This is a genomic window from Streptomyces sp. GLSS-08 (assembly GCF_056387915.1).
In genome coordinates, this window is sequence record NZ_JBWJAQ010000032.1 from 1 (window position 1) to 55,130 (window position 55,130).

The 55,130-nt window shown below is 71.1% G+C and carries 51 protein-coding genes; 22 read left to right on the forward strand and 29 right to left on the reverse strand.

Going from position 1 to position 55,130, the window contains the following annotated elements:
- Window positions 1–33: 33 nt before the first annotated feature.
- Window positions 34–303, forward strand: a complete 270-nt coding sequence (locus AC0ZLC_RS32545) for a hypothetical protein (protein WP_476755528.1) — start codon at window positions 34–36, stop codon at window positions 301–303.
- A 957-nt stretch (window positions 304–1,260) separates the two neighbouring features.
- Here the strand turns inward: AC0ZLC_RS32545 and AC0ZLC_RS32550 are convergent.
- The 6 genes from AC0ZLC_RS32550 to AC0ZLC_RS32575 all read right to left on the reverse strand — a co-directional run bounded on the left by AC0ZLC_RS32550 (window position 1,261) and on the right by AC0ZLC_RS32575 (window position 6,760).
- Window positions 1,261–1,947 carry a hemerythrin domain-containing protein gene (locus AC0ZLC_RS32550; RefSeq protein ID WP_476755529.1) on the reverse strand — a complete coding sequence of 229 codons (687 nt, stop codon included), beginning with the start codon at window positions 1,945–1,947 and terminating at the stop codon, window positions 1,261–1,263.
- Between the two features lie 252 nt (window positions 1,948–2,199).
- The gene (locus tag AC0ZLC_RS32555) at window positions 2,200–2,991 is read right to left on the reverse strand and encodes a phosphodiesterase (protein ID WP_476755530.1); all 792 of its coding nucleotides are present in this window, start codon (window positions 2,989–2,991) and stop codon (window positions 2,200–2,202) included.
- Between the two features lie 234 nt (window positions 2,992–3,225).
- Window positions 3,226–3,804, reverse strand: a complete 579-nt coding sequence (locus AC0ZLC_RS32560; protein ID WP_476755531.1) for a DUF1360 domain-containing protein — start codon at window positions 3,802–3,804, stop codon at window positions 3,226–3,228.
- 636 nt (window positions 3,805–4,440) lie between these two features.
- On the reverse strand, window positions 4,441–4,854 hold the full coding sequence (locus AC0ZLC_RS32565) for a (R)-mandelonitrile lyase (protein WP_476755573.1): 414 nt from the start codon (window positions 4,852–4,854) through the stop codon (window positions 4,441–4,443).
- Window positions 4,855–5,066: 212 nt separating this feature from the next.
- Window positions 5,067–6,326, reverse strand: a complete 1,260-nt coding sequence (locus AC0ZLC_RS32570; protein WP_476755532.1) for an MFS transporter — start codon at window positions 6,324–6,326, stop codon at window positions 5,067–5,069.
- Between the two features lie 86 nt (window positions 6,327–6,412).
- Window positions 6,413–6,760, reverse strand: coding sequence for a cyclophilin-like fold protein (locus AC0ZLC_RS32575; protein ID WP_476755533.1), 348 nt, complete (start codon window positions 6,758–6,760; stop codon window positions 6,413–6,415).
- Window positions 6,761–6,969: 209 nt separating this feature from the next.
- Between AC0ZLC_RS32575 and AC0ZLC_RS32580 the strand changes: the two genes are divergently transcribed.
- The gene (locus tag AC0ZLC_RS32580; protein WP_476755534.1) at window positions 6,970–7,167 is read left to right on the forward strand and encodes a hypothetical protein; all 198 of its coding nucleotides are present in this window, start codon (window positions 6,970–6,972) and stop codon (window positions 7,165–7,167) included.
- A 64-nt stretch (window positions 7,168–7,231) separates the two neighbouring features.
- Here AC0ZLC_RS32580 and AC0ZLC_RS32585 read toward each other — a convergent pair whose 3' ends face one another.
- Window positions 7,232–8,248 carry a zinc-dependent alcohol dehydrogenase family protein gene (locus tag AC0ZLC_RS32585; RefSeq protein ID WP_476755535.1) on the reverse strand — a complete coding sequence of 339 codons (1,017 nt, stop codon included), beginning with the start codon at window positions 8,246–8,248 and terminating at the stop codon, window positions 7,232–7,234.
- A gap of 170 nt (window positions 8,249–8,418) precedes the next feature.
- On the opposite strand from AC0ZLC_RS32585, the gene AC0ZLC_RS32590 reads away from it, so the two are divergent.
- Window positions 8,419–9,300, forward strand: a complete 882-nt coding sequence (locus tag AC0ZLC_RS32590) for a helix-turn-helix domain-containing protein (protein ID WP_476755536.1) — start codon at window positions 8,419–8,421, stop codon at window positions 9,298–9,300.
- 269 nt (window positions 9,301–9,569) lie between these two features.
- Here AC0ZLC_RS32590 and AC0ZLC_RS32595 read toward each other — a convergent pair whose 3' ends face one another.
- Window positions 9,570–10,094: a hypothetical protein gene (locus AC0ZLC_RS32595; protein ID WP_476755537.1), complete on the reverse strand. Its 525-nt coding sequence runs from the start codon at window positions 10,092–10,094 to the stop codon at window positions 9,570–9,572.
- Between the two features lie 649 nt (window positions 10,095–10,743).
- On the opposite strand from AC0ZLC_RS32595, the gene AC0ZLC_RS32600 reads away from it, so the two are divergent.
- Complete coding sequence (locus AC0ZLC_RS32600; protein ID WP_476755538.1) at window positions 10,744–12,144, forward strand: helix-turn-helix domain-containing protein; 1,401 nt, start codon at window positions 10,744–10,746, stop codon at window positions 12,142–12,144.
- 245 nt (window positions 12,145–12,389) lie between these two features.
- On the opposite strand, the gene AC0ZLC_RS32605 is transcribed toward AC0ZLC_RS32600, so the two are convergent.
- The 3 genes from AC0ZLC_RS32605 to AC0ZLC_RS32615 all read right to left on the reverse strand — a co-directional run bounded on the left by AC0ZLC_RS32605 (window position 12,390) and on the right by AC0ZLC_RS32615 (window position 14,303).
- The gene (locus tag AC0ZLC_RS32605) at window positions 12,390–12,605 is read right to left on the reverse strand and encodes a DUF6243 family protein (RefSeq protein WP_476755539.1); all 216 of its coding nucleotides are present in this window, start codon (window positions 12,603–12,605) and stop codon (window positions 12,390–12,392) included.
- A gap of 482 nt (window positions 12,606–13,087) precedes the next feature.
- A complete protein-coding gene (locus AC0ZLC_RS32610; protein ID WP_476755540.1) occupies window positions 13,088–13,576 on the reverse strand; it encodes a hypothetical protein in 489 nt (162 codons plus the stop codon).
- A gap of 280 nt (window positions 13,577–13,856) precedes the next feature.
- A complete protein-coding gene (locus tag AC0ZLC_RS32615) occupies window positions 13,857–14,303 on the reverse strand; it encodes an anthrone oxygenase family protein (RefSeq protein WP_476755541.1) in 447 nt (148 codons plus the stop codon).
- A gap of 91 nt (window positions 14,304–14,394) precedes the next feature.
- Here AC0ZLC_RS32615 and AC0ZLC_RS32620 point away from each other — a divergent pair, with 91 nt between their 5' ends.
- Together AC0ZLC_RS32620 and AC0ZLC_RS32625 are read left to right on the forward strand one after the other, a co-directional pair.
- Window positions 14,395–14,973 (forward strand): TetR/AcrR family transcriptional regulator, encoded by a 579-nt coding sequence (locus AC0ZLC_RS32620; RefSeq protein ID WP_476755542.1) that lies wholly within the window; start codon window positions 14,395–14,397, stop codon window positions 14,971–14,973.
- Between the two features lie 177 nt (window positions 14,974–15,150).
- Window positions 15,151–15,864 (forward strand): AAA family ATPase, encoded by a 714-nt coding sequence (locus AC0ZLC_RS32625; RefSeq protein ID WP_476755543.1) that lies wholly within the window; start codon window positions 15,151–15,153, stop codon window positions 15,862–15,864.
- Between the two features lie 287 nt (window positions 15,865–16,151).
- On the opposite strand, the gene AC0ZLC_RS32630 is transcribed toward AC0ZLC_RS32625, so the two are convergent.
- Complete coding sequence (locus tag AC0ZLC_RS32630) at window positions 16,152–17,300, reverse strand: serine hydrolase domain-containing protein (RefSeq protein WP_476755544.1); 1,149 nt, start codon at window positions 17,298–17,300, stop codon at window positions 16,152–16,154.
- A 383-nt stretch (window positions 17,301–17,683) separates the two neighbouring features.
- Here AC0ZLC_RS32630 and AC0ZLC_RS32635 point away from each other — a divergent pair, with 383 nt between their 5' ends.
- On the forward strand, window positions 17,684–20,854 hold the full coding sequence (locus AC0ZLC_RS32635; RefSeq protein ID WP_476755545.1) for an AfsR/SARP family transcriptional regulator: 3,171 nt from the start codon (window positions 17,684–17,686) through the stop codon (window positions 20,852–20,854).
- 95 nt (window positions 20,855–20,949) lie between these two features.
- Here the strand turns inward: AC0ZLC_RS32635 and AC0ZLC_RS32640 are convergent, their stop codons facing one another.
- The 4 genes from AC0ZLC_RS32640 to AC0ZLC_RS32655 all read right to left on the reverse strand — a co-directional run bounded on the left by AC0ZLC_RS32640 (window position 20,950) and on the right by AC0ZLC_RS32655 (window position 25,089).
- Entirely contained in the window at window positions 20,950–21,261 is a 312-nt protein-coding gene (locus AC0ZLC_RS32640; RefSeq protein WP_476755546.1) for an SCO4225 family membrane protein, read from the reverse strand.
- A gap of 106 nt (window positions 21,262–21,367) precedes the next feature.
- Complete coding sequence (locus tag AC0ZLC_RS32645) at window positions 21,368–22,051, reverse strand: response regulator (RefSeq protein ID WP_476755547.1); 684 nt, start codon at window positions 22,049–22,051, stop codon at window positions 21,368–21,370.
- Window positions 22,048–24,387 (reverse strand): sensor histidine kinase, encoded by a 2,340-nt coding sequence (locus AC0ZLC_RS32650; RefSeq protein ID WP_476755548.1) that lies wholly within the window; start codon window positions 24,385–24,387, stop codon window positions 22,048–22,050. Before AC0ZLC_RS32650 ends, AC0ZLC_RS32645 begins: the two co-directional genes overlap by 4 nt.
- Window positions 24,388–24,507: 120 nt before the next feature.
- The gene (locus tag AC0ZLC_RS32655; protein ID WP_476755549.1) at window positions 24,508–25,089 is read right to left on the reverse strand and encodes a sigma-70 family RNA polymerase sigma factor; all 582 of its coding nucleotides are present in this window, start codon (window positions 25,087–25,089) and stop codon (window positions 24,508–24,510) included.
- A 391-nt stretch (window positions 25,090–25,480) separates the two neighbouring features.
- Here AC0ZLC_RS32655 and AC0ZLC_RS32660 point away from each other — a divergent pair, with 391 nt between their 5' ends.
- From AC0ZLC_RS32660 to AC0ZLC_RS32670, 3 genes are all read left to right on the forward strand, one after another.
- Window positions 25,481–25,810 (forward strand): beta/gamma crystallin domain-containing protein, encoded by a 330-nt coding sequence (locus AC0ZLC_RS32660; protein ID WP_476755550.1) that lies wholly within the window; start codon window positions 25,481–25,483, stop codon window positions 25,808–25,810.
- A gap of 175 nt (window positions 25,811–25,985) precedes the next feature.
- Complete coding sequence (locus tag AC0ZLC_RS32665; RefSeq protein WP_476755551.1) at window positions 25,986–26,825, forward strand: alpha/beta fold hydrolase; 840 nt, start codon at window positions 25,986–25,988, stop codon at window positions 26,823–26,825.
- Window positions 26,826–26,948: 123 nt separating this feature from the next.
- Complete coding sequence (locus AC0ZLC_RS32670) at window positions 26,949–27,782, forward strand: alpha/beta fold hydrolase (protein ID WP_476755552.1); 834 nt, start codon at window positions 26,949–26,951, stop codon at window positions 27,780–27,782.
- A 157-nt stretch (window positions 27,783–27,939) separates the two neighbouring features.
- Here AC0ZLC_RS32670 and AC0ZLC_RS32675 read toward each other — a convergent pair whose 3' ends face one another.
- The 7 genes from AC0ZLC_RS32675 to AC0ZLC_RS32705 all read right to left on the reverse strand — a co-directional run bounded on the left by AC0ZLC_RS32675 (window position 27,940) and on the right by AC0ZLC_RS32705 (window position 35,160).
- Window positions 27,940–28,941 carry an AfsR/SARP family transcriptional regulator gene (locus tag AC0ZLC_RS32675; RefSeq protein ID WP_476755553.1) on the reverse strand — a complete coding sequence of 334 codons (1,002 nt, stop codon included), beginning with the start codon at window positions 28,939–28,941 and terminating at the stop codon, window positions 27,940–27,942.
- A 121-nt stretch (window positions 28,942–29,062) separates the two neighbouring features.
- The gene (locus AC0ZLC_RS32680; RefSeq protein WP_476755554.1) at window positions 29,063–29,512 is read right to left on the reverse strand and encodes a DUF5707 domain-containing protein; all 450 of its coding nucleotides are present in this window, start codon (window positions 29,510–29,512) and stop codon (window positions 29,063–29,065) included.
- A gap of 455 nt (window positions 29,513–29,967) precedes the next feature.
- Window positions 29,968–30,861 (reverse strand): STM4011 family radical SAM protein, encoded by an 894-nt coding sequence (locus AC0ZLC_RS32685; RefSeq protein WP_476755555.1) that lies wholly within the window; start codon window positions 30,859–30,861, stop codon window positions 29,968–29,970.
- A 10-nt stretch (window positions 30,862–30,871) separates the two neighbouring features.
- Window positions 30,872–32,209, reverse strand: coding sequence for an STM4012 family radical SAM protein (locus AC0ZLC_RS32690; RefSeq protein ID WP_476755556.1), 1,338 nt, complete (start codon window positions 32,207–32,209; stop codon window positions 30,872–30,874).
- Window positions 32,206–33,021 carry an STM4013/SEN3800 family hydrolase gene (locus tag AC0ZLC_RS32695; RefSeq protein ID WP_476755574.1) on the reverse strand — a complete coding sequence of 272 codons (816 nt, stop codon included), beginning with the start codon at window positions 33,019–33,021 and terminating at the stop codon, window positions 32,206–32,208. The genes AC0ZLC_RS32690 and AC0ZLC_RS32695 overlap by 4 nt, the downstream gene beginning before the upstream one ends.
- 7 nt (window positions 33,022–33,028) lie before the next feature.
- Window positions 33,029–34,204, reverse strand: a complete 1,176-nt coding sequence (locus AC0ZLC_RS32700) for an STM4014 family protein (protein ID WP_476755557.1) — start codon at window positions 34,202–34,204, stop codon at window positions 33,029–33,031.
- Window positions 34,201–35,160 (reverse strand): STM4015 family protein, encoded by a 960-nt coding sequence (locus AC0ZLC_RS32705; RefSeq protein ID WP_476755558.1) that lies wholly within the window; start codon window positions 35,158–35,160, stop codon window positions 34,201–34,203. The genes AC0ZLC_RS32700 and AC0ZLC_RS32705 overlap by 4 nt, the downstream gene beginning before the upstream one ends.
- A gap of 172 nt (window positions 35,161–35,332) precedes the next feature.
- On the opposite strand from AC0ZLC_RS32705, the gene AC0ZLC_RS32710 reads away from it, so the two are divergent.
- The 4 genes from AC0ZLC_RS32710 to AC0ZLC_RS32725 all read left to right on the forward strand — a co-directional run bounded on the left by AC0ZLC_RS32710 (window position 35,333) and on the right by AC0ZLC_RS32725 (window position 38,066).
- Window positions 35,333–35,659, forward strand: a complete 327-nt coding sequence (locus tag AC0ZLC_RS32710) for a hypothetical protein (protein ID WP_476755559.1) — start codon at window positions 35,333–35,335, stop codon at window positions 35,657–35,659.
- Between the two features lie 88 nt (window positions 35,660–35,747).
- Window positions 35,748–36,746: a DUF6745 domain-containing protein gene (locus tag AC0ZLC_RS32715; protein WP_476755575.1), complete on the forward strand. Its 999-nt coding sequence runs from the start codon at window positions 35,748–35,750 to the stop codon at window positions 36,744–36,746.
- A gap of 338 nt (window positions 36,747–37,084) precedes the next feature.
- A complete protein-coding gene (locus tag AC0ZLC_RS32720; protein ID WP_358854760.1) occupies window positions 37,085–37,369 on the forward strand; it encodes a hypothetical protein in 285 nt (94 codons plus the stop codon).
- A gap of 163 nt (window positions 37,370–37,532) precedes the next feature.
- Entirely contained in the window at window positions 37,533–38,066 is a 534-nt protein-coding gene (locus AC0ZLC_RS32725; RefSeq protein ID WP_476755560.1) for a 2'-5' RNA ligase family protein, read from the forward strand.
- Between the two features lie 259 nt (window positions 38,067–38,325).
- On the opposite strand, the gene AC0ZLC_RS32730 is transcribed toward AC0ZLC_RS32725, so the two are convergent.
- Window positions 38,326–38,778: a DUF5707 domain-containing protein gene (locus tag AC0ZLC_RS32730; protein WP_476755561.1), complete on the reverse strand. Its 453-nt coding sequence runs from the start codon at window positions 38,776–38,778 to the stop codon at window positions 38,326–38,328.
- A gap of 272 nt (window positions 38,779–39,050) precedes the next feature.
- On the reverse strand, window positions 39,051–40,160 hold the full coding sequence (locus AC0ZLC_RS32735) for a serine hydrolase domain-containing protein (protein ID WP_476755562.1): 1,110 nt from the start codon (window positions 40,158–40,160) through the stop codon (window positions 39,051–39,053).
- Window positions 40,161–40,586: 426 nt separating this feature from the next.
- Between AC0ZLC_RS32735 and AC0ZLC_RS32740 the strand changes: the two genes are divergently transcribed.
- A complete protein-coding gene (locus AC0ZLC_RS32740) occupies window positions 40,587–41,384 on the forward strand; it encodes a hypothetical protein (protein WP_476755563.1) in 798 nt (265 codons plus the stop codon).
- 55 nt (window positions 41,385–41,439) lie between these two features.
- On the opposite strand, the gene AC0ZLC_RS32745 is transcribed toward AC0ZLC_RS32740, so the two are convergent.
- Entirely contained in the window at window positions 41,440–42,654 is a 1,215-nt protein-coding gene (locus AC0ZLC_RS32745) for an MFS transporter (protein WP_476755564.1), read from the reverse strand.
- Between the two features lie 436 nt (window positions 42,655–43,090).
- On the opposite strand from AC0ZLC_RS32745, the gene AC0ZLC_RS32750 reads away from it, so the two are divergent.
- Window positions 43,091–43,654 (forward strand): GNAT family N-acetyltransferase, encoded by a 564-nt coding sequence (locus tag AC0ZLC_RS32750; RefSeq protein WP_476755576.1) that lies wholly within the window; start codon window positions 43,091–43,093, stop codon window positions 43,652–43,654.
- 399 nt (window positions 43,655–44,053) lie between these two features.
- On the opposite strand, the gene AC0ZLC_RS32755 is transcribed toward AC0ZLC_RS32750, so the two are convergent.
- On the reverse strand, window positions 44,054–44,992 hold the full coding sequence (locus AC0ZLC_RS32755) for a MerR family transcriptional regulator (RefSeq protein WP_476755565.1): 939 nt from the start codon (window positions 44,990–44,992) through the stop codon (window positions 44,054–44,056).
- A 368-nt stretch (window positions 44,993–45,360) separates the two neighbouring features.
- On the opposite strand from AC0ZLC_RS32755, the gene AC0ZLC_RS32760 reads away from it, so the two are divergent.
- On the forward strand, window positions 45,361–45,636 hold the full coding sequence (locus AC0ZLC_RS32760; protein ID WP_476755566.1) for a hypothetical protein: 276 nt from the start codon (window positions 45,361–45,363) through the stop codon (window positions 45,634–45,636).
- 465 nt (window positions 45,637–46,101) lie between these two features.
- Here the strand turns inward: AC0ZLC_RS32760 and AC0ZLC_RS32765 are convergent, their stop codons facing one another.
- Window positions 46,102–48,276 (reverse strand): SpoIIE family protein phosphatase, encoded by a 2,175-nt coding sequence (locus tag AC0ZLC_RS32765; protein WP_476755567.1) that lies wholly within the window; start codon window positions 48,274–48,276, stop codon window positions 46,102–46,104.
- A gap of 522 nt (window positions 48,277–48,798) precedes the next feature.
- Here AC0ZLC_RS32765 and AC0ZLC_RS32770 point away from each other — a divergent pair.
- Window positions 48,799–49,524 (forward strand): GAF and ANTAR domain-containing protein, encoded by a 726-nt coding sequence (locus tag AC0ZLC_RS32770; protein WP_476755577.1) that lies wholly within the window; start codon window positions 48,799–48,801, stop codon window positions 49,522–49,524.
- 131 nt (window positions 49,525–49,655) lie between these two features.
- Here AC0ZLC_RS32770 and AC0ZLC_RS32775 read toward each other — a convergent pair whose 3' ends face one another.
- A complete protein-coding gene (locus tag AC0ZLC_RS32775) occupies window positions 49,656–50,123 on the reverse strand; it encodes a hypothetical protein (RefSeq protein ID WP_476755568.1) in 468 nt (155 codons plus the stop codon).
- Window positions 50,124–50,520: 397 nt separating this feature from the next.
- Between AC0ZLC_RS32775 and AC0ZLC_RS32780 the strand changes: the two genes are divergently transcribed.
- The 4 genes from AC0ZLC_RS32780 to AC0ZLC_RS32795 all read left to right on the forward strand — a co-directional run bounded on the left by AC0ZLC_RS32780 (window position 50,521) and on the right by AC0ZLC_RS32795 (window position 54,990).
- Window positions 50,521–51,474, forward strand: a complete 954-nt coding sequence (locus tag AC0ZLC_RS32780; RefSeq protein ID WP_476755569.1) for an SRPBCC family protein — start codon at window positions 50,521–50,523, stop codon at window positions 51,472–51,474.
- Between the two features lie 305 nt (window positions 51,475–51,779).
- Window positions 51,780–53,072, forward strand: a complete 1,293-nt coding sequence (locus tag AC0ZLC_RS32785) for a hypothetical protein (protein WP_476755570.1) — start codon at window positions 51,780–51,782, stop codon at window positions 53,070–53,072.
- Between the two features lie 272 nt (window positions 53,073–53,344).
- Window positions 53,345–54,274 (forward strand): 4'-phosphopantetheinyl transferase superfamily protein, encoded by a 930-nt coding sequence (locus AC0ZLC_RS32790; protein ID WP_476755571.1) that lies wholly within the window; start codon window positions 53,345–53,347, stop codon window positions 54,272–54,274.
- Window positions 54,275–54,396: 122 nt separating this feature from the next.
- Complete coding sequence (locus tag AC0ZLC_RS32795) at window positions 54,397–54,990, forward strand: hypothetical protein (RefSeq protein WP_476755572.1); 594 nt, start codon at window positions 54,397–54,399, stop codon at window positions 54,988–54,990.
- The last annotated feature ends 140 nt before the right edge of the window (window positions 54,991–55,130 follow it).

Below are 55,130 nucleotides of genomic sequence, written 5' to 3' on the forward strand. Positions count from 1 at the left end.
CGCGTTGTCAGGGGGGGGGGGGAGGGTGGGGGTGTGGAGGAGGATGAGTTCTTGCGGGGGCGGGTGTATGGCGTTGATCATGATGATGCCGTTTGGGGGCGGCGGCCTGGGCGGGACTATGTGGAGTTGACGGGCGGTCCGCTGGACGGGTTGCTGCTGGATGTGACCGGGTGGCCGGGCGGGTGCCGGGGTGAGGTGGCGCTGCCCACGGAGATCGGCCGTTACGGTCCTGGTGGTTGTGCCCTGTACGGGCCGAGGCCTGGTGAAGAGGGGCGTTTCGACTGGCTCGGCGACAGTCCCTGAGCTGTTTCTGTCGGTTTCCGGTTCCCGTCGGTGAAGGCTGAGTCGGCGGGCGGGCCCGGTTGACCGTCTACGGCAAAGAGTTGGGGCGGGGGTGGGCGAACGGGTCGGGTGGCACGTTCTGTTGCTGCATGATGGCGGTCAGCAACAGACGTCCCAGGGGAGATCATGTCCATCCGTGCCACTGCCGCGGTCGTCATCGCGGTGTTCGCCTCCTTCACGCTTGCTCTTGTCGGCTGCAGCAGCGGCGGTAAGGGCGGTGGTGACGGGGAGACGGGCTCCGGTAGAGCCGCTACGGCTACGGCTACTGCTACTGCTGCACCCTCACCCGCGCCCCGGAAGTCCGTGGATGCGGGTGAGGGTGAGGATGAGGGACATGGCAAAGCCCCTGTGCCGGGCGAGCCTGATGCAGCTAGCCGGGCCAGGCTGATTCGGGCGTTGAGCGCGATCAGTCCTGCTCTGGTTGCAGACGAGGACAGGGCGGTGGCCAACGCGCGCAGCCAGTGTGCCGCCCTTGCTGGCGGGGGCGGTGCTGAGAGCGCGGCGAGGTCCCGCTTTTCCTCCCGTGTTCACAAGGTGACGCATGCCGAGGCCAGGAGGATCAACGCTGCGGTGTCATCGGTGCTCTGCCACTGATACCCCTGCCCGGCCCAGTACCCAGCCCGCTCATGTCCGCCCGTCCGTCCTCGGTCGCGGCTCGCGTTGCCGTGCGTCGCGCGGACCGCGTCCGGGGCGAAGGTGGTGGCGGGGAGTGCCGTGGTCGGGGTACTATTGATCTTGAGCGCACGCCGTACCGCGGTTGTCGTCTCTGCGTTGGTGGTCCAAGGAAAGACGCCCCACTTCCCGTGGGGAAATGCAGGTGCAAGGCCTGCCCGGCGCTCCATGAAGTCCCATCCCGGCTGTCCCGGGGTGGGACTTTTTTCATGCGACTGGGTTTCCCTTTCCCGTACGTTCCGCCTGTTACCGGATGGGGTGGTGGGCGCGACGTGCGAGGAGGAGGGCGGCGGCGAGGGTGACCGCGACGGCGGTGACCAGGCTCGCGCGGCGGGCGGAAGGGGAGGTGAACGGAGCGAGGTCGCGGAACCGGTCGAAGGCGCTGAGGGGCAGGCCGCTCAACGCGTTACCGGGAGGGCGCCGCGACACTGCGGGGTGGGGGTGGGTGGGTGCGCTGGCCCGTACGGTTTCCCAGGCGGCGCCGATCTGCCGCAGGCGGCGGTCGCTGAACGCTTCTCGCAGGTGAGGCAGGACTTCGTCCTCCTCGTCGCGGATGTCCTGGCGAATCAGAGTGAAGGCCTGCTGAATCCAGGCGGTGCGGCTGCGATCATCGGTGTCGGTTGTTTTCTCGATGCGTGCGATCAGTTCGTTGATCTCCTGGTGTTCCTGTTCGACGCGCGTGGTGAGGAGTTCGCCGTCGCTGTGGATGCGGCGCAGGAGGGGCCACAGCACGGTCTCCTCGGCGAAGGCGTGGCTGAAGACGAGCTGGACGATGTCCTTCCACAGGGCGGCCCGTTGGCCGGGCGTGGTGTGGGGATTGAGATAGCGGTTCATCATCGCGTCGAGCTGCGCGTGGTCACGGCGCTGACGCAGCAGGATGCTGCCTTCTCCTCCGAGCTGGGAGGCGTCCTGTGTGCTGATCGAGAGTGTCATGAGGATCCTCCCGGACGTGTTTCTGGGGGTGGTGCGCTGGGCGTCACGGGTCAGGGGCCGGGCTTTTCGGCCGAGGGGAGCTGTTCTCCTGAGTGGGTGGACGTCCTCCGTGCCGGTGTGCGGGTCGTCCACTTCTGGTGCCGGTTCCTGTGCCGCCGACCGTGGCGGCTCCTGTCCCGATCTGTCCGTTGTGTCGGGTTCCCCGCGTCGAGGTGTCCGACCGGGCGTGCGGAGCCCAATGTTTCCGGTCCTTCATCCGGGGGTGCCGCGTCCTGCCCGTGATCCGGCGTAGGCGGCCGTACGCAGGCCGGCGAGGCGGCCCATGGGGTGGAGCAGGGGCAGGTGGTGGGCGTAGGGGTCAAAGCCGGGGCTCTGCACCGGTACCTCTGCCCGTGCGGCGGGTGCGGGTGCGGGTGCCGGTTCTGGGGTGGGGGCGTTGAGTGTCAGTGTGGCGAAGGTGCGCCAGGATTCGTTGCGGTCGGCGGCCCGTAGCGTGAAGCGGATCGTCCTGTGGTGGAGTGCGTCGGTGAGCGCGGTGATGGAGGTGCCCACCGGTGGGGTGGGGGACTGCGGGAACGCGGCGATGATCCGGGGCCGGTTGCCGAAGCGGTAGGACAGCAGTGTGGAGTAGGGGCCGCCGACGGCGTTCATACGCATCCGGGGGAGGTGGCGCCCCAGGCGGCCGGCTCCGCTGGTGGTGAGGAGCAGATCCAGGGGCCGTCCGGGTCCCGCGGCGGCTTCCACGCGGACGGCCAGGCCCATCGCGTCGGGCCATGAGCGGGGGAAGCCCGCTGCACGTGACCAGCGCACCAGTGCTGTGTGGCGGCCCGGGGCGGCCAGCCAGGGCACGCCCCAGTGGGCGCCGTCGGCGGCGACGTCCACCGTGGCCGTGCAGAGCAGGCCGACGGGGTGCAGGGCCGGTGCCGAACGGTGCGCGGCGACCAGCCGGGCGGCGGCGAACGCCCAGGTCTGCGTGCGGGACTTCTCGCCCGGTCCCGTGCCCGTTCCGGGTGCCGGAAGATCCGTGACGGGCGATGTCTTCATGCTCGTCCTTGCGTCGGGCGGGGTCCCGTGCGGGGCTCGTACCCTGCCCCGGCACTGGACGGCGTCTGCCTGTTCATCCTTCGCTCCTTGTTCCCCTGCCATGGCCGGGGCGGCCGTCCCGGCGGGCGGCGTGGACGCCCCGGCGGCTCAGCAAAGGTCGAACCGCCCGCACCGGGCACCCCCAGGTCGCCGTTCAGTGGGGACGGGCGCCACAGCCCCAAACCGGGTTGTCGGTCAGTTGTCCACCTGTTGCTGCGTGAAGCTCCAGGCGTATTGGAGCCAGTCGGAGATGACCACCGCGCTGAGGCCTGCGGCGACCAGGCGGGTGGCGTGTGGTGCGGCGATGTATCCGCACATCAGGCTGGTCGCGGCCCAGGTCGAGGCGCAGAACGGGCAGGCGAGGAGTTCGCCGGTGGCTTGTCCCAGGGTTCCTTGCCGACGGGGTTCGTCCGCGACTTCGCTGCCGCCGGTTGCTTCCTGGCGGCGGGTGAAGGGTGCCCGCAGGAAGCTGGTGATCTTTCCTTTGGTCACGAGCCGGGAGATCTTGTAAGTGGCTGTGCCGAGTACCAGCAGGTCCCAGGGCGGGACGCCGGGGGGCAGGGGGCGTCCGGTCCTGCGCAGTGCGAGTACGGCGAGTCCTGTGGCCGTGGCGTAGAGGCCTGCCAGGGTGGCGTAGCCGCCTAGCGGGACACTGCCGTCGGGCGCGTAGGCGCTGCTGTCCGTTGCGCCTTGAACGCTGTTTGCCGGCTGGGTGTGGGTGCAGGAGGGTGGGGTGTCGCTGTTTTCGTTCTCGTTGGTTGTGCCGAACACCATGGGATCCTCCTGACGTGCCCGGCCAGGGGCCGGGTCTTCGTTCACTGACGCGTTCATGTGCCCGCAGGTGGGCCGGTGTCTGCCGTCCGGTGCTTGCCGTCCGGTGTCTGCCGGCTGTGCGGGCGGTGACTGCCGGGCGCCGAGTACCCCCATGAGCGAGCTGAAGCCTGGAAGCCAGGAACTGATCCGATTCGCAGCGGCAACGGGCAGCGCCGGACATCCGTGCTCTTTGCCGACGCCGCCGTCTGGACCGACAAGCCGTCCTTGCTTGCGGGGCGCGCCCGCGTCGGTCTTCCAGCGTGCGTGCCAGCCTGCCGCCGCCCGGTTTTCGAACGTTCGTCCCGGCCTGCTGGTCGTCCCGCTTTCGGATGTCGGTTCGGCCTTCACCGTTCCGGCCCGCGGCCCGTGGCCCGCAGCCCGCCGACCCGCGTCGGTGCTCGGGTGTCCGTTCCGGGTCACCCGCGCCGACCATCGAACATTTCCCTTCAACCGCGTGACGCCCGCGGCCCGGCTCGCTCTGCCCGCGTTTACCCCACTTGGGACTGGCGTCGCCAGCCGAGCACAGACCTCACGCAGCCCGCCTCACTCGACGTCTTGGCACTGTTGTGCGAGACGCCGCGGTGCCTCTGGTTCGGGCTACTGATTGCGGGTGCGGGGGCCGTTGTACTGCTGGTCGGTGACCGGCTCGGCCCAGGTGGTCTCGGGGGTGCCGTCGCCTGAGCCCTCCCACATGGCGATGTGCTCCATGAACCGGTCGGGGGCGGCGCCGTGCCAGTGTTCCTCGTTCGGCGGGCAGGCGACGGTCTCACCGGGGTGGGCCTCGAAGACCGTGCCATCGCGCGTACCGATCAGGGCGATGCCGGAGACGACGTGCAGGGTCTGGCCCAGGGCGTGGGAGTGCCAGTTGGTGCGGGCACTCGGGGAGAAACGGACCAGGTTGGCACGCATCCGGGACGGCTCCTGGCCGGCCACGATGACGTCCCACCACACGTCGCCGGTGAACCAGTCGGCCGGGGCCTTGCTGCTGGGCTGCTGCTTGACGAACTCCATGGTGTCTTTCACCTTACTTTCGTACGTCGGCTGTCTACTCGTCGGCGGGGCGAGTCCCGTCGGCGTTCCCCGTTGAGGGTGGCCATGTCGCCCGTCAGAGACAGTCATTCAGGGAGCCTGGTGCTTCCTGCACAGAAACCTCCCGGTCAGGCTGACGCCGATGACGCGGTCCCAGTCGTCCTCGCGAGGTCGAGCGCGGATCGGGGCTCGAGTCAGCCCTGCGACGGCGCCTGCGCAGGTTCGTCGCGTCGCACGTCAGGGCGAGCGCTGCTCCGGGCCACGATCCGGCCCTTCACGGAAGGGCCATGGACGGCGGCGAGGGCCGTCAGGGGCAGTAGCGTCAGGGCGGCGATCACGGTGCCGACCAGGGGCGGTCCGGTCAGGCCGAGGGAGGAGTCCAGGGCCGTACCGGCGATGGCCGAGCCGGCGGCGATGCCGGTGTTGAAGGCGGAGGTGGTCAGCGCCGAGGTCAGGGTGGGAGCATCGCCCGCGAAGTGCATGGCGAGTGCGGTGACCACCGGGTTGACGGTGAAGCCGGTGAGGCCCATGAGGAAGACGAGGAGGGTGGCTGTCACCGGGTTGCCGGACAGTGGGACCAGAAGGAGCAGGACCAGGGCGGTGGCCGCGGCGGCCGTGATGGTGGTGACCATCGGACGCCCGTCGCCCAGCCGGCCGCCGGTGGTGGTGCCGCCCAGGGCGCCGACACCGAACGCGATCAGGACGAGCGGGACGGCCCCCGCGGGGATGCCTGCACGGTCGGTCAGCAGCGGCGTGATGTACGTGTACGTCGCCAGCACGCCACCCATGATCAGCATCGCGGCGCCGAGCGCCAGCCACAGCCGGCCCTGACGCAGAGCACGGACCTCGGCCCGGATCGACACTGCGACGCGGTGCTCCTGGGTGGGGATGAAGCGGCCGATGAACACGGCGGCGAGCCCGGAGAGCACAGCCAGGGCCCAGAAGGGGCCGCGCCAGCCGGTGAACTGGCCGGCGAAGGAGCCGATCGGCACGCCGACGACGTTGGCCAGGGTCAGGCCGCCGATCATGACGCCCGTGGCGCGGGTGGCGTTGCGCGGACCCGCGGCGGTGGTGGCCACGACGAAACCGACGGACCAGAACGCCCCGGTGGCCAGGGCCGTGACAACGCGGGCAACGAGGACGACCGTGAAGGACGCGCTGAGGGCGGCGACCAGATGTCCGAGGCAGAACACGGACAGGGCCAGGATCAGCGTCCGGCGTTGCGGCAGGCGCAGGGTCGCCATGGCCATGGTCGGCGCGCCGATGATCATGCCGATGGCGAAGGCGGTGATCAGCAGACCGGCGTGGGAGACGCTGACTCCGAGGTCACCGGCCAGCTCCGGCAGCAGGCCGGCGACGACGAACTCGGTGGTCCCCATCAGGAACGTGCCGGCGGCGAGCACCCAGACGACGAAGGGAAGCTTGCCCGGGGTGGTCCCGGATGCGGAAGGCATACGTGTGGTCTCTCCTTGCGTGGACATAGGCGGGATCGGGGCCCCAGCTGGCGGTGCCACCCGTGCGGGTTGGGCGGTGGGGCGGGTCAGGGCGCGGCTTCGATGGTGATCTCGTCGGCGGTTGCGAGCTGTTCGGTGCCACCGTCGGCCATGTGCCCGAGAGGGACCAGGCCGGCCGCGTAGGGAGCGTCGCGGTAGTAGGTGGCCAGCTGGTTCCAGGGTGCGTAGTAGGCCAGGTCACCGGCCCTGGGGTCGGCGCCTTCGGGGGCGCCGGAGGTGGACAGCTTCCGCGGCAGGTCCGCAATCTTCTCGGCCTGGTGGAAGTCGCGCAGGGACAGGGTGAGGGGGAGCTGCGCGGCGAATTCGCGGGCGGTGACGCTGTCGTTCAGGGTGGCGGCGACGCGGTGGCCGTTGAGCGTGAGCCTGATGTTCATGGCGGTTCTCCTGCCGGGTGAGGTGGTGGCGGCCGGGGCTGTCGAAGCCTGCGGCGACGCGGGCTCGGAAGGAGAGGATGAAGGGGAGTCGTCGGTGCAGGCGGTGGCGACCAGCAGCAGGGCGCCGGCCGGGACCGCGCGGGCGAGAGCGCGAAGGGATAGCGGGTGCACGGGGTGGTCCTGTGGCTGGTCGTGCAGGGGCTCAGGTAGTGACGCAAATCGTCCCGCTGCTGGTGGATGTCGTACAGACGCTGCGCCAGCACCGCGGGGCAGCTGCGGTCGGCGTCGGACCGGATGGCGCCCGGGATGATCAGGTGCCCGCCTCCGAAGCGGCGGGCGGTGGCGAGCCCGAGGCCGGGGCCCGTGCCCGCAGGGCCGAAGTGGTCATGGGCGGTTCTTTTGTGTGAGCGGGGATGGTTCCCGGTCCGGAACCGCATTGCCTGGCTGCGGCCCTGGCGTGAACGCGCGAGGTCAGGGCGTGAGGAGCGCCTTGATCGCGCGGCGCTCGTCCATCGCCTTGTAGCCCTCGGCGACCTGGTCCAGGGGCAGGGTGAGGTCGAAGACCTTGCCGGGGTTGATGCGGCCGCTCAGGACGCGGTCGATCAGGTCAGGCAGGTACCGGCGTACGGGAGCGGGGCCGCCGCGCAGGCCGACGTGGGAGAAGAACAGTTCCTCGCCGTCGATCGCGACCTCGTGCGGGACGCCGACGAAGCCGACGTTGCCGCCGGGCCGGGCCGAGTGCAGGGCCTGTCGCATCGACTCGGCGGTACCCACGCACTCCAGCACCGAATCCGCGCCGATGCCGCCGGTGAGCTCCTTGACCCGGGCGACGCCCTCCTCACCGCGCTCGCCGACGATGTCGGTGGCCCCGAACTCCAGGGCCAACTGCTGCCGGGAGGCGTGACGGCTCATCGCGATGATCCGCTCGGCGCCGAGTTCCTTCGCGGCGATGACACCGCACAGGCCGACAGCGCCGTCACCGACCACGACGGCGGTCGAGCCCGGCCCCACCTCGGCGGCCAGAGCGGCGTACCAGCCGGTGCCCATCACGTCGGAGACGGCGAGCAGGCCGGGCACCATTGCGCCGTCCGGGTGCCCGTCGGTGGCGACGAGGGTGCCGTGGGCGTTGGGGATGCGGACGTAATCCGCCTGGCAGGTGCTCATGAACTCGCGGCGCAGGCAGTTGGACTGCCAGCCGTTCTCGCAGTTGACGCAGGTGTTGTCCGAGGTGGCGAAGGAGCCGACCACGAACTGGCCCGGCCTGACGTTGGTGACCTCCCTGCCGACCTCCTCGACGATGCCGACGTACTCGTGTCCCATCGGGTGCGGGTCGCCGATGGGTTCCGCGCCCCGGTAGGGCCACAGGTCCGAGCCGCACACGCAGGTGGCGACCGTACGGATGACCGCATCGGTCGGCTGGAGGATCTTCGGGTCGGCGAGGCTCTCGAAGCGCACGTCGCCGGGGGCGTAGATGACTGCTCCGCGCATGGGGGTGCTTCCTTCGGTGCGGGGTCGGTGTACCGCAGCCGGGGGGCGTGCTCGGCTGCTCGACATCGAGCCTCACACGCGAGAGTGAGTGCGAAAAGCGGAGAAGTCCATCCCGGGAGGGGACATCCTGGGAGTGGATTCTCCCCCCTTCCCCGGGCGCGAGCGATGTCATGCTGGGAAGCATGACCAGCAACGTTCCTCTCAATGAGCTGGGAGAATTCCTCAAGAAACGCCGCTCGGCGCTGAGCCCGCGCACGGTCGGCCTGCCCGAGACCGACCGGCCCCGCCGGGTGGCCGGGCTGCGCCGCGAGGAGGTCGCCCAGCTCGCCAGCATCAGCACCGACTACTACACCCGGCTCGAACAGGGCCGCATGCAGGCGTCCGCCCCCGTTCTCGACACGCTCGCCCGGGTGCTCCACCTGGACGACGACGAGCGTGGATACCTCTTCCAGCTGGCGGGGAAGACCACGCCCCGCACCCGGCGGCGTGGCCGGCAGAAGGTCCAGCCGCAACTGCAACGGGTCCTCGACGACCTGACCGCCACCCCGGCCGTCGTGCAGGGCCGGCGCGGGGACATCCTGGCCTGGAACGCACTGGCCGCAGCCCTGGTCACCGACTTCTCCCGTATCCCGGAGAGGCACCGCAACTATCCCCGGATCCAGTTCACCGATCCGGTGATGCGCACCCTGTACGCCGACTGGGAGACTTCCGCGCAGATCTCCGTGGCCCAGCTGCGCATGGAGGCCGCGAAGTATCCCGAGGACCCCCGCCTGATCGAGCTGGTCGGTGAACTGTCCATGCGGGACGAACAGTTCGCCCGCTGGTGGGGCGATCACCGGGTCGCGGCCCGCACCGTGGGCACGAAGACCCTCAATCATCCCGTCGTCGGCGAACTGGTCCTGGACTGGGACACCCTCACCGCCAGCACCGATCCCGACCAGAACCTGACCGTCTGGACCGCCGAGCCCGGCTCCGCCACCCACGAACGGCTGCGCATCCTCGCCTCCTGGGCCGCCGAACAGCACCTGCCCGCGTCGCCACCACTCACCTGACTCGTTCGGCCGCCTTGACGAACTCCGGCTCAGGGTGCCACTTTCGGCCGGTGGCGCACGATGGCTCTTCCGTGGCATGTGGGCAGGCGAGGTGCGGTTGGCCGGTACGAGCGCGTGACACTGTTGTACGACTGTTGGCAGGAGGCACCGGGTCGGCGCCCCCTGCTGTCAAGAGCAGGGGGCGCCGACCCGCCCGACGGAGGCACCCGTCAAGGTCCCGCGCGGTGCCTCGCCTCGAACCGGATCGTCCGGACGGACTGGTTGCGCCGTTAGCGGGCGCTCGTGGTTTCGATGTCGACTATGTGGTTGTACCGCTCCAGCAGCACGAAGAGCTTGGTCTTCTGCGCGGTCTCCCCGCTGCCGAACGTGAGGGTGACGATGACCTCGTGGCCGTTGCCCACAGTGCCGTTGTCGGTCACCGTCCACTGCGCCGGGACGTTCTGGGCACGCAGGACCCCATCCGCTCCGTTCTCCCCCTCCCAGGCCGTCAGCCGCTCGGCGAACTCGGGCGTCAGGTAGTGCTTGCGGAGCGCCGTGGCGAGCGTGCGGTCCGGGTCCGCGTAGTCGCCCTTCGCGTCGATGTACGCGCCGTAGAAGTCGGCGACCCGGGTGACCGCCTGGCCGGGGGTGCCGCTGATCGGCCGCAGCGCGGCGGCGGACGCCTTCACGGGGGCGTGCACGGCCGCCTGTGCCGGCATCTGCGTCGCTGCACCGAGTCCGACAGCCAGGACGAGGCCGGCGATGACGGCCGCGCGGCGGCCCGGACGGCGGTGTGCGGGGGAATTGCTGTTCATGTGGGTCTTCCTTTTCGGGTCCGTATGTGGATGCTTTAAATCGGTTTTATGTTTTTCGTGTCGTCGGCACTGCCGTCTTGCCGCCCCTCGTCCGTATTCCGATGCGAGGACAGGAGGGCCCGGCTGGTGGCCGGGCACAGAGGTGTCCTGGTGCGCAGGTGCAGGTCGGGTGCCGTTACCGCGCTGCTGCCGCGCCGCATCGTTTCGACTCGGCCGGGGCGACACCCAGAGCATTGAGGATGTCGTGGACCCAGGACAACAGCCGACGGCATACCTGCAGGGGTGGAACGGTCCCATCCACGTTGACCTGCGGAAACAGGAGCACCTGGGATGCCCTCCCGGGAGTGCGGAGCCGAATCATGGGGGCAGCCGACTGCCGGATGCGGCCGACCGGGCAACGGGTCGCGGCCCATCGGCCGCGGGTTGCTGTCCTGATTGCGCTCTGGATCGGGCACACGCATGCCCAGTTCTTCGAGGCGCACTTGGTGCAGCACTCTCCGGACCACCGGACCGTGCTGCACCTATGCAGCGATGAGTCGCCGAGCGTGGCGTGACGGCTGCCGTCCCGTCGAGGACAGTGGAACCATTCCGGCCCATCTGACGTGCAGGTATGTGAGTGCCCGGTTAGCGGGCGGAAGACGGGAGAGCGGTGTCGAAGCGGGACGAGGTCGAGGAGTTCGCGGCACGGCTGCGGCAGCTGAAGGGCCGTACGGACCGCAGTTACGGCTCCCTGGCGCGGCGCATCAACATGAACACCTCCACGCTCCACCGCTACTGCAGGGGCGATGCGGTACCCCAGGACTTCGCACCTGTGGAGCGCCTCGCGGCCTTCTGCGAGGCGACACCGCAGGAGCGGCTGGAGCTGCACCGGCTGTGGTTGTCGCTGATGGAAGCTCGGCAGCAGACGCGTGCGGCCGGTCCGGCGGAGGAGACGATTCCCTCACCGGCACCCTCACCGGAACCGGAACCGGAACCGGAACCGGCACCCTCACCGGAACCGGCACCCTCACCGGAACCGGAACCGGAACCGGCACCGGCTGCGGCTCCGCCACCGGACGCGAAGCGGGAACCCGTCAAGCAGAGCGGTTCCGCGGTGCAGCCCGGCAACGATCCCGACTCCGACGGGCCCGCCTTCGGCTCTGCTCCCCGCCCCTGGTACCGCCGTCGGCGAGTCCTCGTCTCCACCGCCATCTCGTGCGCGCTGCTGGTCACTTGGGCCGGCACGTCTGCTCTGTCGGACGACCACTCCTCCGAGGCCTCCCTCCCGCGGACAACCGCCCCCGGCGCACCCCACCGCTCGGCGGATCGACGGGCAACTCCATCCCCGTCCCGCAGCTCGGCGTCGCCCGGCCCCCGGTACAAAGCCCCCGCGCCGACCCCAAGTGGGAGCAGTCCCACGGCGACTGCGAAACCTGCCACCGGCCCGCCTCTCGCCTGGAGTGCCGACTCCCAGATCTGGGACCTGGGCTGCATGCACGACTACGTCATCGACAAACCGTCCGCACAGGTGCCGCCGCCGCCGGCACAACAGGACGCCGGGGCGTGGGCGGCGACGCAGGACGCGGTGCACGGGAAGCAGACGATGGTGCAGATCTCGGTACAGGGGCGGTCGTCCACCGCTGTGGTCCTGGAGGCGCTCCGTGTCCGTATCATCAGCCGCGGCAAACCGGCGCCCGGGCGCGCGTACGCCACGGATCAGGGCTGTGGCAGCGACCTCACGCTCCGCCGCTTCACCGCGAACCTCGACGCCGACCGTCCCATCATCCGCTCGAAGGACGGCGCCGACCAAGGACGCACCATCCCGGCCGCGCACTTCCCCTACCGGATCTCCGCCACGGACCCGGAAGTGCTGCTGGTCGACGCGACGACACAGGCCAACGACGCCCGCTGGTACCTCGAACTCGACTGGTCCTGCCAGGGCCGCACCGGCACGATCCGTATCGATGACCACGGCCGCCCGTTCCGCACCACCGCCATCGAGGGGATGCCCCACTACTGGTACGGGACGAACGAGGCAGGCAGTCGTGCCTGGGTGCCCTACGACGGCTAGGCAGTTTGGTCGGGATCTGCCGGTCGATGGTCTCGGTGTGTCATTGGCTGGCAGACCGAGACAGTCCGGCTTGTGACGCAGTTCACGCTGGCCGGGTGGTCAGTTGGGGCGCGGGTGGTCGGCCGAGAGCTGAGTGCGACCGGCACTCGGTCGAGCGGCAGAGCTCCGATACGGCAGCAGGGCCCGGACCGCGCGTCGCGGTCCGGGCCCTGCCCCGTGCGGTGCCGCCCTGCGGCGGCGGTACGTCAGCTCTGTGCGGTGTCGTCGTCCGCCTGCCCGGCGTCCTCAGCTGCACCAGTCTTCTCGCGCATCTTGCGCACCAGCTCCGCCTTCTGGTCGGCTGCACCCTGGCGGTCGAGGTTGCGGTGCGGACCGTGGTTCTGCCGTTCGGCGCGGGACTGCTTCTTGCGCTGGCCACCGCCCATGCCCACGGGGTTGTTGATGTTCTTGCTCACGGTCACGGGTTCTCCCGGTAGTGATGTGAAGTGATCTACGGATTCATCGGTGGGGGACGGGCGGCGACATCGAAGGACGTCAGCAGGGGCCCATCACGCTCTCACTCGTAAATCGGCGCCTGGAAGAACATGACAAGGACCATACCCGGTTCCGTCGGCCCCGCGCACCAACCCTTTCACCGCCCCGGCGTCGGCCGGGTCCGACCCCCGCGCAGGCGTGCGTTCTCGCGGTCGCGCCGTGCCAAGGAGTGACGGACGTTCTGGGCGATCGGCGCGACCGCCGTCGGCTGCTACCTCGCTGGCCGCCTCCGCTGCGCCCCACTGGAGGGAGGCGGCTGACGCCGTTGCTCAACCCTCCCTGAGCATCACCAAGTTGCGGGAGATCACTGGTGTACTCGCCTGCCTCTGACCCGGACACCGAACAGCGCATGCGCGCCCACGACGCCCGACCTGCACCCGCTCGGCGAGGGTCGATGCCGTGCGCACGATCACTGGAGGACGCCGCCGCGCCTGCCCTCGTCGAGCAGAGCCTGTACCAGGGTGGACTTCACTCCCGGCGCCACGAAAAAGAGGGGCGCGGCGGAACGGCTTCGGAACATTTCGATGCGGTGGCAGCCCAGGACGAAACCCACCACTGCCGTCTGCTGCACCCCTGTCACCTCGCTCCACGCCACGGAGTCGCGTATCCGGCCGAACCGGTCGGTGACGGCCACGCCGTCCGCGCACAGGTAACACCTGTTCACGCCAAGCGAGGCGGTGAGCCGACGCCATCCGAACTTGAGGGCGTACACAGCGGCCACCACGGCTGTCGCGACAGCGGCGTTGTCGTTGACCGCGGATGGGTTGACGACAGTAGTGACGAGCAGGGCGATCCAGAGAAGCAGCAAGAATCCGCGTAGGACCTGCATCATGGCGCCCATCGCCGGGTTGATGATGGCGTAGTCGCCACGGATGTCGCCAAGCCCCAGATCGGCCACTCTGTTTCGCACTGACGCCCCCTCGGTCGAAGCCGGACCGCGTGCACGACATGCGCGCGGCAGGGCAAGGCATACCCGCGCGGCCAGTGCCCCGAACGGGGTTTGCCGCGGTCGACCCGTGAAGGATGGGGTCGACCGGGGCGGCGCGCCGGTGCAGAACGGCTACCTCAAGCGGCGACGCTGACGCCCGCACCCGCCCCGACGGCCGGCGCATGCCAAGGGCGTGTCCGGTTCGGCACGCTGGTCGGGTGTGGGCTCGGCGCGGCTTCGGGCCGCGGGCTCAGGCGAGTGCGGTGACCAACAGGGAGAAGGCTGCGGTGATGACGGCGACGCGGACGTAGTGGAAGCGGTCCCAGCGGTTCATCTGCTGCTTCCAGTCGGCCGGCAGGCCGTCGGCGGTCCATGTCTTGACCCGGTTGTTGATCGGGACGAGCAGCAGGATGGACATGACGACGCTGAGAATCAGCAACGCGGCGGCAATGATGACGAGGCCGGTGCCTTGGCGGTGCCGACCGGCGATGGCCCAGATGGCGGCGAGGGCGAGCGAGCCGATGTACCAGAACGGCATCACGGCGCCGAGCAGCCGGGCCCCGTGCGCGCGGCCGCGCAGGCCGTTGTCGCCGGGGAGGCTGTTGAGGATCGGGTTGACGAAGAATGCGACGGAGAACTCGACCCCCACCATTACGCCGACGATCACGGTGGTGCAGACCTCGAGTGCGTTGAGCATGACGACCCCTCCTGGTATCTAGCGTCGCTAGATTATGAGGCGACGCTAGTACTGCTGCCGCTTGTTTGTCTAGCGGTGCTAGGATCCGACCGTGTCGGTACAGGAACGCAAGGAGCGCGAACGGGCGGGCCGCGAACGCCTCATCGTGGCGACGGCCCGCGAACTCGCCGAGCGGCAGGGCTGGGACGCGGTGACCACCCGTCGGCTCGCCGAGAGCATCGAGTACAGCCAGCCCGTCCTCTACAGCCACTTCCGCGGCAAGCGCGAGATCATCGGCGCCGTGGCCCTCCAGGGCGCCGCCGAGATGGCCGCGGCGCTGCGGGCCGCGACCTCCGCCGCGGACGGCCCGCGCGCCCGGGTCACCACGCTCGCCCGCGCCTACCTCGACTTCGCCGAACGCAACCCGGCGGTCTACGACGCCATGTTCCAGCTCGACGGCGGCCTGGCGTTCGCGGAGGAGGACACCCCGGAGCCCCTGAAGGACGCCTTCGCCGCCCTGCTGGAAAGCCTCGCCGAGGTCGCCGGGGACGGCGTCCACCCGGAGCTGTTCACCGAGGTGTTCTGGGCGGCCCTGCACGGGCTGGCGACCCTGACCCGGGCGGGACGGCTGCCGCCGGGGGACGCCGGGCGGAGAGTCGAGCTGCTGGTGGACCGGCTCGTCGTGGTCTGACGCACTGTCCGGACGGGCGGGCGGGGTCTGTCGGCCCGGCGCCCACCTACGGCACCGCTGCTGTTCACTTCGCGCCCGCGTAACGGAATCGCAGACCACCTGACCCCTGACGGGGCGCCCACCTTCCGTGACAAGCTCGGGCGCGTACGCCTTCCGAGTCCAGGCGACACTGGTTGCGTGATCATCGAACGCGCGTATGCCCATCTCTCCTCGTACGACGAGGAAGCCTGGCCGTGGTCGGTGCCCTGCGTCCGGCAACTGCTCGACGAAGGGTTGCGGTTCACCGCGCCGGTGACCTTCCTGGTGGGTGAGAACGGCTCGGGGAAGTCGACTGTGGTCGAGGCGTTGGCGGAGGGGTTCGGTCTCGACTCCTACGGCGGTTCCCACGACTGGCGTTACGCTTCCTCGCGCGGGAAGTCGACCCTCGGCGAGCGGATCAAATTCGACGCCGCCTCGGGGCGTGGGCGCCGTATGGCCACCAGTTGGTCGGCCCGCAAGGGCTTCTTCCTGCGTGCGGAGACCGCGCTGGACGCCCTGGACAGGGAGGGGTTCTCGCCGGGCCACGTCAGCCACGGTGAGGGCTTTCTCGCGGCGTTCCGTGGGAAGTTCCTGCAAGCCGGGCTCTATGTTCTCGACGAGCCCGAGGCAGCGCTCTCCTTCTCTTCGTGCCTCGAGCTGATCGGGCACATCGACCGGCTGGCCAAGGAGGGCGGCCAGGTCATCTGCGCCACACACAGCCCGTTGCTGACCGCACTGCCGGGCGCGGACATCATCGAGGTCGGTGAGCACGGTATGCGGAGGGTCACCTGGCAGCAGCTCGGTGTGGTGGATCACTGGCGCCGCTATCTCGCCGACCCGCACACCTATCTGCGGCACATCGTCGAACCGTAGACGGGTCCCCTTCCCCCTTGTCACGGGGGCGAGACACAAGACCCGGCTCTCGGCGTCTGCCGGCAAGCGTGCCGATCCGCCGGCTGTGCTGCGTCGGGACAACCGGCGGAGGCAGGCGATGACCTCCGCGCGGGTGCCCGGCCGGGCACCTGGGGCAGGCTCGCACCGAAGTCGTGGTCGACCAGGACCGGCGTGCGGGGCGCCGACGCCTCCGGGACCGTGGTGCGCCGCCAGCCACGGTCCCGTCCCTCCCCGCCACGCGTTTCGTGCCTGCCGGCGACCGGAACCTACATCGTCGCGTCAAGAGCCTCGTAGACGTGCCGGATGTAACTGTGTGTGCGCTCCGAACCCAGGATTCCGGCATCCAGGCGGTTCATCGTGTAGGCGAAGGTGACGCGCCGATCGAGGTCCATCATGACGACCGAGCCGCCCCGGCCGACCCAGAAGCAGATCCTCCCCGTGGGCATCTGCGGCATCGTCCTGGGGTCGGCGAGCGCGTAACCGACGCCCCAGCGCACGGGAACGCCCAGGACCAGGTCGACTCCGTCGGCCTGCACGTCGAAGATCCTGTCCACCGTGCCGGGGGAGAGGAGCCGATGGCCGTTCGCCTCGCCGCGCCGGGAGATCACCGAGAGGGTACGGGCCAGACTCCTTGCGTTGCCGTGCCCGTTGACGGCTCCGAGCTCGGCCCGACGCCATCGCGGGGTGTCGACGTGCTCGTCCCGGGCGGGGCTGCCCAACAGCGCCCTGGCGAAGAACGCCTCGGGATCGAGCCCAGTCAGTCCCTCGACGGTCTGCGACGGCGGCACCAGCCGGGCGATACGCGGCCAGTCCGCTTCCCGCGCACCGATCTGGACATCGGCCTCCAGCGGCTTGGCCATCTCGGTGTCCACGAACTCGGCCAGGGTCCGGCCACTGACCCGCCGGACGAGCTCCCCCACCAGCTGTCCCTGGGTCTGCATGTGGTAGCCCGCGGCGGTTCCCGGCTCCCACCAGGGCGCCTGCCCGGCCAGCCGGGCGCTCGCCGTCGGCCAGTCGTAGAGATCGTCCATGGTGAAGGGCTGTTCCCAGCCGGGCAGCCCCGCGGTGTGCGCCAGAACGTGCCGCACCTCGATGTCCTGCTTGCCCCGGGCGGCGAACTCCGGCCAGTACTCCGCGACCGGGCGGTGCAGGTCCAGTTCTCCACGGTCGACGAGGACGAGGGCGGCGAGACTGGTGAGGGTCTTGGTCGTCGACCACAGGCTGACCAGTGTGTTCCGGTCCCAAGCAACGGTCCGCGCGGTGTCGGCATGCCCACCCCAGAGGTCCACTTCCATGACGCCGTCGACGTCCACGGCCAGCGACGCCCCCAGCTCGTCGCCGGACTCCAGGTGGGCCGCCAGTGCTGCCCGGACCGGTTCGAACCGGGCGGTACTCGTTCCTTCGATGGTGACCATGGCGTTCTCCGCTACGTACGACAGTGGTATTCGGTTACTCGAACGTGCAGGGCGGCAGCGTGGTTCACGTCCTGCCCGGACCGACGCAGGAACCGCTTACTCACCCCGGACGACGCCTTGGTAAAGTCCCGTTCGGTACGCGGGAGGAGGGCGACGGGGCCCTCACCGCTCCGCTCACCCGCCGTCCCCGGCCGACCGGCCACCGCGACAAGGTCGCGACGGTCGCACGGGCAGCCGGGTGGGACGAGCACCTGGTCTTCGTCACTGCGGCCACGGTGGGGTCTCTTGGCCTCGGACCGGGCCACTCGCGCGTCCGTTGGTCAGTCAGGTGCGGGTTCGCGGGTGTGCGAGGTGTGACGCCGCAGGGACAACAGGGGAAAACGGTGGCGGATACCGAACACCAGCTGGACTTCGAGTTGCTGGGTCCGCTGGTGGTGCGGCGAGCGGGCGCGGTACTGGATCCGGGGCGGCGCAAGCAGCGGTTGCTGCTGATCCGGCTGCTCATCGCCAACGGCCACGCGATCGCTCCCGAGACGCTGTGCGAGGAGCTGTGGCCACAGCAGACGGGGCGGGCGCCGGGCGCAACGATGGCTTCCTTGCACGCCCACGTGAGCAAGGTCCGCGCGATTCTGGAGCCTCGGCGTCAACGCGGAACGCGGCCGTTCGACGTACTGCTCACCACACCGTCCGGCTACGCCCTGAGCGTCCCGCCCGGCAGCAGGGACACCGTGCGCTTCGAGCGGGCCGTCGCCGACGCACGCCGGTCGCTGGGCCACGGCCGTCCCGGGCATGCCCTGGAGACGGTCGGCCGGGCCGTGGACATGTGGCGCGGAGCGGCCCTCGCCGACGCCGCACATCACCTCTTCGCCGCTCAGGAGATCGCACGGCTGGAGGAACTGCGGCAGACCGCTTGGGAGATCCGTACCACCTCCTTGCTCCTGGACGGGCGGATCACCGAGGCTGTGGAGGCGGCGCGGGAACTGACGGTGCGGCACCCGCTGCGGGAGACCGGCTGGGCCCTTCTGCTGCGGGCCCTGTACCTGGCCGGCCGCCACCCCGAGGCCCTGCAGCGTTACGCGGACCTGCGCGGGCACCTCGCCGACGAACTCGGCCTCGAACCCGGCCCCCCACTGCGCGCCCTGCACGACGGCATCCTCCGCCACGACCTGCCGCCCCTGCTGCTGCCGGACACCGTCACCGCGCGGGAACCGGGACCGGCCGCCCCCACCGCGGACAGCGGTGATCCGAAGGGGGCGACGCGGTACGAGGCACGGGAGCAGCACGCCGTCGCGGCGGTCGGCGGAGCACGGCCGGCCGGTACACCCCATGGAACCGCGCACTCCGATCCGGCACCGTCCGGCACCCCCACCCGTGTGCCCCCCGATCCGACGGAGCCCCCCGGCGCAAGCGGCGTACCCGCCGCCGACGCTGACGAGGACGGGCTGCCCCCGGTGACGCGCCCGGCACAACTGCCGGGTGATCTGGCGGTGTTCGCGGGCCGGACGGCCGAAGGCGCGCGGCTGTCCACCGTGAGCGCTGCGTCCGGCCGGCCGGGACCGGCCGGTGCTCGTGTCGTCGTCATCGGGGGCGCTCCCGGCATAGGCAAGACCACCTTCGCCGTCCACCACGCCCACCGGATCGCCCCCTCCTTCCCCGACGGACAGCTCTTCGTCAATCTGTGCGGGCACCACCCGCACGCACCCGCCGTGGAACCGGGTGACGCCCTGCACGGCTTCCTCACCGCCCTCGGCGTTCCCGCCCAGCGCATTCCCGAGGACACCCCCGCCCGCAGCGCGCTCTTCCGCAGCCTGCTGACCGGCCGGCGCGTCCTGCTCGTCCTGGACAACGCCCGCGACGAGCAACAGGTCCGTCCCCTGCTGCCCGCAGAAGCCGGCTGCCTCACCCTGGTCACCAGCCGCAACCGGCTCCCGGGCCTGATCGCGGCCGACGGAGCCAGGTTCCTGTCCCTCCCGCTGCCCTCGCAGGCCGAGGCCCACGAGACGCTGGCGCGGAGGCTGGGAGCCGAACGCCTGGCCGCCGAGCCCGCCGCGGCCTGCGACATCGTCCGGCTGTGCGGACGGCTGCCCCTGGCACTCGCCGTGGTCGCCGCCGCCGCCGAACTCGACCCCGCCTTCCCCCTCCACGCCGTCGCCGACGACCTGCGCCAGGCCCACGGCGGCCTCGACGCGTTCACCGGCTTCGACACCACCACCGACGTCCGGGCCGCGTTCTCCTGGTCCTACCGGTCCCTGGACGCATCCGCCGCCCGCCTCTTCCGCCTCCTCGCCCTCCACCCCGGACCCCACATCACCGCCCCGGCCGCCGCCGGCCTCGCCGGGCTCCCCCTCCCCGCAACGCGGCGCCTGCTGGCCGCACTCACCCGCTCCTGCCTCGTCGAACAGCCCCTGCCCGGCCGGTTCACCCTGCACGACCTGCTCCGCGACTACGCCGGCGAACTCACCCACACTCACGACACCACCGACGAACGCCACGCGGCCACCCTCCGGGTCCTGGACCACTACCTGTTCACGGCGCACGCCGGCAACCGGCTGCTCAAGCGGGACTCACTGCCCGAACTCGACCTCGGCTCCCCGACCGCAGGCGCCGTCCCGGAGGAACTCACCACCGCCGGGCAGGTGGGGCGGTGGTTCGCCGCCGAACATCAGGTACTGAGGGCCCTGCTGCAGACCGCCGTCAGTCACGGCCTGGACGACCGGGTCAGCGGGCTGGCCTGGTCGTTGAAGGAGCATCTGAACCGCCAGGAGTACTGGCCGGAGGCGATCGCAGCCCTGGCGCCCGTCCTGGAGGTGGCTCAGCGCCGGGGTGACCGCTTGGCCGAGGGACGTTACCTGCGGCACGTCGGCAGCGTCCACGGCTATCTGGGCCACCAGGAGCAGGCCGTGGACCACCTGGAACGCGCCACCGTGATCTTCGAGGAACTCGGCACGGTCCTCGATCAGGCCTGCGCCCACTACGCCATGGCGTGCGCGCTGTTTCTGTTCGGCCGGGTCCAGGAGGCTCTGGCGTTCTCCGAGCGAGGCCTTGCACTGTCCCGGGAGACGGGGAACGAACTGTGGATGGCCGAGTGCCTCGTCGAACTCGCCTGGCTGCGTTCCAACACGGGGCAGCCCGAGAGGAGCCTCGCCTACAGCGAGGAGGCCATCGCCCTGTTCCGGCGTCTGGGTACACCGTGGCAGGAGGCTCAGGGCCGGGACGTTCTGGCCCACGCGCTCCGTCTGCTCGGCCGGTACGAGGAGGCGATGGCCACCTACCGGCTGGCGATGACGGCGTTCGGCGAACTGGGGGACCACAGGAACGTCGTCGGCGTGCTGATGCGCATGGGCGACACCCGTCTGGCCATGGGCGACCGGGAGGCCGCGCGAGCGGACTGGATCCGTGCGCTCGACGACGCCGAACGGCAGTCGCTGCTCCACACCGCACAGCAGGTACGGGACCGGCTCGCCGCCCTGCCGACAGGCGAGCCGCACGGCGGCGGGCACGACGGCTCCTCGTCGTTCGCGTTCCCGCCTGCCGCGGAGCACACCCCGGCGTAGTCGTCGGACGCGACAGTCCGGACGGGACATCGCGCCGCCGAGCGTCCGCGACCAGCACGGCCGACCCGGCCCCGACCGGATCGTGGGTGCACGCTTCAGGGTGCCGTGTCCGGGTTGATTCCGCGACGCAGTGCCCGGGCGCACCAGCCGATGACCATGGCGTTGATGAGCGTTCCGAGAACGATGGAGAGGCAGAACGTCGCCGTGCCTTCGGGCAGGACGAGGAGCAGTACGAGACCGGACGGGACGGTGCCGAGCAGCGGTATGACCATTGCCATGGACCCCTCGGAGGCGGCCAACAGGGCCCACCCGAACAGGAGGGCACAGACAACGAGGTAGACGCGGGCGGCGACGTGGCCGAGGGGGCGGAACACCCGGTGAAGAAGGGAAGGGCCTGGACCGGTCATGGTGGCGGGACTCCTGGACGATGGTGGCCGCCATGCGGACTCGCCGTATAGCGCGATCTCCGTGCGGCGGCTTTCGGGAGGGGCGGGCACGGCGGCCCGCGGGCGGTCAGGCGGGGGAGAGGGGAGGGTTCGGCTGGGCGAGGCCCAGATCGTAGGCGAGGATCGTCGCCTGCACCCGGTCGCGCAGTCCGAGCTTGCGCAACAGGGCGTTGACATGGGACTTCACGGTGCCGACGGTGATGCCGAGATGCTCGCCGATCTCCGCGTTGGTGAGTCCGGCGGCGATCAGGGTCAGGACGCTGTGTTCGCGGCCGGTGAGACTGTTCAGCTCCCGGGGAGGGGTGCCGCCCGGGGGTGTCGCGCCCGGCCTTGACGCGTAGTGGCCGATGAGCCGGCGGGTCGCGGACGGAGCGAGGACGCTCTCACCGGTGGCCACCACCCGGATGCCGTGCAGCAACTCGCCGGCGTGTACGTCCTTGAGGAGGAACCCGGAGGCTCCGGCGCGCAGCGCGTCGAAGACGTACGCGTCGAGGTCGAAGGTGGTGAGTACCAGGACGCGGGGTGCGTCGGGGCGCCCGGTGATGATCTGGGTGGCGGCGATGCCGTCCAGTTCGGGCATGCGGACGTCCATGAGGACCACGTCCGGCGCCAGTTCCTCGGCGAGGCGCACCGCTTCGGCACCGTCGGCGGCCTCGCCGACGACCGTCAGGTCCTCCTCGGCGTCGATCACGGCGGCGAACCCCGCCCGTACGATCCCCTGGTCGTCGACGACCAGCACGCTGACGCTCATCCTTGTTTCTCCTCGTCGTCCTGCCGCACCTCCGGTGCCGCGGTCAGCGGCAGCCGGACGCCCACCGGGCCCGACGGGCCGGTGGTGAGAGTTCCGCCGATCACCGCGGCCCGCGCCGCCAACCGCTCACACAGGGCGGAACGGCCGCTGTCCGGCACGCCGGTCGCCGTGAGCGTCAACGCGGTGTCGTCCGCGTCGAGCGACACCACCATCGGCTCCGCGCCGCCGGCCGCCAACATCGTTTCGCAGGCATGGTAGGCGGCCAGGTCCACAGGGGTGGGCAGCCGTCTCGGCAGGCGGTCGGTCAGCCGTATCCCGACGTCGCGGCCGGTGGCTCTGATCTGGTGGGCGAGGAGGTCGAGAGCCTGGAGGGTGGGCTGCGGCCGCAGCGCGGGCGTCGCCCCGGCGTCCCGGACCGTGTCGAGCAGGGCACGCATCGCGCCGAGTGCCTCGCGGGCGCGTTCGGCGACCTGGTCGAGCCGGCCCGCCTCCGCCTGCGCGACCATGTCGGCGGTGCGCGCGAGGACCGTGGTCTCGAGCCCGGTGGCGATCCGGCGGCGCTCGGCCCACGCGTCCCGTACCGCTTCCTCGGTCCAGGCCGCGAGGCTCTTCGCCAGCGCGCCCCGGGCGGCCCGGCGGCGGCGCCCCCACAGGGTCCCGCCCCAGTGTGCCGCACCGACCGCCAGGGCCGCCTGGACCGCCGCCCCCGCGACGAGGACCGGGACGGAGACGGCCGTGCCCCGTTGCAGAACGGCGGCGGTCGTGGCCACCGCGTGCACGAGCACGGCGACGACCGGGCCGGCCTGCAGCAGCGGCCGCCGGCGGCCCGCGCCGTCGTACTGGCCGGAGGCGGCCCCGAATGCCGCTGCGGAGGCGACCGTCGCACAGGTGGCGACCATGCTCAGGAGGGGCGGCAGGAGCACCCAGCCGGTGTATCCGCCCATGGCCATCGCCATCGGCCAGAGCAGAGCCAGTGCGCACACCACGCCCTGGGCCACGCCCGGCGCCCGGCGCAGCCACAGCAGTGCGAGTGCCTGCGCCGCGGCCAGCAACGCGAAGAACACACCTGCTGACACCTGATGCCCGCCCGGGACGGACCCCTTGTGGACGACCAGCGAGGGAAGCAACGGCTGCAGGACGAGACCGGCGGCGGCCGTCACCTGCGCGAGACGGTACCGCCACGGGACCGACCGCCGTACCGAGGCGGCGGCGACCCGGCCCGGCAGGACCGCACGTACCTCCCAACCACCCTCCGCCGTCGGACCGCTGGTCAGGGTGCCGCCCGCCTCCCGTGCCCGCGACCGCAGAAAGCCCTGACCGCGTCCGGACCCGAGGCCCGCGCCGTGCGCCGCCGACCCCGCCGGCGGCGCCGCGCTCGCGATCACGACTTCCGTGCGGGCGTCACCGTACCGGCACGTCACGGTGGTGGGGGCACCGGGCGCGTGCCGTGCCACGTTGGTCAGCGCCTCGCGCACGATGCCGTACGCCGCGTCCGCGACGGCGCCCTCCGGCAGCGGCTCGATCTCGTGCTCCACACGCCGGCCGAGGCGGGAGAACCCGGCGACCAGACCGAGCAGTTGCTCCCTCGGCGACGGGAGCGGCTCATGAGAGGGCGCCGGCGCCCGCACCGCGCCGAGCGCCCGGGTGACCTCACGGCCTGTCTCGGCGGCGAACCGGAGAGCCTCGCCGGTCATCTCGGGACGCCGGTCGCGCAGTCCGAGCGCCGCGCCCGCTGTGACGACGACGGCCGTCAGATGGTGAGCGCTGACGTCGTGCAACTCGCGTTCCATCCGGCGCCGTTCGGCCTCCGGAAGGCGGTGGCGCTCGAGTTCGGCCCGCCGCGACCGCTGTTCCGCGGCTCGCCGCTCACGGCGGGTTCGCCGCACCAGCAGTCCGGCGGCACACGCGCCGAGGTACAACACGGCCGTCAGAGCGAGGTCGAGGCCGTCGTGGTCGCTGAGCCCGTGCAGGCTGAGGTTGTACAGGGTCTGCCAGACCGAGAGTGCCACCACGCACAACAGCGCGGTGAAGGTGCCCCGTTCGGCGGCCACGGTGAACAGGGCCAGGGCGACGCCCGCCGTCCCCAGGACCGCCGCCGCCCCGGTGGGCAGCGGGCCGGCGCCCAGCGCACAGGCGGCGGCGACCGCGACGAGGGTGATCACCGGCCTCGATCGCCGAAGAGAGAGGGCGGCCGTCACCAGTCCGCAGACGAGGGTCGCCACGAGAAGGGCGGACCCCGTCGGGATGGTTCCACGGATCAGTACTGCCCCGGGCCACACCGCGGCCTGGGCGCAGAACAGCAGGACCGGGAGCAACCGGTCATCGGTTCGGTTCATGACCGGCCAAGACTATGGCCGCAGGTGAGTGGCGGTCCTCCGGCTGGAGGCGGAGCCGGTTCTCTTACCTGGGGTGCAGAACCAGCACCCATGGGTCTCCCCTTCACGGTCTGTCGATGGTCATGCACCGAGTACGCCCCGTCCCGCCAGCGACTTGCGCAGGGCCCGCATCGCGTAGAAGGCGCGGCTCTTGACGGTGCCGGGTGGGATGCCGAGGTGCTCCGCGGCCTGGGCCACGCTGCACTCCAGGTAGTACATGAGCTGGATGACGGTCCGCTGCTGCTCGTTGAGATCCCGCAGCGCCTCGATTACCACGTGGGAGGTGAGGGTGGAGTCCGTGCCGTCCCAGGCGGCGTCCAACTCCTCGCCCGGCATGAGGTCCAGCGGGCGGATCCGACGAGCCCGGTGGTGGTCGACGACCAGATTCCTGACCACCGTGAACAGCCATGGCCGTATGTGTTCGCCGCGGGTGCCCAGGAACCCGGCATGCTTCCAGGCGCGGGCCGCTGCCTCCTGGAGGATGTCCTCCGCCCTGTGCCAGTCGCCGTCCAGCAGCCGTGCGGCGTACCGGAGGAGCACGGGCCCGTACTGGTCGTAGAGGTCTTTCATGAAGGCGTCGCAGTCGGTGTCCGACGCGGCGTGCCGGGCATGCACCCGGCTTGGAGCGGGGGTGGCGATCCTCGCGTCCAAGGTCCCGTTCATAGGTGGAGCTCGATCCTGTTCGAGTGTTCTGTGACGTGTCTCCCGCACGGGCGGGAGCGCGGGGCCAACACTCTTGGAATCGCCTTGGCCAAACCTTGTCGTCTTCTTGTCGCGCCTTCACCGCGGGTCCGCGTCCGGAGAAAACCGGCGAGCTTCTGTGAGCGGTGAACCGGATGCCGTCCGGCGCCGTTCTTGGCGGTGGGTGCTCCGCTGCGTACCCGAAGCGCCTCGTCGCGCCCGGCCCAAAACTCCCTCGGCCGGGCGCACAACCCGTGCCGCCGCTCACCGCGGGGACGGTCGCGGCGCGAGCGGCGCCCGCGGAGAGAAGAAGTCCACTGCACGGTGAACGGGTCACCACCGCACCGCACTCCACGGAAGGAAAGCTCCACCAATGAAGCGCTCCATCACGCGCATCGCGCTCGTCGTGGCGGCGGGAGCCATGACGGCTCTTCTGCCCGCCTTCTCGGCCGCCGCGACCAGTCAGACGGGCTGCGGCGACCGGACGGACTTCGTCAAGGTCTGGTACGACGGTGGCAAGACCGCGTGCTTCGCCAACGCGGGTGTCATAGCCCCCCAGCTTCCCCACGTCTCGAGGATCACCTCCGGCGACAACAACATCGAGATGGTGCTGGGCGACAAGGTGAAGACCATGTCCAAGTGGTCGAGCATCAGGGATGTCGAGGGGCTCAACGCGACGCTGTACATCCTGCAGATCCGCTGACCCGCCGCGTCCTGTGAATGAACCGCTGCGTCTCCCGTGCGTTCACGGAAAGTGGACGCCCGCCCCGAGATTCACGGTGCGGGGTCTCCGCGACGGATGCCCCGCCGCCTCCGTCCGGAGAACCCCCTTCAACCCTCTCCACCAAGACCACCATGTCAAGCAAAGGACGTTCACGATGCGCACCACCCGCCTGCCTCGCCCGAGCCGCAGGTTCGCCCTGTTCGGTGCCTTCGCGGCCGTGGGCCTGTCCGTCACGGCTGTCACCCTTCCCGGTGTGGCCGGGGCCGCGCCCCGGCACCAGGAGCGGCCGACGATCGTGCTGGAGCACGGGGCGTTCGCCGACGCCGCGAGCTGGGACGGCGTCGTCAAGCGACTGCAGAGCGCCGGCTACCCGGTGGTCGCCGCCGCCAACCCGCTGCGCGGCCCGTCGAACGACGCCGCCTACCTGCGCAGCGTCGTCGACCACATCGACGGGCCCGTTGTCCTCGTCGGCCACTCCTACGGCGGCACTGTCATCAGTCAGGCCGCCGCCGGACTGGAGGACAAGGTCAAGGCGCTCGTCTACATCGCGGCGTTCCTGCCCGACTCCGGCGAGAGCTCGCTCGGGCTGACGAACAAGTTCCCCGGCAGCACCCTCGGCCAGGCGGTCGAATCGGTGAACTACACCCTGCCGGACGGTAGTCAGGGCACCGACGTCTACATCGCGCCGGACAAGTTCCACCAGCAGTTCGCCGCGGACGTGCCGACGGACAAGGCGCGGCTCATGGCCACCGGGCAGCGTCCGATCGCCGGCGCCGCGCTGGAGGAGAAGTCCACGCGGGCCGCGTGGAAGACGATCCCCTCCTGGTCGCTCGTCACCACCGAGGACCGCAACATCCCCGTGGCCGCCCAGCGCTTCATGTCGGTCCGGGCGCACGCGCGCACGACGGAGATCGACGCGTCACACGCGGTGTCCGTCTCACGCCCCGACGCCGTGACCCGCATCGTCGACAGGGCGGCCCGGACGGTTCGCTGACCGGCGCGACCGGCAGCCCGCCCCACCCCCGTTCCCGTCCCGCCATCTCCCGTAAGCCGTGACGTGACCGTCACCCACCACTGTCACCACCAGACGCGAACCCACCGAAAGGCGACAACCACCATGCCGTTCATCACCGTTGGCCAGGAGAACTCCGCCTCCATCGACCTCTACTACGAGGACCACGGCACCGGGCAGCCGGTCGTGCTCATCCACGGCTACCCCCTCGACGGACACTCCTGGGAAAAGCAGTCCGCCGCCCTGCTCCAGGCCGGCTACCGCGTCATCACCTACGACCGACGCGGCTTCGGCCGGTCCAGCCGGCCCACCACCGGCTACGACTACGACACCTTCGCCGCCGACCTGAACACCGTCCTGGAGACGCTGGACCTGCACGAAGCCGTCCTCGTCGGCTTCTCCATGGGCACCGGCGAAGTCGGCCGCTACCTGGGCACCCACGGCTCCGCCCGCATCGCCAAGGCCGCCTTCCTCGCCTCCCTGGAACCGTTCCTGCTCAAGACCGACGACAACCCCGAAGGCGTCGACGGGGAGGTGTTCGAGGGCATCAAGCAGGCCGTCACCACCGACCGCTACGCCTACTTCACCGCGTTCTACCAGGACTTCTACAACCTTGACGAGAACCTCGGCACCCGGATCAGCGAGGAGGCCGTCCGCAACAGCTGGAACGTCGCCGCCGGCGCCTCCTGGTATGCCTCCCTGGCGTGCGTGGCAACCTGGACCACCGACTTCCGCACGGACCTCCCCAAGATCGACGTACCCACGCTGATCCTGCACGGCACCGCCGACCGCATCCTGCCGATCGAGGCCACCGCCGAGCCGTTCCGCCGGGCGCTTCCGCAGGCCGAGTACGTCGTCGTCGAGGGCGCCCCGCACGGCCTGCTGTGGACCCACGCCCAGGAGGTCACCGACGCCCTGCTCGCCTTCCTGGCCAAGTGACCCACGGGCGGTCGGTCACTCTCGCCGGTGACGGATGCGGCGGACGCGGAGGCGTCCGCCGCCCGCACCTCTGCGGCACGTGTGCGACCGGCCGCCAGGGGCCCGCAGACGCCGCCGGGCATGTCCGTCGCGGGGCGCTCGTACCGCTCACCGGCCTTCAGTGTCCGGCGTTCGACGTCGAACCACCGGTCCACCTGCTCGGCGGGGATGAGTTCCTCCGGGACGGCGCCCGCGGTTTGCGAGCCGGGGCCGAATTCGGGCAGCGAGCCCTGCCTGAACAGCCGGTTGCAGTCGTACCGGCCGGCGGGCCCGCCGCCTCAGCCGTGCCCCCGGGTGGGGACAGCAGCAGGGGCGGCAGGTCGTGGCGGAGGATGCCGTCGTGCAGGGCGCGCAGTGGGGGGCCGGGTTCGAGGCCGAGTTCGTCGGCGAGGTGCCCGCGCAGGTCCGCGTAACGCTGCAGGGCCTCGGGGTGGCGGCCGGCCAGGTACAGGGCCCGCAGCAGAAGGGCCCAGCCGGTCTCCCGCAGCGGGTGCCGCGCCGTCAGTTCCCGCGCCGCCTCCACAGCTTGCGGTATCCGTCCGCTCAGGAGCAGCGCGGTCGTGCGGGTCTCCCGGGTGGTCTGCCGCAGTTCCTCCAGGCGTGTGACCTCCTGGGCGGCGAACAGCTGATGCGTGGCGTCGGCGAGTGCGGCACCGCGCCACATGCCCAGGGCCCGCTCGGCCTCCTGCACCACGTCCGCGGGCCGCCCCTGCTCCAGCAGTCGGTGCGTACGGGCGACGGCCCGCTCGAAGCGCACGGTGTCCCGGCTCTCGGACGGGACGCGCAGGGCATAGCCGGCGGGTTCGGTGACCAGTACCCGGAAGGTGCCCCCCGCGCGCAGGTGCTGGGGTTCCAGGACCGCGCGGACCTTGCTGACGTGGGCGTGCAGAGAGGCCGTCGCCCCGCCCGGTGCCCGTCCCGGCCGCTCCGGCCACAGCTCCGCGCACAGCATCTCCGGAGCGACCGCCCGACCGTCGGCGAGCAGCAGCCGGATCAGCAGCAGCCGCTGTTTGCGCCGGCCGGGATCCAGCACCGTGCCCCTCCGCCGTACCACCAGCGGACCCAGCAACTCGAAGTCCCATCCCGCCCTGTCTGAACCGGGCTGTGGCGTCGGCTGCATCGTGGGATCCTCGACGATCGGGGAGTGGTGGAGCGCCTCGGGCGGCCGCGCGTATCGGGTTCCGGGGTTGTCGCCGCGCTGCTGCCCGGACACCTCTGGGGTGCCCGGGCGCGATGGCGGGTCAGCCCTTGACGTCGAAGGTGGCGGCGCGGGGAACGAACACCGTGTCCTCGTCGTTCGCCGTTGCCAGCGCCGAGACGTACCAGGTGCCCCGGCTCAGATCGGCCGCCTCCTTCTTCGTGACCTTCAGCGTGTAGGTGCAGCGGGAGGTGCCGTCCGAGGTGCTGCGGCACGTGGCGTCGTCCGTGTACCGCAACTCCGCCTCCGTCGGGTCGAGCTTCGAACTCGCGGCCCATGCCAGGACCTTGAGGCCCCGGACGCCCGAGTTGTCCCGCACGTCCGCCGTGAAGGTGAGCGAGCCGCTGCTGCCGGCGGCCGGCGCGACGTAGTGGGCCGAGCCGTTGGCCAGGGTCGGCTCCGTGGCGCTCGAGGCCAGGGCGAGCCCACCGGCGGCTACTCCGCCGACGGCAACGACACCGATGAGCGACGGGACGAGAACACGCTTGGACATGGGAGATCCCCCGGGATTCCTGTAGAAGCGGACGTGGTGCGCCCGCAGACTGGAGCGGGAGGGCGGAGCACGGCGCAGCGCGGAAGAACCGCTGGTCGAATCGAGGCCGGTCGCCTTCCCGATGTGTTCGAGACTATGGCCCGGAGCACGACGCGGTCCTCGGGCGGCCGGATGATTGCCGTCTCTAACCACAGGCGGAGAACGCCTTCGGGAGTCCACCCGCCGGGCACCGCCGGCCGGGGTGAATCTCCCGGCAGAGGGCGGACGTTGGACGATACTCAGGTGAATGCCACAGGTGGTGGCATGATCAACGAGGTGTCGGCAATGGCCGCCGCCCCTGCGTACTGCGGACAGTGGAGTGGACGGCGGCCACCTGGTCGATCGGGGCGCTCGCCCGGACGGGACCACACGCACCGCTCACGTCTGTGCGGGCGCGCTCACCGCGCTCACCGCGCTCACCGCGCGCGCCGCGACCCGCGGCCGCCGAGCGGCACAAGCCGCTCCGGCGGGGCGGCCGGGACGCGTTCCAGGACGCCGCCCGCGAAGACGTCGTACAGCGGCAGGGTCTCGAGATGGACGTATCCGATGTGGCAGTCGCAGGCGGCCAGGGGACACGGGCGGGGGCGCAGGGCGGCGCGGTAGGAACCGTCGTAGAGGTTTCCCAGTTCCGTACGGACGAAGTGGCAGCGGCGGACGGTGCCGTCGCCGTCGACCGAGATCACGGACTCGCCGGTGCGGCAGGGCAGCCCGGCGCTGGCGTGCGGGTCGCGGCTGTAGGGGAACAGGGGGTCGAGCGCGGTCCACCGCCCGGCCTCGGCGTCCTGGTAGGTGCGGCCCTCGGCGGCGTTGATCCACAGGTACACGTGGGCCGGCAGATCGGCGCGCAGACGGCGGGCCGCTTCCAGGTGTTCGGGCAGGCCGACGACGCCGACGCTGAAGCGGACACCGCGGTCGGCCAGGTCGCGGCACTTGGTGAGGAAGCGGTCGTAGGGGGTCTGGCCCGGGTGGTAGGTGCACCACAGGGCGAGGGTGTCGGTGTCGGCCTCGGTGAGCCAGTCGGTGCGGCAGCTGAGGTTGGTCTGGATGGCCACCCTGCGGATGTGCGGCAGGCGGGACAGTTCCGCGAGGGTGTTCCGGTACCAGGAGCGGACCAGGCCCTCGCCCCAGGGGGTGAAGAGGAGGGAGAGCCGGTCGTCGGTGCGGGCGGCGGCCCACCCGGCGAAGCGTTCCAGGGCGGCGCGGTCGGCGCGCAGCCCGGCGGTGGAGTCGCGCCGCTTGGCGAACGGGCAGTAGGGGCAGTCGTAGTCGCAGGAGGCGAGCGGGCCCCGGTAGAGGACGGTCAGGTCCATGGTGAGCCGGTCACTTCCTCGCGTAGGCGGCCATGGCGGCCCGCACGGCCGGCGAGAACAGCTCCGGGCCGACGGCGTCGGAGTGGGCCAGACCCTCCGGGGTGAGGCGCAGACCGGCGGCGCCGGTGTCGCTCAGCCAGCCGCGGTCGGCCAGACGGGTGAGTTCGGGGCCGAAGTCGTCGTCGGGGGAGCTGCCGAAGCAAGCGCGGTAGTCGTCGACGGCGAGGCCCTCGGCCTGGAGCAGCGACTGCAGCAGGTGGCGGCGGCGGGTCTCCTGGCCGTCCATGCGGTAACCGACCTCGGCGCGGGTGAAGTCGGTCGCGGTGACGTACCCGTCGATGATGCCGCGGATCTCGTGCATGCCGACGGCGTAGTCGAACGAATAGTGCACGGCGGAGGTGTAGGAACGGGCACCGCAGCCCAGGCCGATCATGCCGTCGGTCTGGCAGGCGTAGTCGTCGGCGCCCTGCCGCGGGGCGTCGGTACGGCGGAACATGCGCATCGACTGCTGCGTGTAACCGTGGGCGAGGAGGTGGTCGCGGCCCGCGCGGTACAGGCGCAGCCGCTGCTCGTCCCAGGCCGGGTCGGGCCGGCCTTCCTCGCCGCGGCGGCCGAGGCCGGTCAGCGGGCGGACGTAGAGCGGGTAGAGGTAGAGCTCCTCGGGCCGCCAGGCGAGCGCCGCGTCCAGGGAGTGGCGCCAGGTCCGCTCGGTCTGGCCGTCGATGCCGTAGATGAGGTCGATGTTGAGGACCGGGACGCGGGCGTCACGGATGCGGGCGAGGGCGGCCTCGACGTCGGCGCGGCGCTGCGGACGTACGGCGGCCCGGGCCTCGGAGTCGACGAAGCTCTGGACGCCCAGGCTCAGCCGGGTGGTACCGCGCTCCGCCAGCACGGCCAGGCGGTCGGCGGTGGCCGTGGCGGGCGAGGCCTCCACCGACAGCGGGACGGCGCGCAGGTCGGCGCCCATGCGGTGCTCGGCGATGTCGCACAGGCGCTCCAGCTCGGCCGCGGTGAGGAAGGTCGGCGTGCCGCCGCCGAAGGCCGCGGTGGCGAACCGGACTTGACCCTCCTGTCCCAGCGCGTCCCGTACGGCGTCCGCCTGTCGTTCCAGGGCGTCGAGGTAGGCGCCGGTCAGGCCGTCGGGCGCGCCGATCCGGGTGAAGAGGTTGCAGAAGCCGCAGCGGACCTCGCAGAACGGTATGTGCAGGTAGAGGGAGAGGGCGTCCTTCGGCTCGTCCGCCCAGAGGGAGGCGAGCGCCGGACGGTCGGGCAGTCCGCGGTAGGCGGTCTTGTGGGGATAGGCGTAGACGTAGTGCTGGTACGGGCTGGTCAGCTGCGCTGTATTCATACGGTGGCCTCGGCGGGGTCGAGGAAGAAGTGGGCGTACGGCACGGTCCACACGGACTCGTGACCCAGGCGGTGGCCGGTGTAGCCGTCGTCGCCATAGGCGGTGCCGTGGTCGGAGCAGACGACGGCGAAGCACCGGCGCCGGCTGCTCGCGACGGCGAAGAGCCGGCCGATGTGCCGGTCCACGTACTCCAGTGCGGCGGCGTGCGTCTTGCGGGTGTCTCCGTCCTCGCGGGTCGCGCCGGGCAGGTGGAACCAGTTCGGCTGGTGCAGGGCGGAGACGTTCACGAACAGGAACAGCCGTTGCTCGGCGGGGAGTTGAGCGACTACCTGCGCCACGCGGGCGATCTGGTTCTCGAAGGAGTGGGGTGAGGTGACGCCGAAGTCCGGTTCCCAGTGGGACTCGTGGAAGAGGCCGGGCAGCACCGAGCCGAGCGGGCCCCGCTTGTTGAAGAAGCCCACACCCCCGACGCACACGGTGTGGTAGCCGGCCCCGGCGAGGCCGGACACCAGATCCGGGGTGTCGAAGACGAAGGTCCCCTCGGTGGTGGTCTCGCTGCCCGCGAAACTCGCCGCGAACAGCCGTGGATGAGGCCCGGGGGAGGCGGGGGTCGGCAGGAACCCCGCGAACATCGCCTGGTGGGAGGCGTAGGTGAAGCTGCCCGGCGCGTGGCGCTTCTCCCAGCGACCGCCCGGGAGATGGCGGGCCAGGTTCGGGATACGGCCCGCCGCCGCCAGCTCGACGGCCACGTCGTGGCGCAGGGTGTCGAGGGTGACCAGCAGGATGTCGTGGCTGCCGACGACCTCGGTCATGTCGGGATCAGGCATGGGCGGTTCCTGTTCTGTCCGGGTGGGGCAGGCCGGGCCGGGGGTGCCCGCGCAGTACGGCCGCCACCTGCGCGGCGTAGGTGTCCAGGCCCTCGGCGCCGCTGCCGGGCAGGCCGGTGAGCCGGGGCAGCAGATCGCCGAACGCGTTGACCTCGCCGACGAAGGCTCTGCGCCAGCCGACGGCAGGCAGCAGGTCCACGCCGACGCAGAGGGTGCGCGGGAAGCAGGCCGCGGCCCGCTCGCACACGTCGAGCAGAGCGGCCCAGCGCGCGCCGGCCGACTCCACGGCCTGACGGGCCGCGTCGAGGTCACCGCGGAGGCCGCCGAGATGGAGGTTGGTCATCGGCCAGCGGCTGGTGCGGACCACCGCGTGCGTGGCCCGGCCGGCCACCACCACGACCCTCAGGTCGGCGGCTCTGCCCTGCTGGGACGCCTTGGGCAGCCAGCGTTCGAGGTGCAGGCCGTCCGGGGCGAGCGCGTCGACGACGGCCGCGATGTCCTGTTCGCGGTCGTAGCGCCGCACCTTCAGGGAGTTGTGCAGCCGGTTCCCCGGGGTGAGTTCCACGGACGTGGTGGCCCGGACGCGACCGCCGCCGCCCGTCTCGACGGCTAGAACTCCCGACGCGGACGAGCCGTGCGCGGGCTTGACGAACACGCGCGGCATGCGGTGCTCACGCATCAGCGTCCGTACGTCGTCCCAGCCGCGCACCGGCGCGCCCGGCGTACCCGGCCGACTCGACGTGGGTGAGGCGGGGACGGGTACGCCCGCCCCGTCCAGCACGCCGTGACAGCGCCGTTTGTCGAAGAGCGCGGCGAGGTCGTCGGGGTCGTCCAGGCGGATGCCGCCGCGCAGGCCGCGCAGCGCGGCGGTGAACCCGGCGTACCAGCGGGCCGAACCCTCGACCCGGGTGGGGTCCTGGGCGCCCCGCAGCAGACGGTCGACCTCGGCGTTCTCACCGGGCGACTCGACGCGGACGATCTCGTCCGAGCCGAAGTCCGCTCCCCGGGCACGCAGGACGTCCACCCAGGGGACGACGCGCGGGCCGGGCAGACCGGCCGCGCGCACCGCGTCGCCGAAGAGGGAGACCCGGCGGTTCTCCGGGTTGCCGACCACCGCGAAGCGCGGACGGGCGAGAGCCGGCGGCCGGGTCACAGGGGGTGTGCTCACTCGCCCACGGCGACGTATCGCCAGACCGTGCCGTCGTCCTCGGTGTCCTCGTCCGCGTCGCCACGGTCCAGGTTCACCTCCACGCCCGCCGGCTCCAATGTCTGCCGGACGCGCTCCTCGAAGGCCTTGCTGAGGTAGTGGTGGTGCAGGTCGAGCTTCCTGAGGTGGGTCAGGGGCTGACCGCCCAGCAGTGCACCGGCCCCCTCGTCGGTCAGGACGCCCATGGACAGGTCCAGCACCTCCAGACGGGCCACGACGGGGGCGGAGGCGACGGCCGCGGCGACGGCGTCCTGCATCTCGCTGTTGCGCAGGGCCAGATGCCGCAGACGCGGCAGCCGGGCACCGGACAGGACGGGCGCCAGGTCGGCGGCCTCGCTGTCGCCGCCGTACTCCGGGGTGCCCAGCCACAGGTCGAGGTGCTCCAGGGCGGGCAGGTCGCTGCCGCCGATGCCGCGCACCACCTCGGCGGGCAGTCCACCGGTCTCCACGACGAGCCTGCGCAGCGCGCCGTGGTCCACCGCGGGGAACCGCAGCCCCGATCCGCCGCGCACACCGAACTCCTCCAGGGCGGGGAAGGCGCTGAGCAGCGGGGTGACGTCGGTCTGGTTGATCCAGGAGATCTCGCACTGCTCCATCACCATGTCGCCGAGGAACAGCGCGCGCAGCGCGGGGAAGCGGTCCCGGGCGGTGACAATGGCCTCGATGACGTCGGAGGGGTCCGAGTCGTACGCCTCCTCCCAGGCCCCGACGATCAACGCCCGCACGCGCGTCGTGTCGACGGCGGCGCAGAAGCGGGCGAAGGCCCCCGTCCAGTCCTCGTCGGCGTCGTACACGTCGCCGGTGATCCGCCAGGCGACGGCGTCCGCGTCGGGAAGGCCGTCCACCTTCGCCTCGGGGCCCGGGAAGTCGTGGGCGGGCAGCCGGTACAGCGCGGAGAGGTGTTCACCAATGGTCATACGGCTGCTCCTGAGAAGAAAAGTGTGCGGTCCGTGATGTCGGAAGTTCTACCAAGAGGCACTGACAGCACCCGTCGGCGGGGCGGCTTCGCGGGGGGCGTTGTCAGTGGTCGCCTCTACGGTCGTCGACATGAGGCCGGTGCGCCGAGCACCCGGCGGTGAGGGGAAAGCCATGTACCGGCAGGGAGACGTGCTGATCGTGCCCGTGACGGAGGAAGCGGTGCCGGCCCATGTCGCCCGTTCACCGAGGGAGCGGCGCGACGCGCGGGGTCGGCTCGTGCTGGCGCTCGGCGAGGTCACCGGACATGCCCACGCCGTCGTAGGACCGGGAGAACTGGTGCGTGAGCCGGGACCGTTCGGGCCTTTGCTGCTGCACCTTCCGCAGGGCGGACGGGTGGTGCACGAGGAGCACGCGGTGATCGCGCTGCCCCAGGGGTGGTACCGGGTGATCAGACAGCGGGAGTACGTGCCCGGATCCGTGCGGATCGTGGCGGACTGAACAGCGCATGACGGAGGGGCAGATGATCAGGACCGAGGCCGACGGGACAGCGGTGGGGGCCACCGTGGAGGACAGGTCCTCCGACGCGATGAGCGCGTGGCGCGGCTGGCTCTCGGCAACCGTTCCCGCCGACCGCCCGGCTGCCGAGGCCGGTATCCGACGGGCTTATCGGCAAGGGGGTCTCCCTGAACCGGAGCGCGTGGTGTGGGCCGGGTCCCCGCGCGCGGCCGTCGAACTGCTGCGGGACCTTCCGGACCGGGGGCCCGGCGTGCGGGACGCCGTCCGCAGCACGCCCTGGGCGCTCGAACGGCGGCAACTGCACGAGCGGTTGGGAGCCACGGGCTGGTCGGCGCACTGGGCGGCGACCGGTGGGCGCCTGTGGGAGTCCACCCAGGCGCTCGTGGACCGGATCCGCACGGGCGTCCTGGAAGAGCTGGTGGGCCGCGATACGGGAAAGGCGGCTGCGGACATCAGGCTGCTTCTCCTGGACGCCGTGCTCGGGCAGCACGACGCCCCCTGGCTCGCCGCGTTCACCCCCGACGAAGGCCCGCTGGAGGCAGTGGCCGCCGTGTGCCGCAGCGCGGGCTGGTGGTGGCCGTACTCCCGCGTGGCGGTGGTGTGCGAGCGGCCCACGGCCCTGCACCGGGACGAGGCGGGCCGCCTCGACAGCGGAAGTGGCCCGGCACTCGCCTATCCCGACGGCTTCGCCCTCCACGCCTGGCGCGGCATGCCCGTACCGGCGGAGTTCCTCGCGGAACTTCCCACGCTCACACCGGAGCGGATCCGCCTGGAGGAGAACGCCGAGCTGCGCCGGGTGATGCTGGAGCACTACGGCTACGACCGCTACCTCACGGACTCGGCCGCCCACCCGGTGCACCGGGACGAGACAGGTGTCCTGTGGCGGATCGACCTGCCGGACGACGAGCCGGTCGTGATGGTGGAAGTGCTCAACTCGACCCCGGAGCCGGACGGGACCCGGCGCACCTACTGGCTGCGGGTACCGCCCTTGACCCGGACGGCCAGGGCCGGCGTCGCCTGGACGTTCGGGATTGGTCCCGAGGCGTACGCGCCGCTCGTGGAGACCTGAGGCGGCCGTGGACCGGCGGTGCCGGTGGCCCCCATCGACGGCACCCGTCACCCCCACGGCATCTCGGCCGACAACGGACCAAGACTCCCGCGCCAGCAGTGATACCAGGCCTGACCTGCAAAAGAACCACACATGGGGTTCGGACAGAGAATGGTTTCCGCGGGGTGGGATTCGACCAAGTGCGCGCTTCATCTGGCGGATGCCGCCGATCTTCCCGAGTCTGATCTCAATGCCCTGCGCCCGCAGGGGCGTATGTCGAGCACTCAAGCTGCCAGCTGCCGAGCAGTGGACACGGCCCGCTGCGCGCACCCGCCACAACTCACGCGAGGAGAGATGTCATGCCCAGAGCTGCCACGACCAAGGTTGCGCAACCCGTGACGGACGACAGCATCAAAGTGCGCCAACTCAGCCACTACCAGTTCAGCTGGGTGGCGGGGGAGCCCGCTGCCCGCGGCACCCTCACCCTGCAACTCGTACTCGATGAGGGCGCTTGGGAAGAGGTACTGACCGTTGACGTCGACGACGCCGACGTGCTCCAGGACCTCCTGCGCAGCACACCGACCGTGCACTACGACGTCAGTCGCCGGACTCTGATGTTCGGTGTCACTGCTGTCGGCGCCTGAACGGGACTGCGGGCCTGTGGTCGCCTCCTGTTGTGAAAGATCGCTCGCCGTCACATGGCGTCGGACCGCTGTCGAGGAGAAGGACCGCGGGACCCGGTGGAACTCCCGGCCCGACGGCCCTGCCGGTGGCGGAACCGCAGGCGATCGCCGGTAGGCTGCGGCGGTGCGCACGGTCGAGCTCCTGTTGGACGAGGCGGCGGAGCTGGCGGTTCGGGAGGCCTGGCGGCGGCTCGCGGACGCGGGGCTGTCCAGTCAGGCGCGCCACCGCTCACCGACCAACAGCCCGCACCTCACCCTGGCTGCCTGCCCGGAGCTGACCGCCTCGATTCGCTGGGAACTCGCAGAGGTGGCCGCCGCCCTGCCGCTGCCGGTGCGGTTCACCGGCGTGGTCCGTTTCGAGCGGCCCACCTCGGTGCTGGCCTGGGGGCTGGATCCCGACTCCGCCCTGGTCGGCCTGCACCGCCGGGTGTGGGAGGCGGTGGCCTCGGACAGCCCACCCGATACGCTCAACCCGTTCCACGAACCTGGGCGCTGGAGTCCGCACGTCACCCTCGGCCGGACCCGGCGGGCCGGTGCCTTCGCAGACCGTCGGCTCCCCGACCTGCTGCCGGCGCCGCCGCTGCTGGCCCGGCTCACCACTCTGCGCAGCTACGACACCCAGACCGGCGCTCTGGAGGTGCTGAAGCCCCGCCCCTGAAGCGCCGTTTTCGACGTCAGAGCCGCGGCGACGTTCTGGAGATCGTGATGCGGTTGAGTCTCTGTCCCCAGACGCATCGGCAGCCACGGACAAGGGCACGGTCGCGGCGCTGAAGCGGGTGGACGACCCGGGCGGGTACGTCGCCGACCACCAGCCCTGACCCGGGTCGGCTTGTCGCCCGATCAGGGCGCCTCAGCCGGGAGAGGAGGGGGCGCGTGGTTCCAACGGCACGCGCCCCACGATCGCACGCGCGTGTGGATCACACCACGGTGAAGTCGGTGGCCTTGGTGACCAGCGTCGTGTCGTCGTCCGCGGCGGTGGCGAGGACAGCGACGTGCCACACACCGCGCGGGGACGCCTCGGCGTCGGCGCGGGTGACGGTGACCTTGTAGGTGCAGTGCACGGTGTCCTCACCGGACGGCTTGCAGACGGCCGACTCCGCGGCAGCCATGTCCTTGGCGGTCAGCCCGTCCTTCGTGAAGGACGAGTCCGCCGGCCAGGCCAGGACCTTCACATCCTTGACGCCGGAGGACGCCGTGACGTCGGTGGTGAAGGTCAGTGAACCGGCGCGGTCGCCCTCGGGGGCGGCATAGCGGGCAGTGCTGTGCGCCATGGAAGGAGGCTGTTCCCCTGCGTGGGCGAGGGCGAAGGCTCCGGCACCTCCGAGGGCGACGACACCGGCAGCCACGGACAGAACGATACGGCGCGACATAAGAGATTCCCCTGTTCGGTCCTACTGGATGAAGCCGGCGCTCTTGGCTGCGCCGTTGGGGCAATACTCGCCGCGCGGCGCACACCGGGTATGAGCACACGTACTCAACCCCGCCCTGAGTAGGGCCTGTTCGGCAGTGAGGACGAAGACGCGCTCACCTCCGTGCCCGTGTCACCACGCCCGGCGGCACCGAGGCCATGGTGCCCTCCGCGGCCGGCCACCGCCACGCGTCCGGACCGGCGCCGTCGAGGAACCTGCATGGCGGCCGCGGCCTACCGGCCCTTGACGCACAGGGCCGCGTCCACGGCTCCCTGGAGGTGGCGCAGGCTTTCCCCTTCGGCCGCCCACGTCGTGGTGTAGACGGTCACGGTGCCGCGGCCGCCCGTGGCCCGCCCGCCACCCACCGAATCACCCGGCAGATCGCCGCCGTGGCCCCAGTAGGAACCGCCACAGCTGAGTGGGATCGACGCGACGCCGTACCCGTAACGGCTGCCCGGTGGGTAGACGTCGCGGCCACCGACATCGGTGGTGTCCCGGGTCATCAGGCCTACCGCCCAGCCGGGCAACAGGCGCCCGCCGAACAAGCCGTCCCAGAATGCGTTGAGGTCCTCGGGCGTGGACACGAGCCCGCCGGACGCGCCGAACTCGTACCCGGGCAGCTCGGTCACATCCACCCGGCCCGCCTCCGGGTGCGCGGGGTGGACCCCGTAGTTGCGGGCATGCGGCCCCCGCAGGGTGAACTCGCCCGGCGCGGGCCAGTAGGTGTCGTCCAGGCGCAACGGGTGCACGACCGTGCGATCGATGTATGTGCGGAAGTCGACTCCCGAGGCCGTGTCGATCACCATCCCGAGCACCAGGTAGTTGGTGTTGGAGTAGCCCCAGTCGGTACCGGCTTCGAACACGGGCTTCTCCTTCAGCGCGAGGGCCAGGTAGTCCTCGGGCGTTCCGGGCCGACTCCAGTCGACCAGCGCGGAGTACTCCGGCAGACCGCTGGTCTGCTTGAGTAACTGCCGTACGGTGATGGTGCGGTGGGCGAGCTGCGGTACATAGGTGCCCGCGCGGTCGTCCAGTCGTATCCGCCCATCCACCACCAGGCGCATCACGGCCGCCGCGGTGAACGCTTTGGTGTTGCTGGCCAGCCGGAACCTGCCCTGCGCACCGACCATCGGACGGCCCGATTCCAGGTCCGCGACGCCGAGGGTACGCGTCACCCTGCCGTCATACGCGAGGGCACCCGGCACTCCGTCTTCCTCGACGAGAAGACTCAGCTGCCGCTGCACCGGGTCGGGCCGGTGGGCGTCGTGGGCCGCTGCCGCGGGAGCGAGGCTCCCGGTGAGGGTGGCGGTGAGCAGGACTGCTGCGGCAAGACGCTTGCGGTGCATGCGTGTTCTCCCTGGGGCGTGGCTGACGGACGCGGCCGGATCATTGGCTTGCCGACGACCTTGCCAGGCTTCCACCGAGAGATCAGTACGACGGGTGCCCGTATCGAACGGTGGTCATCCCCCTTGACACAGCCCGGCGTACGACGATTCAGCCGGTCTCGCCCGCTAGCCGCTGCGGGCAGTCCCCATGAGTAGCCGGACCGAGCATTGTGCCGCCGTCGCGCAGTCGCTCGGGGTATGGCCCGTGCCATCCGGTACCGGGTGGTACCTCGCGAAACGCGCGCCCACCGGGTCGACGGCCTGGGACACCTACCATCGGTGACGCGGTCACGGCCGGGCGGCAGACCGCAACCATACTCAGCGGTGTGGCGTGTCATCCGGTGGGACGGCTTTCGTCTGTCCCCGACCTGGAAGGCGGGGGGCTCGATGACGCAGGAGCAGACCGACGACACGACGCCGCGGACGAGACCGGGCACGATGCGGCCCAGGACAGTGCGAGGACACGCGCTGCGCTGGGCGTTCCGCCTGGTCATGGCTGCCCTGATCCTGCTGCTCGCCGTGCGCACCTACGAGGAGACGGGCGTCGCGCACGCACGGTCGAACGGGACGCTGCACACGGCCGAGGCCGTCATCACGAACCTGACGTCCCACACGACGAGTGGGAGAGGCGGCGGAGGCCAGGACGGCGGCAGCGGCGTCTGGGTCGTCACCACCAAGTACACGGTCGAAGTGCGCGTCGGTGACGAGACGACGACGGTGGACGGTGTCCCGGACGACTCCGTGAACGACCTCCAGGAGGGACAGCGGGTCGAGGCGGGCCTGTGGCACGGGCGGGTCGTGGAGATCGACGGACGTGATGTGTGGCCCGGCTGGCATCCAGGGGGATGGGACATCACGCTGGTCGTGCTCTATCCGTTGATCATGGGGTATCTGATCGCTCTCGCCGTGACCGCCGCCGCGTACCTGGCCGGCCTGAGCGGCCGGGCACGGTTGGAGCGCCAGCACCGGCTGGGACCAGCGGGATCCGGGTTCGGCGTCGGGATGGCGGCGATCGTCGTGCTCGTCGTGTGCGCGGCTTTCGGGAACAGCGTCGCGTACTGGCCGGTCGTTCCCGTGGGCGCCGGGACGGCCGCCGCGCTGGTGGGGCTGAGGAGAGCGCTCCGACGGGCCCGGGCCGCCCAAGTCGCTGACACGTCCGGCGGAAGCGCACCGGCCCAGGCCTGACGGCCGGCCCCCCGCCGCCCAGGGGACCGCTCTGGAATGAATCGGCTCGGTGTGTTCAGGATCGCTCGTCGCAGTCCGGCCCGACCAGGCGTGCCCCTACTGCCAGAACCATGAGAACCGCGGTGCAACCGCCCAGCAGCATGACTGCGGACGGAGAGCTGCGGTCCAGGACGACTCCCCCTACGAGTGCACCGATCGAGATCGTTGCCTGAAAGGAAGCGGTGAACAGGACCGATGCCGCTTCCGGGGCGTGCGGTGCCGCCCTGGAGAACCAGGCCTGCGACGCGACCGGTACGGCGCCGTACGCGAAGCCCCACACGATCAGCAGCATCACTGCGCCGGTCTCCCAACTGCCCAACGCTGGAAGCAGGAGGGTCACCGCGGCGATCAGGGCGGCGGCGAACCCGAAGACACTCCGCGGATACCGGGCCACCCAGGCGCCGCCCAGGAAGTTGCCGAGGATGCCAGCGGCACCATAGAGCAGCAGGAATGCAGTGATCAGACCGCCACTGGCGTGGGTGACTTGTTCCAAGAATGGTGTCACGTAGGTGTAGGTGCCGAAGTGAGCCAGTACAACCAGGAACGTCAGCAGGAGTGCGAAGCGGGTGCTGACGCTGCGGAGCGTGCTGCCCAGGACACCCAGCCGTGTGGCCTGGACCGGAGGAAGCGGCGGGAGGAACAAGAGCAGCATGATCAGTACGCCGACCGTCAGAGCTCCCATGAGGGTGAAGGCCGTTCGCCATCCGGCGAGATCTCCGACGAGGGTGCCTGCGGGCACGCCGAGGACGGATCCCAGCGGGACGGCAGAGAAGATCACAGCGGTTGCCCTGCCGACCGAGGCCGGTGGCACCAGTCGCTCCGCCAACCCGGCCCCGATCGACCAGAAGCCGCCAATCGTGATCCCGACCATGATCCGGGAGGTCAGTACGAGCCAGTAGTCGGGTGCCGCGGCGGCAAGAAAGTTTGCCAGTACCAACAGGAGCACGAAGGCGCACAGCATCAGTCGGCGGTCGAAGCGTGCCGTGGCCACGGTGACCAGTGGAGCGGCGATCGCCGCCAGGAAGCCCGGCATGGTCATCATCAGTCCAGCCATCCCGTCCGAGACGGTGAAACTGGATCCGATCGAGGTCAGCAGACCGATCGGCAGGATCTCGGTGGTGACGATGGCGAAGATTCCCAGCATCACCGAGACCACGGCCAGCCACCCCGTCAGCGAGGACCGAGCAGGCAAGAGTTTGTCGTCGACTGAAGTCGTGGTGGTTGCCGTCATGACGTTCCGTCCTGTGAAAGGCGCTGTATTTTCGCGATCAGTCCAGCAGGTCTCATCGAGAGGTGGCTGGCAGATCTGCGACTGCACCCCTGCCGCTCACGGGTGACGTCGCATTCCGGCTCAAACATCGCGCGGGACTTCGGAAGGGGGCAGGTCCGCTCCGGCCGGCTCGGCGACACCCAACCGCTCTTCGAACACCCGACATCCTGCATACTCAGCCCCCGTCCAACCTGCGGGCCGCGGGCCGCTGCTGGGTCGTCTGCACCGATGCCGAACCTCTGGGGCACAGAGGTTCGTGGCCTCCGCCCACTTGTCGTTGCGCTGCCAGCTGACCTCGAGCTCGAAGCCATCCGTCTGCCCCTGGACGAGCCAGGGCGTGTACCGAAAGTGCCTCATGAGCATGACGGAGAGCTCGTTCGTGCTTGAGAATGATTGGATGGTCACCCTTGCGACTCCCCGTTTGATCCTGCGCCGTTGGCGCGAGGAAGACGTTGCGCCCATGGTTGCCGTCAATGCCGACCCCGAGGTCATGCGGTGGATCCGTGACGGCAGCGTCCGTGACGAACAACAGACCCGCGGCGGGATCCGGGCATGGGAGAGCGAGTGGGAGTCGCGGGGCTTCGGCCTGTTCGCCGTGGAGATCCGGTCCACTGGCGAGCTGGCCGGGTTCACCGGCCTTTCGGTGCCGGACTTCTTGCCGGAGGTACTGCCGGCGGTTGAGGTCGGCTGGCGGCTGGGACGTTCCCACTGGGGGCAGGGCCTGGCCACCGAGGCCGCTGCGGCCGCCGTGCGGTTCGGGTTCGACGAGCGAGGGCTGGAGCGGATCGTCAGCATCGCTCAAGTGGGCAACGTCGCCTCTGAACGGATCATGGTCAAACTGGGGATGCATCCGTTCCGTGAGACCGTCAGTCCCACCTGCGGGCGGCGGGTACGGGTGTTCGAGTTGTCGTCGGACGAGTACGTCACCACCACTCGGCGATGCCGGAAACCCCGACGGTAGCTCGTAGCGGCCCGCGACTCTCAGTCCCCGAGTGTCAGCCAAGCGGTGGAGGTCATCCCCGATCTCAACGAGCAGTCGGTGCCGAGCTGAACGCCGAGGCGAGGGAAACCCAGGGATGACCTCGACGGCCGGGTACCGATGGGAGTTCTTCAACCGCCACTTCTAGCAACGGCTACACAAAGAGGTGGATCGGCAGTGATGGCCGTGTCCGGGGCGGGAGTTCAGCGTTCGGTCCTGCGTGGAGTCATCGCCGTGGATCGTGCCGGATGAGCCCGCCAGGTGACGTTCTGCCTGATCCGAGCCAACGCGGCATGTCGGGTCCCGTCAAGGTGTGACCGATGCGAACCGAACGTCCTCTGACATCGGCGCGAGCTGCGCTCGGGACGGCTCATGACACGCTCAGTGCGGAGTCCGGACGCGCAGAGCCTGGACGGTCCAGTCCAAGACGCTGGTGAGGCTTTCTGGGGCCGGCCAGCCGTTGATCACTGCGAGCAGCTCCAGGTACCGCTCCCGGCGAGGATCGTTCGCGGTCTCCAACCTGGTGATGAGCCGACGGCGCAGCCGGACGTCGTCGGGGGCGCCGACGACGTCCGCGTAGTGGGCCGTCAATGCCGCGACGACCTGATCGGCCGGGGGTGCGGTCGGGGCGACGTCGGCTGTGAGGGCCGGGACAACGTGATCGCGGGTGGTCGCGATGAGGTCGCGGGCCGGCCCGCCGACACTGCTCCGGGCCTGCTCGGCCGCCTCGTCCTCGGCCATGCGCCGCATATGGGCGCGAAAGGCGGAGTCTTGAGAGAGCTCAGCCAATTCCACCCACGCCTCCACCTGCTCCGCCCGCGCGTTGTCCGGGAGCTCAGGGGTCATCGAGCGCCCGATCGCCGCGAAGACCGGGGCGTTGTGCACACCGCCGAAGGTGGCACCGAGGAAGCCGCCGATCAGGCGGTGGCGTTCGTCTTCGGAAAGCTTGGCAAGCCTGTGCATGAGATCCATCTCCTCAGGGCTGGACCCGCGCTTGGCCACCGTCGTCAGCACGGCGCGCCGCAGGCGCAGAGTGCGAATCTGGACCGCCAGCGCGTCGGCGTGCGCCGCAGCGACCTCGGGCAGCGAGAGCTCATGGTCCAGGACCTTCCGAATGGTCGAAAGGCCCAGTCCCAGGTCGCGCAGGGTCCGCACGAGGTCGAGGCGCGCGGCGGCGTCGATGTTGTAGAGGCGGAAGCCTGCCGGGTTGCGGTCGGTGGGCTCGACGATCCCGCGATCGGAGTAGAAGCGGATGGTCTTGACCGTCAGCCCGGTTCGCCGGGCCAGGTCGCCGATCGAGTAGAGCGTTTCGCCGTCCATGCACCAACCCTTGCATCTCCCCCTGGTGGAGACTCAAGCCCAGGCGCCTGCGCGTCAGGACGTCACCGCCCTCGCCGTTGAATTGCCACTCTTGAGCTCGACGACCGACGCGTCATGGGGTCGTGCAGCCGATTCCGGCCCGGTGGGTTTGCCGATTCGCCGCAGGCGGAGGAGACGGATGATGGTTCGGGCCAGCGAGGCCGTCCGGCATCAACGGCACGACGAGGAACTACGCCGCGATCGGCGATCCAGTTTGCCAGGCGCAGGTGCCCGCGCTGTTCAATCCGTTGTTCGCCCGGCTGGGCGTCGACGCGGTCCTGATTCCGCTGCATGCCGAGTAGGCGCCGGTGCCCTCATTCCCGACCGCCATGAACACCGACGCCTACTTCGAGGGCGACGCCGACATCGCGTACGACACCCTTTCGCAGCGCTGCCAGAAGGACGTCGCGTTGGAGGTGTACAGGGCCGTCGTCGATCGGGCATCGGCCGACTACGGGGATGGGCACCCGGCGACGGGCGTGACGGCGAAGGTGTCGGAGGGCATGGCGCGCGTCTCGTACAAGGTCGAGGGTCTGCCGAAGTTCGACCAGCAGGGGCAGCCGTGGGTGATGGAGGGCGGCGACTGGAAGTACGACGCCTGCTGACTGGCACCGCGAGCCGCGCCCCTAGCCCGCTGACGGGGTTCTTGCATGTCCGCGTTTTGCAGCTCCCGAGATCCGCCGCGGTCGAGTGGTCGAGATGGCAGGTACCTTGCCAGGTCGGCCCGATGAACCACACGACGGTGTGGGCCCTCGCTGTGGAGGATGGGTTGTCCGCTAGGTTCCGCAACGCTTTGCCGGCTCAGGCCGGGACGCGTATCCCCGAGGAGAGTCCCCCCATGGGCTGTTACGCCCCGGCGCCCGTCCTGCTCGTGCTGCTGTTGACCGCAGCCTGCTCGGGGACCGACAACAGTAGAGACCCGAGCACCCCGGATGGGACACGATCCAGCGCGGATCAGGCGACAGCTCTCACGCTGGCAGGCCTTCTGCGGTGTTCGGGCACGCTGTGCCCTCTCGCTTGGGGTGCGACCGTGCTCGCTGAGCGGAGCGCCGGTCAGGCGTCAGGCCAGGTCATGGAACACCGTCTGCGGAACGGCCTGTGACAAGCGGGGCCACGGGTGTGCGGGCGTGCGGGTGGTGGAGTACGAGGAGGGCGATGTCGTCGGTGCGTTGGGCGGTCGTGCTGGTCTTTTCGAGGAGGTCGTCGATCAGCAGGTCCAGGTCCCCAGTGTCGGCGGTGGAGAGGTGCTGGGCGAGGGTGTTGAGAGAGTCTTCGAGGTCCGTGCCTGGTGTTTCGATGAGTCCGTCGGTGTAGAGGGCGAGGGTCAGGCCGGGGGTGAGGGGGATGTGGGTGAGGGGGAAGTCGGCGTCGGGATCGATGCCCAGGAGTGGTCCAGGAGGAACGGTCAGGGGCCGGGCGGTGCCGTCGACGAGGCGCAGGATGGGTGGTGGGTGGCCGGCGCTGGCGAGTGTGATGCGTCGGTGGGTGAAGTCGAGGTGGGTGTAGAGACAGCTGGTGAGCAGGTCGGGGGACAGGTAGGTGAGGAGCCGGTTGGTCCTGGCGAGGACTTGGTCGGGGGGTGTGCCGAGGGTTGCGTGGGCGTAGATGGCTGTGCGCACCTGGCCCATGAGGGCTGCCGCGGCGGCGTTGTGGCCCTGGACGTCTCCGATGACGGCGGCAGCGGCGCTGTCCGAGAGGCGGATCAGGTCGTAGAAGTCTCCACCGATGCCCATGCCCCGGGTTGCGGGCAGGTAGCGGGCGGCAACTCGCAGGCCGTTGATGGGGGGCAGGGCGCGGGGGAGCAGCGCCTGCTGGAGGCTGTGGGCGAGTTCGTGCTTCGTGTCGTACAGGCGGGCGCGGTCCAGGGCCTGGGCGATGAGCCCGGCCAGTGAGGTCAGGACGGCGCGTTCCTCGGCCGGGAAGGTGTGGGGGTGGTCGTAGGACAGGATGCAGCAGCCGACGGGCCGGCCGGAGATGATCAGCGGCAGGAAGGCCCAGGCCTGTTTTCCGCTGACAATCGGGGCTTGGGGGTACAGGTGCTGCATTTCCTGCGGATTGGCGAAGAAGGCGGGCGTGCCGTCGCTGAGTGCTTTCCCGGCCGGGGTGAAACCTGTGTCCAGGGGCAGGCCGTCCAGGCGTTCGATGGTGCGCGCGTCGTATCCGCGGTGGCCGGTGATCCGTAGCCGTCCGGCGTCTGCGGCGGACAGGACCAGGCCTTGTGCTGCGAAGGCGGGCAGTACCTGGTCGGCGATCAGGTCGATGACGTCCTGGACGCCGACGACCTCGGTCAGTGCGGCGGCGAGGTGGGTGAGCTGGTAGAGGGGGCCGGCCCGCGCGGGTGTGACGGTCGCTGCCGCGCGGGCGGAGCCCGGTACGGGCGGCTGCTGTGTCCCGGCGGGCACGATGCGTACGCTGATGCCGCTGGCGTCGGGGTAGAGGTGGAAGTCCAGCCATTGGTCGGGGGGACGGCAGGCGGTGAACGTCGTGGGTTCGCGGCTGAGTACCGCGGCACGGTAGCGGTCCTCGTAGGCGGGGTCGTCAAGCCAACGCAGGGACTGCCACGGCAGGGTGCCGAGCAGACGCCCGGCTTCCCCCCCCAGCAGGTCACAGGCCCCGGAGCTGAGATAGACGAAGTGTCCCTCCAGGTCCAGGGCGCAGCTGCCGCCGGGCAGCCGCTCCACGAAGTCGGCGGCGGCCGTCGCCGGGCTGGCGGACGGGCCGCCGGCGGCGGTGACGACCCGCATCCCCTTACGCCGCACCGCGGGCCGGTCCTGCTCGGCGGCTTCCTCCAGGAGCCGGGCCAGGCGTCGGCAGCGCGAGGAGATGTGACCACGCTCGCGGCCGGTCATGTACGGCGGACGGGAGGGCGGCCACATCAGCAGCAGCGCACCCAGGCGCCGGACCCCGGTGACGGGCGCCGCCGCCAGCACCAGCGGGTAGGGCAGTGCCATCGCGGTACGGGGGTAGGAGCGGGCCAGCTCATCCTGGCTGCCGATCCAGACGATCCGCTGCTCACGCACGGTCTCGGCCACCGGTGCCGGAGCGTTCAGTGACACCCGTGCCCACGGCGCGGCGAACTCGGCCGGTGCTCCGCACAGCACGGCGAGCCACAGCACCTGGTCCTGCGGCGCGAGCGGGTCGAGCAGGTACAGGGCGCCGACGGACGCGCCGGTCTGGCGTACCGTCTGAGCGATCTCGGTATCCAGCGCACGCTCGGCGGCGGTCGGATCACCCGCGCCGGTCACAGGACACCTCCAGCATCGCGGGACGGATCGGGTGGACGGCAGCAACCGTCCCTGCGCCCTTTTCAGGTGCATCCGGCGCGGGACGCAGGGCTGGCCCGCGCGCGCCCCTTTATGGACGTTACGCCGGTGGGAGACGCCCGGCACGCCGTCCCGGTCCTGGTCGGCCCGCCCCACCCCCCCCACGGTGCCACCGCGGCGGCCCGTGGGCGGCGGTTGCGCCCGGTGACGACACGACGGGGGGTGCGTCCGCTCCGTGCGGTGGCGGCACGGTGGGGTACGGGGGGTTCCGTCGGGCCCGGCGTGGTACTCGGGGATGCGGAGGTGTCTCGTGCCGATGAGTCACACCGTTCAGGGCAGTGGGGCACCGGAAGCAGGGGAGAGGGATGCGGGGACGGGGGGCGTGGTCGGTCCCGGCGGCACGGGATGCGTACCGAACGCGCGGCCGGCCTGGCCACACCGCATGCGTACCAAATGTTCCGAAGACTCATCCGAAGGGGCCGCAGGCCTTGCGAAGGACACATGATGATCGCCGATGACGCATACGACGGCAGCCGCATCACGCAGTGGCTGCTGGAGACGGACTCGCTGGAGGACTTCCTGCAGACGCTGGCAGACGCCGCCCTGGAACTTGCCGGGGCCGAGGGGGTGGGGGTGACGCTGGAGGGCGACGGCCGGCCCGTCACGGTTGTCAGTACCGGGCCCGCGGCGTCGAAGCTGGACGAGAAGCAGTACGGCCAGGACGACGGCCCCTGCCTGCAGTCCCTGCGCACCGGCACGGAGATCACCGTCGCGGACATGCTGCGCGAAAGCCGCTGGGGCGACTATCCCGCCTACGCCGCCGCGTGCGGGATCCGCTCGTCCCTCTCCCTGCCGATCGCCGCTCGCACCCGCCTGGCCGGAGCGCTCAACCTGTACTTCGGCGCGCCGGGTGCCTGCGAGGACGACGACCGCACCGCGCTGCGCTCGCTCGCGGCCCAGGCGGCGGGCGGCATCGCCGTCGCACAGCGAATCGGCGACACCCAGGAGTTCACCCTCCAGCTACAGGCCGCCATGCAGTCCCGCAGCGTCATCGACCAGGCCCTGGGCGTGATCATGGGCCAGCGCCGATGCACCGCCGCCGAAGCCTTCACCACCCTGCGTTCGGCCTCCCAGCACCGCAACATCAAACTCCGTGACCTGTGTGCCGAACTGATCACCAACATCAGTGGACGGCCCCCCACCACCCCCGATTTCGGCTCCCGCACCTGACGCAACGCCCTCCGGCCGGCGCCCCGCTCCACCGCCTGCGCGTACGACAGCGCAGGCGGTGCGGGACTGCCGACTCGGCGGGCGAGTCCGGCGGGCAAGTCCTGCGGGCGCGGAGGCGGCCCGCGCGCCGCTCAAAGGCGCTCGTAAAGGTAAGCGGCGGCAGCGTCCTCGAACGCGGTGTGGGCGGTGCGTGCGCGCTCGGCTGCCTGCTGCACCCGCTGCTCGTCCAGCGGCTGCCCGGCAGTGGCCGAGTCGGACAGGGCGAAGGAGGTGCGGACGGCGCGGCCGGCGAGGTCCAGCACGGCGGGATCACGGACGGCCATCTTCAGGTGTGACATCGCTTCGGTGACGGCGGTGCGGGCCTGCCAGCGCTCACGGCGGGCGTCGGGGGTGTCGGGCTGCCCGTCCCGTATGGCGTCCACCTTGAGGTAATGGTGGCGCCGGTAGCCGGCCAACGCCGAGACGAGCGCGGGAACCGCACTCATGAGCGCCTGCCGACGCCGCTCGGCACGCTGCCGGCGGTCGGCGAGCGCCTGGCTGACGTGCTGGAGCAGCGCGCCGATGACAACCGCGACCAGCGTGCCGATCATCGTCCCCACGGGGATCCCCTCTCCCGGCCGGCGCCCGCCCGGCCCTTCCTCTGCATCGAGGGCAGGGCGTACCCGCCCGGCCCCCTGAAGGGGACCTACCCCCGCCGGGCCGGGCACCCATCTCGTCGGGCACGGCGCGGGCCAGGTGTCATTCTCCGTCACGTCCAGGCCGGGGTTCTCGGGGGGCCGGAGCCCGCGTTCCACCCTCGCGGTGCCCGCGGTGCCCGCGGTGCCCGCGCCTGCGCCGACGGGCCCCGTGGGCTGATGCCCGCGGGAGCCCCGTGCCGGTGGGTTCCGGTGGTTGAGGCCGTGTCGTCGCGGGTTGTCTCCGGCCGGGCTCGAGTGCGGCTCAGGGGGCGTTGTGCAGTGTTGGGGATTCGGGGATTCCTGGAGGAGGGGGTCGTGCATGGCGTCGCGTCGAGTGCTCCATGCTCAGCACACCGTCCCGGTCGCGGCTCCTGCCGGGGTTGTGTACGGCCTCCTTGCCGATGCTCCGCGCTGGCCGGTCCTGCTGCCGTCCTACGTCCACGTCGAGCGCCTGGGCTTCGACGGCGTGCAGGAGGAGTTGCGGTCGTGGTGCCTGCAGTACGGTCAGGTTCGTTCCGCGCTCGTCCGTCGTGTGCTGCGCCCCGGCGAGCGCCGTATCGAGTTCGAGGTGCGTGATGCGCTGCTGACCGGTGCACCGGCCACCGGTGTGTGGAGCGTGGTGCCTGACGGTGCCGGCCGGTGCCTGCTGAGCCTGCGTCATGAGCGCCCGCACGAACCCTGGGAGACGGCGGGGGCGGCTCACGCGCTCGAGGAGGATGTGCAGAGCGAGCTGGCGGCGCTGCGCGAGACCGCGGAGCGCTGGGACCGGCTGGATGAACTGCTGCTGTCCTTCGAGGACAGCGTCTATGTCTCGGGTTCCCCGGAGCTGGTGTACGACTTCCTGTACCGCATCGAGGACTGGGTGGACCTGGTCCCCGAGGTCGAGCGGGCGGAGGTCACCGAGGACCAGCCCGGTGTGCAGCTGACGGTGTTGCACACCTGCGCCCCGGACACCGGGCACACGCTCGTGTCCGAGGCCGTACGCCTGTGCTTCCCGGCCGCGGGACGCATCGTCCACAAGGCGACCGTGATGCCCGATCCGGTTGCCGCGCACTACGGGGAATGGTCCCTTGAGCCCGACGAGAGCGGAGTGCGGGTCGTCTCAGTCCACCAGGTGATGTTGAAGGAGAGCGCCGTCCAGGCCGTCCTGGGCGAGGGCGCGGTGCTCCTCGACGCCCGCAGGCACGTGCGTGAGTGGCTGGGACGCTCGAGCACCGAGGCCCTCGGCCTGGCGCGCTGGCACGCCGAGAGCGCCGTACGCCGACTGCGATGAGCTCCGCCGCAGAACCGACCGTTCGGTGCAGCACCGCCACTACGAGGAGGAGATCGGTGATGGCCCCGACCCGGCCCCTACCGGATGCCGGCCGGCACCCGGGGACGACCGCCACCGGACCGGCACACCCGCCGTTGGGCGCGGCGCGCCAACCACGGGGCGCGGTGGACGGGTTGGGCGCGGCGCACGAGGCACCGGGCTTGGGGCACGAGCCCCGGGGCGCGGCAGACCGCCCGTGGGACGCGGTGGACGAATCACCGGGTGCGGTGGACGGGCCGGACGCGGGGGGCAGGGAGTGGGATGCGGTGCAGTATGCGGTGCGTCTGGAGGCGTTGCTGGGTGATCCCCGGGACCGCGCCAATCCCTATGGCCGCGCCGCCCTGTGGGCGGCGGGCCATGACGCGCTGCCCGCCCCGCCCGCCGAGCTGACCGTGGCCGGGAAGGCGCCGCCGCCCTGGGAGCTCGCCCGCGCTCTGCGCCCGCTGTTGCGCCGGGATCTGGCCCTGGCTCATGCCTGGGGCACCGGTCCGCTGCTGCACGCAGTCGTGCCGCACACGGCAGCCGCGCTGCTGGGGCCTGCCGCGCTGCTCGCCTCGGCGGCCGGTGTCCTGCGCGGCGCGACCCGTATCGTGGACGGTCTGAGCAGGTACGAGCCCGGTGCCGGGCAGTGGCAGCCGGTTCTGGCCGCGGTCTTTGCGGACCTGCTGGCCTGCGAGTGTCTGACGGCCCTGGCCCTGCGCTCCTGCCCCGGGGCGGGGCAGGACGCGGTTTTGCCGAACGCGGCTGGGCAGGACGTGGCAGGGTCCGGTACGCACATCCCGGACCCGGACCCGGACCCGGACCCGTCCCCGCACGGCGTGGCGCCGCTGGCCGCTGTCGTGGGATACCTCGTGCCGCTGCTGCTGGGGGAACTGCTGGGCGACCTCGAACTGGTGCTGAACGAGTGCGGGTTCGACGCCGACACGCTCGAACGGCGCACCCTGGCCAAGATCCTTGACGACCGGGCCCTCGCCGGGGCCGACTGGACGGCTGCCCGCGCCGCCCAGGCCCGTCTGGTGCGCGGGCTGAACCCGGCGGACAGCTCCGCGCCGGGTCGGCAGGGGGAGCCGACGGCGCTGTTCAGGATCGGTGAGGCCGCCCTGGCCGCGGCGCCGGGCACCCACAGCCCGCAGGCCCTTGCGGCGACCCTGCCCGCTGCCGCCGAACGGCTCGCCGCCGCCGGCACAGTTGGCACCGTGGCGCTCGCCCGCCTGGGCCGCCGGCTCAGTGCCGAGCAACGGGCGCTGCGGGTCGCCTGCGCGGCCGCCCCCGTGTACGAGCCCGCCGACCCGGCGGCACGCGCGCTGGCGGACCGTCAGGCACTGCTGGTGCTGGCCGCCGCCGTGCTGGGCGTGCGGGAAGCGGCGGCCGCGACCCCCGAGTCCTTCCTCGGCGACACCGACTGGGCGCTGCTGGCACTGGCACGGATCACCGGCCGGCTCGCCCTGCCCCTGCCCGACCACATGCCCCAGACCCGGCCCGGCGTGTGGGACGAGCTGGCCCGGCGCGCGAAGAACGGCATGGACTGCGACCTGTACTCGACGAGGCTCCCGTGGTGAGCGCAAGCGGGGGAGGAAGGGCAAGCGTGGAAGGGAACGGGAGCGGAAGGGTGGGCGCAAGCGTGGGCGTTGGCGGGAGCGTAGGCGTTGGCAGGGGCGTTGGCGTTGTCGTGGGCGGGAGCGTAGGCGTTGGCAGGGGCGTTGGCGTGGGCGGGAGCGGTGTGGACGGTGCCGACACGCCCGCGTCGGCACCGTCCGCACCCGCGCCCGCACTTGTGTCCGTGTCGGCGTCCCCCGCACCCGCACCCGCACCTGCGCCCGGGCGCGCGTCGGTGTCCTCCGCACCCGCGTCCGCGCCCGTGCCGGTGTTCTTGCCGCCGTGCCATGCTCCGGGGCCGGACGGGCCGTGGGACGAGGTCCAGGAGCGGATCGAGGACAGCGGCCGGGCCGTGGTGTACACGACCTGGGGTCAGTGGCTGACACCGGCCCTGCTGGATCCGGGGCTGCGTACCCTGCTGGGCCGTGACTGGTCCCGCTACCGACAGCACCCGGCCCCGGCCGGGCGGCTGAGCCTGGCCGTCTCCCGGGTGGTGGTCAAACACACGGCTGCCGCCGCTCTGCAGATTCCCGCCGCCCGGCTCGACCTGGCCTACCTGCCCGGCGGGCGGCCTGTGCTGCGGGGGCTCGGCGCGGACCTGGAAGTGAGCCTGGCCCATACCGATGAGTTGATCGTGGTCGGCGTCAGCCGCACCGGGCCCGTCGGTGTCGACGCCGAACCCGCAGGGCGCCGGGTCTCCTTGGAGGCGCTGCGCGAGCACGTCTGCACCGCCGAGGAGGCCGCCATGCTCGCGGCCCTGCCCGAACCCGAGCGCACCGAGCGGTTCCTGCGCCTGTGGACGCTGAAGGAGGCGTACACCAAGGCGCTGGGAGACGGCATGCGGCGCCGGTTCTCGGCGGTCGGCTTCGGGTGGGGCGAGGCGGGAGAGCCCCGCCTCGCCGGGGACAGCGCGGGCCGGTGGGCCTTTGCCACCCATCTGGTCGAGGGAGGCTTCTGGGTCAGCGAGGCGCACCGCAAGGACACCGCAGTGGCGCCGCCGGCCGGGACCGGGGCCCCGGCACCCGCCCGCGAACCCGAGCGTTCACCCTCACCGCATTTGCAGCCAGAGTTGGAGCCGCAACCGCTGCCGGAGTTGGAGCCGGAGCTGCGGTCGCCGGACTCCCGCGTCATCGATTTCCCGGGACGGCGGCGGCCGAAGCGGTGAGCGGCGGGTGCCCTGTACCGCCGACCACGGCCGACACCCTTCGACCACGACACCCACCGGGCCGGGACACCGCAAGCCGGCTGCTGTGCCAGCGCCGTTCGGCACGGTGCCCGGGGAAACGGATGAGTAGTTCTGACCGGCAGACGGGCATCGTTCAGGCGCTCGCGGCCCGTGTCGCCGAGCGCCACCGGGCATACGACGTCACCCTGGACGCCGAAGCGGACACCGGGCGCCTTTGTCGCCGCGTCCTGCGGCTCACCCCGCGTACCCGGGCCACGGTCGGCGGCCCGCTCATCGACGACCTGCTGGCCGACCTGTTGGCACCACCCGCGGCCGACACTTTCGCCCTGAGCGGGCATCAGCAGGCGCTGCTCTGGGCCGCCGTCGAGGATCAGGACGCCCGCGGCGGGCACGTGGAGCAGTTCACCTGGGACTGGAGCGGGCCGCTGGACGCGGGCCGGTTCGCACGTGCCTGGCAGTCCGTCGCCGAACGGGAGACGGTCCTGCGGGCCTGCTTCGACTGGAGCGGCGCCCCGCGCCTGGTGCTTCACGACCGCCCGGCGGTGGAGGTCATCTGCCATCCGCGCACGGGCCCTGCCTGGGACGAACTGCCGCGCCTGGACGGGCTCGGGGGTGACGTCGACCGCGCCTTCGAGTACGGCCTGGTTGGCATACGCGCAGCGCTTGCGGGCGATCATCAGGCTCCGCCGGGCTGACGTCGCCGGGCCTTCACTTGCTGATGGGGGGGTGTCTCGGGTGGGTGGTGGGGGTTTGGGTTGGGTGTGTGTGGGGGTTGGGGTCGCTCTTGAATGAGACTGGGTGGTTTGTTTGGTGGGGGTGGGGTGGGGGTGGGTGG

Coding starts and splice junctions, on each gene's coding strand:
- AC0ZLC_RS32550 (WP_476755529.1), bottom strand. CDS start 1,947: ATGACACTCTCGATCAGCACACAGGACGCCTCCCAGCTCGGAGGAGAA.
- AC0ZLC_RS32555 (WP_476755530.1), bottom strand. CDS start 2,991: ATGAAGACATCGCCCGTCACGGATCTTCCGGCACCCGGAACGGGCACG.
- AC0ZLC_RS32560 (WP_476755531.1), bottom strand. CDS start 3,804: ATGGTGTTCGGCACAACCAACGAGAACGAAAACAGCGACACCCCACCC.
- AC0ZLC_RS32565 (WP_476755573.1), bottom strand. CDS start 4,854: ATGGAGTTCGTCAAGCAGCAGCCCAGCAGCAAGGCCCCGGCCGACTGG.
- AC0ZLC_RS32570 (WP_476755532.1), bottom strand. CDS start 6,326: ATGCCTTCCGCATCCGGGACCACCCCGGGCAAGCTTCCCTTCGTCGTC.
- AC0ZLC_RS32575 (WP_476755533.1), bottom strand. CDS start 6,760: ATGAACATCAGGCTCACGCTCAACGGCCACCGCGTCGCCGCCACCCTG.
- AC0ZLC_RS32585 (WP_476755535.1), bottom strand. CDS start 8,248: ATGCGCGGAGCAGTCATCTACGCCCCCGGCGACGTGCGCTTCGAGAGC.
- AC0ZLC_RS32590 (WP_476755536.1), top strand. CDS start 8,419: ATGCTGGGAAGCATGACCAGCAACGTTCCTCTCAATGAGCTGGGAGAA.
- AC0ZLC_RS32595 (WP_476755537.1), bottom strand. CDS start 10,094: ATGAACAGCAATTCCCCCGCACACCGCCGTCCGGGCCGCCGCGCGGCC.
- AC0ZLC_RS32615 (WP_476755541.1), bottom strand. CDS start 14,303: ATGCTCAACGCACTCGAGGTCTGCACCACCGTGATCGTCGGCGTAATG.
- AC0ZLC_RS32630 (WP_476755544.1), bottom strand. CDS start 17,300: ATGGTCACCATCGAAGGAACGAGTACCGCCCGGTTCGAACCGGTCCGG.
- AC0ZLC_RS32640 (WP_476755546.1), bottom strand. CDS start 21,261: ATGACCGGTCCAGGCCCTTCCCTTCTTCACCGGGTGTTCCGCCCCCTC.
- AC0ZLC_RS32645 (WP_476755547.1), bottom strand. CDS start 22,051: ATGAGCGTCAGCGTGCTGGTCGTCGACGACCAGGGGATCGTACGGGCG.
- AC0ZLC_RS32650 (WP_476755548.1), bottom strand. CDS start 24,387: ATGAACCGAACCGATGACCGGTTGCTCCCGGTCCTGCTGTTCTGCGCC.
- AC0ZLC_RS32655 (WP_476755549.1), bottom strand. CDS start 25,089: ATGAACGGGACCTTGGACGCGAGGATCGCCACCCCCGCTCCAAGCCGG.
- AC0ZLC_RS32660 (WP_476755550.1), top strand. CDS start 25,481: ATGAAGCGCTCCATCACGCGCATCGCGCTCGTCGTGGCGGCGGGAGCC.
- AC0ZLC_RS32665 (WP_476755551.1), top strand. CDS start 25,986: ATGCGCACCACCCGCCTGCCTCGCCCGAGCCGCAGGTTCGCCCTGTTC.
- AC0ZLC_RS32670 (WP_476755552.1), top strand. CDS start 26,949: ATGCCGTTCATCACCGTTGGCCAGGAGAACTCCGCCTCCATCGACCTC.
- AC0ZLC_RS32675 (WP_476755553.1), bottom strand. CDS start 28,941: ATGCAGCCGACGCCACAGCCCGGTTCAGACAGGGCGGGATGGGACTTC.
- AC0ZLC_RS32680 (WP_476755554.1), bottom strand. CDS start 29,512: ATGTCCAAGCGTGTTCTCGTCCCGTCGCTCATCGGTGTCGTTGCCGTC.
- AC0ZLC_RS32685 (WP_476755555.1), bottom strand. CDS start 30,861: ATGGACCTGACCGTCCTCTACCGGGGCCCGCTCGCCTCCTGCGACTAC.
- AC0ZLC_RS32690 (WP_476755556.1), bottom strand. CDS start 32,209: ATGAATACAGCGCAGCTGACCAGCCCGTACCAGCACTACGTCTACGCC.
- AC0ZLC_RS32695 (WP_476755574.1), bottom strand. CDS start 33,021: ATGACCGAGGTCGTCGGCAGCCACGACATCCTGCTGGTCACCCTCGAC.
- AC0ZLC_RS32705 (WP_476755558.1), bottom strand. CDS start 35,160: ATGACCATTGGTGAACACCTCTCCGCGCTGTACCGGCTGCCCGCCCAC.
- AC0ZLC_RS32710 (WP_476755559.1), top strand. CDS start 35,333: ATGTACCGGCAGGGAGACGTGCTGATCGTGCCCGTGACGGAGGAAGCG.
- AC0ZLC_RS32715 (WP_476755575.1), top strand. CDS start 35,748: ATGAGCGCGTGGCGCGGCTGGCTCTCGGCAACCGTTCCCGCCGACCGC.
- AC0ZLC_RS32720 (WP_358854760.1), top strand. CDS start 37,085: ATGCCCAGAGCTGCCACGACCAAGGTTGCGCAACCCGTGACGGACGAC.
- AC0ZLC_RS32730 (WP_476755561.1), bottom strand. CDS start 38,778: ATGTCGCGCCGTATCGTTCTGTCCGTGGCTGCCGGTGTCGTCGCCCTC.
- AC0ZLC_RS32735 (WP_476755562.1), bottom strand. CDS start 40,160: ATGCACCGCAAGCGTCTTGCCGCAGCAGTCCTGCTCACCGCCACCCTC.
- AC0ZLC_RS32740 (WP_476755563.1), top strand. CDS start 40,587: ATGACGCAGGAGCAGACCGACGACACGACGCCGCGGACGAGACCGGGC.
- AC0ZLC_RS32745 (WP_476755564.1), bottom strand. CDS start 42,654: ATGACGGCAACCACCACGACTTCAGTCGACGACAAACTCTTGCCTGCT.
- AC0ZLC_RS32750 (WP_476755576.1), top strand. CDS start 43,091: ATGGTCACCCTTGCGACTCCCCGTTTGATCCTGCGCCGTTGGCGCGAG.
- AC0ZLC_RS32755 (WP_476755565.1), bottom strand. CDS start 44,992: ATGGACGGCGAAACGCTCTACTCGATCGGCGACCTGGCCCGGCGAACC.
- AC0ZLC_RS32760 (WP_476755566.1), top strand. CDS start 45,361: ATGAACACCGACGCCTACTTCGAGGGCGACGCCGACATCGCGTACGAC.
- AC0ZLC_RS32770 (WP_476755577.1), top strand. CDS start 48,799: ATGATCGCCGATGACGCATACGACGGCAGCCGCATCACGCAGTGGCTG.
- AC0ZLC_RS32780 (WP_476755569.1), top strand. CDS start 50,521: ATGGCGTCGCGTCGAGTGCTCCATGCTCAGCACACCGTCCCGGTCGCG.
- AC0ZLC_RS32795 (WP_476755572.1), top strand. CDS start 54,397: ATGAGTAGTTCTGACCGGCAGACGGGCATCGTTCAGGCGCTCGCGGCC.